Here is a 45,387-nt window from a genome sequence, read left to right on the forward strand (position 1 = left end):
CGCCAGCTTGGCGCCGTTCACCACGCCCGAGGTGCTTTGTTCCATCGAGATGATCGCCTCGTTGGTGTCGGTTTGAATCGTTTTAACGAGGGCGTCAATCTGTTTGGTGGCGTTGCTGGAACGCTCGGCGAGGCGCTGCACCTCGTCGGCCACCACCGCGAAGCCGCGGCCCGCCTCACCCGCCATGGCCGCCTGGATGGCGGCATTCAAGGCGAGAATGTTGGTTTGATCGGCGATGTCGTTAATCAACTCGACGATATCGCCGATCTCCTGTGAGCTTTCACCGAGACGTTTGATGCGCTTGGATGTTTCTTGAATCTGTTCACGGATACTGTCCATGCCCTGGATGGTGTTCTGCACCGCCGTGGCGCCCTTGCCGGCGATCTCCACCGAGTTTTGCGCCACCGCCGCAGACTCCGCAGCATTGGCGGAGACCTCTTCGATCGAGACCGCCATTTCATTGATCGCCGCGCTGGTGTCGGTGATCTGCTGGGCTTGGTGGTCACTGGCCTGCGCCAGATGGATGGCCGTGGCCTGGGTCTCCTGGGCGGCCGAAGAAACGTGCACGGTGATTTCGTTGATGTTGGTCACCAGGGTGCGCAAGGCGTCAATGGCGTAATTGACGGCGTCCGCGATGGCGCCGGTGATGTCTTCCGTCACTGTCGCGCGTGCGGTCAAATCACCGTCGGCGAGGTTGGCCATCTCATCCAACAACCGCATGATGGCGGTCTGGTTGCGGCGAATTTCATCGGCGCTGACCGCCAAGCGGGCCAGTGCGTCGCGACGCAGCTTGTAACCCAGGGTGATGAGCAACACCAGCGCGAAAGCGCCCAGGATATAACCGGTAGTGGCCGAAATCGTGCGGTTACGTTCTAAACCGGCATAGGCGCTCACCAGGTCAGTGGTATCCTTGAACAGCGCGTCGCTGCTTTCAAACACGTCCTTGGCGGCGTCTTGCACCTTAAACAAATCCGGGAATTTTTCCAGAATAAGCAGATCGAGCTGGGTGATGGATCCGAACAGGTCGGCGATTTCATCCAGTCTCTTGCGGGCATCGGGGTCCTCGACGCGCGTGATCCGGAGCGCCTCGTTACCCGAGCGCATTCCCTCCAGGGCAGTGACAAACGCCGCCGCATCATGGCGGAACAGATCGGCCGCCTGGGCCGCCGCCTCGGAGCCGCGTCCGCCCTGGAACACCTTGTTGACGTGCGCGGCGATCTGCTGGCTGAGCGCCACCAGACGCCCCGCGACAGCGATATTTCCCTGCTGCGCCATCAGCCGCGTCATGGCCCTTTCACTTTCCGCCTGAGTCGCTTTCTCCACCGGCGCGCCTTTTTTAATGAGGGCGTCCAGCAGACCCTCCGAGGCCTTGGTCAATTTGGGGCTTACCTCGTTGATCGTCTTGACGAACTCGGTGGAAGCCTTCACCAACTGCTCGTTGCTCAAGATAACATCGGCGTTGGCGCCATAGCGCTTCCACTCCTTCTCCACCTTGCCGAGCTGCGACGCCGCGGCATCGGGCGTGGGGGGCAGGCCGGTGAGGGTATTGCCGCCCTTCAGGCGCGAGACAATCTGGGCGAACTGGTCGCGCGCGTCCTTCAACTGCGGGAAGGCCTCCGAACGGGTGACGGCCGCCTCGGCGTTTTTGGCGATACGCTGCGACAGCACGCGCAATTCGCCGGCCAGGCTGATGTATTCCTTATCGTAGTTGGATTGCTGTCCCACATAACCGAAGTTAAGCGCCAGCAGCACAATAAAGGTAACCAGCGCGCCGATCAGGATTACCAATTCTCGGTCGCGGCCCAGCGTCTTACGAGGGTTTATTTCCATACATTACTCCCTGCCAACCAACGTTGTCATGTCACCCGCCAAGCGGGTAACGGTCATCAAATCACTTCGAGCGCCTTGGGGGCGCGATTTTTAGAGATTCCCATCAGGCGTTCGCCTGCAGGAAGGAGGGGCTTTGCACCAGTTTATGGGTGCTGAACACCGGCCACTGTTCCTCCCCATGCTTATAACTGCCGCGCAAGTAATCCCTGGCGAGATTGATATCCGGCGGCGCAGATTTGTACTCCTCCTCCAGAAAATGTTTCATGCCCAGCACTTCATCCACCACCAATCCCGCGAACAGCCCCGCATGCTGCACCACCAGGACCCGGCTGCGGCGCCCTATAATCGGGGCCGGCCTGCCCAGAAACGATTGCAGCGTGACAATGGGCAACAAATTGCCGCGCACGTTGGCGATGCCCTTCAGCCAGGACTTTGCCCTCGGCACCTGGGATAAACCGGGATAGGTCAGTATCTCGCGCACCTCCATCAGGGGAGCGACCAGCAACGCCTCGCCCAATCTAAACGCGATGCCCGACCAGGTCTTCTTGACCTCCTCCTGGCGCGGCAGACCCACCGCATGCTGTTTACTGCGCCGATCGATATCGCGCAGCAGGGCCACAGGACCTTTAGATGCAGATTGAGTCATCAACGCAGCCCCATTCAGTTACGCCCTCAAGTACCCAGCGCGGCCTTGATCTTATCCAGCAGTTCCGCCTCGTTCACGGGCTTGGTCACGTAATCCTTGGCGCCCTGCCGCAGCCCCCACACCCGGTCTGTTTCCTGATCCTTGGTGGTGACGATGATGATGGGGATATTGGCCGTATCCGGATTTTTGCTGATCTGGCGCGTGGCCTGAAAACCGCTGATGCCGGGCAGTACTACGTCCATCAGAATCAGGTCCGGTTTGATCTCCTTGACCCTGGCGATAGCCTCTTCCCCGGTGCCGGCCGTCAACCCCTCGTGCTGATTGCGCTCCAGCAGCGTCTTCAGTACATGGGTATCGGTGGGAGAGTCATCCACTATGAGTATGCGTGCCATTCTTTCCCCTCGTCTCCTAAAATCAAGTCATTTAATCAGTAAAATCTTGCATAGTGCTCAAATCCAAGCAAACTACATGCCATTATGCCTTACCCGGCGGAGTTCTCAATGCGGTTTGACCACATAGCGCTTGATCGCGCTGAACAGCTCTTCCTTGGTAAACGGTTTGGTGAGGTATTGCTCCGACCCCACGATGCGGCCACGGGCGCGGTCGAACAGGCCGTCCTTGCTCGACAACATGATCACCGGCGTGGTCTTGAAAAGCTGGTTGTGTTTGATGAGGGCGCAGGCCTGGTAGCCATCCAGCCTCGGCATCATGATGTCTACGAAGATGATGTCGGGCCGCTGGTCGGCGATCTTGGACAGGGCCTCGAAGCCGTCCACCGCGGTAATGACGTCGCAGCCGGCCTTTTTCAGCAGGGTTTCGGCGGTGCGGCGTATGGTCTTGCTGTCGTCAATGACCATGACCTTCAGGCCTGCAAACTCATTGTCCATGCTCAACGCCCCTATCATAAATAATCACCCGCCATGCGGTCTGCTCTCGGATGCAGAGAAGCGCACGCCAACCTGCCCGCCGCCGGCGCTGTATCCGCACGGCTAGAAGATCTTATTGTGGCGCCGCAGCACCCGGCCATATAGTATTATCCTAATATTTAATCGCGCGCTAGTACTTTTACCGTTTATGGAGCAGATCGCCGCGGTAGCCAATCTATTGACACTCCTGAAGTCTCTCAAGGTGACCTGATGAAACCCGAACCGCTGCACATCGTTCCTCACCTGACCACTGCGTTGAACGGGCCGTTGCAGCACATCGAATCGCTGTTCCTCAAACACCAGGCCGGCATCGAGCGCTGGCTGCGCGGCCAGTGGCTGGAAACCCGCGCGCCGTTTTATGCCTCCGTAGATCTGCGTAACGCCGGGTTCAAACTCGCCCCGGTGGACACCAATCTGTTTCCCGCAGGCTTCAACAATCTCAATCCGGCCTTTCTGCCGTTGTGCATCCATGCGATCCAGTCCGCCATCGAGCACACCTGCCCGCGCGCGGCCAGGGTGTTGCTGGTCCCCGAAAGTCATACCCGCAATCCGTTTTATCTGGAGAGCCTGGCCACCCTGCGGGACATCATTCTGAAAGCCGGCTTCGAGGTACGTATCGGCTCCTTGCTGCCGAATCTTGAGAGCCCGAGCGACATTATTTTGGCATCCGGCCGGAAGTTGCGTCTGGAACCCATCGTCCGGGACGGCGACACGGTGAGCGTGGCCGGCTTCACACCCTGCATGGTGCTGCTCAACAATGATCTCTCCGAAGGCGTCCCAGCCATGCTTGAAGGACTGGAACAGCCGGTCGTCCCGCCGCTCGCCATGGGCTGGTCCAGCCGCCTCAAGTCCCAGCATTTCGAACAGTACCGCCAGGTCGTGATGGAGTTCGCCGAGTTGGTGGACATAGACCCGTGGCTGATTGACCCCTACTTCCGGCAGTGCGGCGAGATCAACTTTATGAAGCGCGAGGGTGAGGACTGTCTCGCCAAAAACGTGGACGCGCTGCTCACCACTATCCAGCATAAATATGACGAATACGGCCTCGACAAGCGTCCCTTCGTAGTGGTCAAGGCCGACGCCGGCACCTATGGCATGGGCATCATGAGCGTCTACAGCAGCGAGCAGGTGCGGGAGTTGAACCGCAAGCAGCGCACCAGGATGGCGGCCTCCAAGGGCGGCCAGGCGGTCACCCAGGTGATCTTGCAGGAAGGGGTTTACACCTTCGAAAACTGGGGCGTAGAAGAGGCGGTCGCGGAACCGGTGGTGTACATGATAGACCACTACGTCGTCGGCGGTTTCTACCGGGTACACAAAAATCGCGGCGTGGACGAAAACCTCAATGCGCCGGGGATGCACTTTGAGCCGCTGGCCTTTGCCCAGCCCTGTAATGCCCCTGACACGGGGCTAGCACCCGATGCCGATCCGAATCGCTTCTACGCCTACGGCGTGATCGCCCGTCTGGCCCTGGTCGCGGCGGCGAGAGAGTTAGCGGCGGTAGGGCCGAATTCATTCGGCCAAGCTGCGAATAAATTCGCACCTACAACATGACCCTCCGCCTTGGCGTAGTCATGGACCCCATCGCCGCCATCAACATCAAAAAGGACAGCACCTTCGCCATGTTGCTGGAGGCGCAGCGGCGCGGTTGGCCGATCGCCTATATGGAGCAGGGTGATTTGTTTCTGCGCGACGGAAAAACATTTGCGCGCATATGCACACTACGCGTACAGGACAATGCCGAACACTGGTTCGATTTAGGGGCCGAAACGGTAGAGTCTCTTAGCGCGCTCGATGTCATTCTCATGCGCAAGGACCCGCCGTTCGACATGGAGTATATCTACGCCACGTATTTATTGGAGCGCGCGGAAACCGAAGGCGTTTTGGTCGTGAATAAACCGCAATCGCTGCGCGACTGCAATGAAAAATTATTTACCGCCCGGTTTCCGCAGTGCACACCGCCGACGCTGGTCACCCGCAGCAAAACGCGATTGCGCGATTTTCTGAACGAGTTTGGCGATATTATTTTGAAACCACTGGGCGGCATGGGCGGCGCCTCGGTGTTCCGGTTACGCGCGGGCGATCCCAATCTCAACGTGGTCATCGAGACCATGACCGAGCATGAGCAGCGTTTCGTCATGGCGCAAAAATTCATTCCCGAAATCAGCGAGGGCGACAAGCGCATCCTGATGATCAACGGCGAGCCTGTCCCTTATGCGCTGGCGCGCATCCCCGCCGAGGGCGAGACGCGCGGCAATCTCGCGGCCGGCGGCCGCGGCGTGGGCGTGCCGCTCTCGCCGCGTGACCGCTGGATTTGCGAACAGGTCGGACCGGTGCTGCGGGAAAAGGGATTATTGTTCGTGGGGCTGGACGTGATCGGCGATTATCTTACCGAGATCAACGTCACCAGCCCTACCTGCGTGCGTGAACTGGATGCTTTGTATGGCCTCAATATCGCCGCCTTGCTTCTCGACGCGGTCGAGAAGCAAGTAGCAAGTGACAAGTAGATTTAACTGTAGAGCGGGTTTCTGCGCTTCGCGCCCCACCTTGCTACTTGCTGCTTACAATTTCTCTCTTCATTTTTCCCCCTCTCCCTTCACGCCTCACACCTCACCATCCATGCCTACCCTAACCACTACCCGCGAAGATCATCTGATCGCCTGGCTCTGGGTGGCCTATACCTTAGATTTATCCCGCACCCCGGCCTGCTGCACCTGTTGCCGGTGCTGATGACGGCGGCCGTGAGTTTTGGCGTGGTCAGCGGTATAATAACGGCTGCCATGCTGGAAAAGATGTCTGGATGACCGCCTTATCCTCAGTCCTGCCCGCCCCGCTGCCAGTCACCGCGCGTGACCGGCTGGGGCTCACCCTGTTTCTGGCGGCGGCGCTGCATGCCATCGTGATACTAGGAGTGAGCATCGAACAGTTTGTGCTCAAACCCCTGCGTGACAACTTGCCCGTCATGGAAATCACGCTGGTGACCCGGCCCGCTACGACGCCGCCCGAACAGGCCGACTATCTCGCCCAGGCCAATCAGGACGGCGGCGGCAATACTGCGGAGCGGGTACAGGTGATTACCACTCTCCCCGCCCTCACGCCTGCGCCCCAGACCGGCGTCGAACCCGCCCCTCAGCCGGTAGTCGAACCGCCGCCTCCCGAACCGGTGGCCAAACCTGAGCCCATCGTGCCGCAGCAGCAAGAAGCCAGACCGGTCTTAACCAAACCTGAAGGCAAAAAAGAAGTGAAGACCGCACCCAAACCCTCACCCAAACCGGCGACGGCGCCGCCCGCGTTGCCGTCCGCCGCGGAACTGGTCAACCGCAGCCTGCAAATGGCGAGCCTGAGCGCGCAGATCAGCGACTCCGCGCTGGCCTACGCCCAGCGGCCGCGCCAGACGTTCATCTCGGCCAAGACCCAGGAATATAAATACGCGAGTTATATGGAGGCGTGGCGGGTCAAGGTCGAGCGTATCGGCAATCTCAATTACCCCGATGAGGCCAAGCGCGGCAACCTGACGGGCAGCCTGATTCTGGACGTGGCCCTCAACCCCGATGGCGGCATCAACAACATGACCTTGCGCCGCTCCTCGGGGCATAAAGTGCTCGATGACGCCGCGCTGCGCATCGTCAAGCTCGCCGCGCCCTACGCGCCCTTTCCCAATGACATCCGCAAGGATACCGATATCCTGCACATCACCCGCACCTGGCAATTTCTGAAGGATAACCGTCTCGCCAGTCAATAATGGGCATACTTAATACGAAGCTTGATTTACCGCAAAGGACGCAGAGGAAAAATGAGTGAGAATCGCTAAATTTGTAAGGTTTGGGTTTTGACGCGCTGTATCCTTAGTGTCCTCTGCGGTGGAGTCGTTTGTCTCGTGCACCCACCCTTGTATCAGGTTCGTCTTTGGCCGATACTGTATATGGCGTCTCCACTATGCTTGAATCAGGCTACCTAACGAATCACTTCCTGATCGCCATGCCCGCCCTGGCGGACCCGAACTTTTTTCGCACCGTGACCTATATCTGCGAACACAACAGCGACGGCGCGATGGGGATCGTCATCAACCGGCCGCTCGACATCCGTCTCGGCGAGATTCTCCGGCAGGTCAACATAGAAGGCGGCGACGATGATATCGCCAATGAACCGGTGTGCATGGGCGGCCCTGTCCAGTACGAACGGATCTTCATCCTCCACCAGCCGCTGCTGCATTGGGACTCCACCCTGCCGATCACCGAAACCCTTGGGCTCAGCACCTCGCGCGACATCCTGACCGCCATCGCGCGCCGTGAATTTCCCGGCCAGGCCCTGGTGGCGCTCGGCTATGCCGGCTGGGGGCCGGGCCAACTGGAGGAAGAGCTCGCCCAGAACGCCTGGCTGAGCGGCCAGGCCCAAGGAGCGACTGCGCGCATCCTGTTCGAAACGCCTTACGAAAAACGCTGGAGCGAGGCAGCCGCCATGCTCGGTGTGGACATCAGCAATCTTTCCGGCCAGGTGGGGCACGCATGAATAATAATGACGCACTGCCGGTACTCGGCTTTGACTATGGCGCCCGCCGTATCGGCGTCGCGGTGGGACAACCGCTGACCCATACCGCAACCCCGCTGGAGACGGTGCGCGTGACCGGTGCGCAGCCCGACTGGACGGCCATCAGCCGCATCATCGAAACCTGGCGGCCGAACGCGCTGGTGGTGGGCGTGCCGTTCAATCTGGACGGCTCGGAGCACGCCATGACCCGCGCCGCGCGTCGTTTCGGCCGGGAACTGCACGGCCGCTATAAACTCCCCGTGCACACCGTGGACGAGCGGCTGAGCTCCCACGAAGCTCTTGGCCCGCACCCCGTGAAACGCCGCAGCAAACAGGACATAGACAGCCTTGCCGCCCAGGTGATTCTGCACACCTGGCTGCAAGATCTGCCCAGGAGGGCCGACTCGTGAGCGATTTTTTGGACATTGATGTAGAGTCGTTGCTGGCAAGAATGGCGGATGAGATTACCGCCTTATTAAGGAAGCGGAACATCTCGGATCCCCTGATGATCGGCATTCACACCGGCGGGGTGTGGCTCGCCGAACGGCTGCACCGCCTCCTCAACATCCGCGAACCGCTCGGCACGCTGGACATCTCCTTCTACCGCGACGACTTCACGCGCATCGGCATGCACCCGCAGGTGACGCCCTCGCACCTGCCCTTCGATCTCGACAACCGGCACGTCATGCTGGTGGACGATGTCTTGTACACCGGCCGCACGCTGCGCGCCGCGCTCAACGAGATCTTCGACTACGGCCGCCCGGCGAGCGTAATGCTCGCAGTGCTGGTGGATCGCGGCGCGCGCGAGCTGCCTATCGAGGCGGCGGTGACCGGACAGCGTATGGAACTCAACAGCAACGAACATATCAAATTGCACGGCCCCGACCCGTTGCGGCTGAGCATACGCAAGCGTGACTGAGCGTCCATAAGTGAGACAAGGCAACATTCAAGTAGACCCCCAAGGCCGTCTGCGCCACTTTCTCACCATTGAGGGGCTTACACCCTCGATACTCACTGAAATCCTCGACACCGCGGAGTCGTTCGCCGCGACCAGCGAACAGGCCGTGAAAAAGCTGCCGTTGCTGCGCGGCAAAACCATCGTCAACTTATTCTTCGAGCCCAGCACCCGCACCCGGACGACGTTTGAACTCGCCGCCAAGCGCTTGTCGGCGGACGTGCTCAACATCAACGTGAGCGCCTCCTCCACCACCAAGGGCGAATCGCTGCTCGACACGCTGCGCAACCTGGAGGCCATGTACTGCGACATGTTCGTGGTACGCCACGCCGAGAGCGGCGCCGCGCATTTCATCGCTCAGCATGTCGCACCGCACGTGAGCGTCATCAACGCGGGTGACGGCAGCCACGCGCATCCCACGCAGGCCATCCTCGACATGTTCACCGTGCGCCGCCACAAGGGCGACTTCGGCAAGCTTTGCGTGGCGATCGTGGGAGACATCCTGCACTCCCGCGTGGCGCGTTCGCAGATCCACGCCCTCACCACGCTCGGCGTGCCGGAGGTGCGCGTTATCGCGCCGCACACCCTGCTGCCGGCGCAGATCGAAACGCTCGGCGTGCACGTCTATCACGACCTGCGCGAGGGCCTGCGCGATGTGGACGTGATCATGATGCTGCGCCTGCAGCGCGAGCGTATGCAGGGCGCGCTTCTGCCCAGCGAACGCGAATACTTCCACCTCTACGGCCTCACCGAAGAGAAGCTGGCCTACGCCAGGCCGGACGTCATCATCATGCATCCCGGACCGATCAATCGCGGCGTGGAGATGGACTCCGCCGTCGCCGACGGCCCGCGTTCGGTGATTCTGCAGCAGGTGAGTCACGGCATCGCGGTGCGGATGGCCATCATGACATTGGCGATGCGTGTCCGTCCGCTTGCAGCGGAGGCGGGCGAAGCGATGACCGCAAGGAAAACCAAGTGATGCGCCTGCGCATTTCCGGAGGCCGGGTCATAGACCCCGCCCAGGGCGTGGATAAGGTCCAGGATGTGTATGTCGCCGAGGGAAAAATCGCCGCGCTGGGCAAGGCGCCCGACGGCTTCACCGCTGACCGTGAGATCGTTGTCCGACACCAGGTCGTATGCCCGGGGCTGATAGACCTGTGCGCGCGGCTGCGCGAGCCCGGTCAGCCCCATAAGGCGACCATCGCCAGCGAAACCGCCGCGGCGGCGAGCGCCGGGATCACCACCCTGTGCTGCCCGCCCGACACCGACCCGGTGATAGACACTCCTGCCGTGGTCGAACTGATTCATCACCGCGCCGCACAGGCCGGCACGGCGCGAATATTGCCTCTTGGCGCCCTCACCAAGGGGCTCGCCGGCAATGAGATCGCAGAGATGATGGCCCTGACCGAGACCGGCTGCGTTGCGATCAGCAACGCCGGCCGACCGGTCACCAACACCCTGGTCATGCGCCGGGCGATGGAATACGCCGCCACCCATGACCTGTTGCTGATTTTGCGCGCGCAGGATTACTGGCTGTCACACGGCGGCTGCGCGCACGAGGGCAAGGTGAGCACCCGCTTGGGATTACCCGGCATTCCCGAGAGCGCCGAGACGGCGGGGCTGGCGCGGGATTTATTGCTCATCGAACAGACCGGCGTGCGCGCGCACTTTGGTCAGCTCTCCACCGCGCGCGCGGTGCAGATGATCGGACGCGCACAGCACGACGGCCTGCCGGTGAGCGCCGACGTCAGCGCCCACCAGCTCCACCTCACCGAAATGGATCTCGGCCACTTCGACAGCGCCTGCCATGTCTCGCCGCCGCTGCGCACCCTGCGCGACCGCGACGGACTGCGCAAGGGTTTGGCGGACGGCGTCATCGCCGTGGTCTGTTCCGATCATCAGCCGCACGACCCCGACGCCAAACTGCTTCCCTTCACCGAGACCGAGCCGGGCATCTCCGCGCTTGAGAGTTTATTGCCGCTCACCTTGCGGCTGGTGGATGAGGGTGTGCTCAGCCTGACGGAGGCCCTGGCCCGGCTCACCTCCCAACCGGCCCGCATCCTCGGCATCGAGGCCGGCAGTTTGGCCATCGGGAAACCCGCCGACATCTGTATCTATGACCCTGATCGCTATTGGGCACTCAGCGCCGCAACCCTCATCAGTCACGGTCACAACACCCCCTTTCTGGGCTGGGAGTTCAAGGGGCGGGTGACTCACACGTTGCTGGGCGGTAGGTTGGTCTATGTTACTGACTCGCAATAGGCCCATAAAATGGTGTATATTAGGCCCACACATTCACCGGAATTATGTCTATGCGCACCCATATCGAACTGGATGACAAACTATTAAACCAGGTGCTTCAACTAGGTGGTTTTACCACCAAGAAAGAAGCCGTTGGTAAAGCCCTGGAGGAGTATGCCAAACGGCTCAAGCGTGACGAGTTATTGAAACTGCAAGGCAAAGTGAAGTGGCGGGGAGACTTACGCAAACTGCGGGCCCTACGCTAATCTCATGGTCCTGGTAGACACCTCCGCCTGGGTCGATTTTTTTAACGGTCACGCCTCAGCGGAAGCGCGAACCCTGCAGCGGCTAATCGCTTCCGACGAGGTGATCGCCATTACCGGCGTGATACTCACGGAAATATTGTCGGGGCTGAAAACCGAGACCCAGGCCACAAAGGTCGGCGATTTACTCTCGGTATTCGAATATCTTGATGGACTTACCCAACAAGACTATCTGCTGGCGGCCAAGATCTATCGTACCTGCCGCGGCAGGGGTACGACCTTAAGTTCAACTGTTGATTGCCTGATCGCCCAACTCGCACTCAGCCGTAACTGTTGGTTGCTGACCAAAGACAAGGATTTTCAGCTTATAAAAAAATTCTTCCCACTTAAACTGTGGAAGATTGAAGCATGAGCCTGCAAGATTACCACCCTCATTGAAATGAAACCCCACCGCAACACCCTCCACGTTGAAGACGCCGTCGTGCTCAGTCACGTTGCGCATCCCGGCAATCAATTTATCCTGCGGGTGCAGGCGCCGCAGTGCGCCGCGCACGCCAGGCCCGGCAGCTTCGCGCACCTGTCCTGTGATCCGTTACTGCCGATGCGCCGCCCGCTTTCCATCATGCGCGCCGATCCAAGGCAAGGCTGGGTGGAATTTCTCTACAAGGCCTTGGGCAACGGCTTGCGACTGCTGGCGCAGCGTGAGGTGGGCGAATCCCTCAGCATGATGGGACCCATAGGGGTGCCCTATACGCTGTACCCTGACAAGCCACGCCCGCTGCTCATCGGCGGTGGCGTCGGCATACCGCCCATGGTGTTCATCGCGGACGTGTTGCGCCAGTCAAATGAATCCTATCACCCGTTCGCCATCATGGGCTCGGAGGTGCCGTTCCCGTTTACCGCCCGGCCTTCACGGATCATGACGCCGGGAATGCCCGACGGCGTGATCGCGTCCATGCCCCTGCTCGAGGAATGGGGCATAGCGAGCCGCTTGGCCAGCCTGCAAGGCTATCCCGGTTGCTTTGAGGGTTATGTAACGGAGCTGGCGCGCGCCTATCTCAATGCGCTAAATCCCGAACAGCGCGCCGAAGTGGAAATATTTGCCTGCGGTCCAAACGCGATGCTGGAGGCGGTGGCCAAACTCGCACGCGAGTATCGTTTACCGTGCCAAGTCTCGCTGGAGGAATACATGGCCTGCGCGGTGGGCGGTTGCGCGGGTTGCGTGGTCGAGGTGCAGACCCCACTGGGCCCCGCGATGAAGCGGGTGTGTGTGGATGGGCCGGTGTTTGACGCCGCCACGATTGCAAGCTTTGCGTAGCGCGCACGATCAGATCGGCAAAAAAATCACCGCGGAGGACGCGGAGGGGAAACTATTTAATTTTATTCTTCCGCGTCCTCCGCGGTGAATATTAGGTTAGTATTTACTGGGATCCACCAGGGTCACCCCTTCCAGCGTGGAGCCGATCTTCTTCATCTTTTGCTCATCATGGAGCTTGACCATCAGGCGCAGGTCGTTGGCGGAATCGGCGTAGCGGACGGCGTCTTCGTAGCTGATCTCGCCTTTCTGATAAAGATCATACAAGGCCTGATCGAAGGTCTGCATCCCAGACTCCGTGGAGCGTGTCATCAAGGTCTTGATTTCGTGTACCGCGCCCTTGAACAACAAGTCGGACATGAGCGGGGTATTGAGCATAATCTCGATCGCCGCACAGCGGCCCTTGCCGTCGGCGCGCGGCAACAGGCGCTGGGCGATCACCGCCTTGAGGTTTAGCGAGAGGTCCATCAACAACTGGTCGCGGCGATCATCGGGAAAGAAATTGATGATACGGTCGAGCGCCTGGTTGGCGCTGTTGGCGTGCAACGTGGAGAGACACAGATGCCCCGTTTCGGCGAAGGCGATGGCGTGACTCATGGTCTCGCGGGCGCGGATCTCGCCGATCAGTATCACGTCCGGGGCCTGGCGCAAGGTGTTCTTCAGCGCCGTCTCGAAGGACTCGGTATCCACCCCCACTTCGCGCTGGGTAACGATGCAGTTCTGATGCCTGTGCACATATTCGATGGGATCTTCGATGCTGATGATATGACCACTGCTGTTCTGGTTGCGGTAACCGATCATGGCCGCGAGCGAGGTGGACTTGCCGGTGCCGGTGCCCCCCACGAAGATCACCAGGCCGCGCTTGGTCATGGAGATGTCTTTTAGTATCGGGGGCAACCCCAGATCTTCCAGCTTGGGGATTTCGGTTTGAATCCTGCGCAACACCATCCCCATGCTGTTGCGTTGCTGAAACACATTGACGCGGAAGCGGCCGAGACCCGCGACGCCGATGGCGAAATTACACTCCAGGGTACGTTCAAACTCCGAGCGCTGATGGGCGTTCATGACGCTCATCACCACATCGCGGGCCTGCTCCGTGGTCAACGCCGTCTCCACCACCGGCTTGATCTCGCCGTGCACCTTGAGGCTGGGCGCCACACCCGCGGTAATGAACAGGTCTGATGCGCCTTTCTCCACCATCATCTTGAGAAGATCGTTAAAGACCATGGGCAGATATCTCCTAAGTTAGATTTTCGCACTGCCCGGGATGAACCGCGCAGGCGACCAAAGGGGAGAATTGCAGGTCTCCCCCAGCCCTCACTCCAACTCTCTCCCGGAGGGAGAGAGGGCAATCGTTCCCTGCACCCTTCGCTTCGCTCTTCCCTCTCGGGAGAAGGGACAGGGATGAGGGTCGAACCCCATCGCTTGTGCCGCAGCAAGCTGCGGACTGGATTAATTAAATGAATCTTTATTGACCGCCATGTAGCGCGCATCGAGCTTGTTCACCAGCCCGGCGCGCACCAGCCCTTGCAGATTTTGATCGAGCGTCTGCATGCCGGTGGCTTGCCCCGTTTGAATGGCCGAATACATTTGCGCCACCTTGTTTTCGCGGATCAGGTTGCGGATGGCGGGTGTGGCGATCATGATTTCGTGCGCGGCGATGCGCCCGCCTCCCGTCCTCTTGAATAGGGCCTGCGAGATCACCGCGCGCAGGCTTTCCGAGAGCATGGCCCGTATCATGTCTTTCTCGCCGGCCGGAAATACATCAATGATGCGGTCTATGGTCTTGGCCGCCGAATTGGTGTGCAGGGTGGCGAACACCAGATGGCCGGTTTCGGCGGCGGTGAGCGCCAGACGGATGGTCTCGAGGTCGCGCATCTCGCCCACCAGGATGATGTCCGGATCTTCTCGCAAGGCCGAGCGCAGCGCCTCGCTGAAGCCCAGCGTGTGTTGGAAGACCTCGCGCTGGTTGATCAGGGATTTTTTACTCTCATGAATAAATTCGATGGGATCTTCAATGGTGAGTATGTGAGAGAATTCTTTTTCGTTAAGATAATTGATAAGCGCCGCGAGGGTGGTGGATTTGCCGGAGCCGGTGGGGCCTGTGACCAGCACCACCCCGCGCGGCTGATCGGCGATCTCCTTGAAGATTGGCGGGCAGCCCAGATCCTCCAGGGTCAGCACCTTAGAGGGAATGGTGCGAAACACGCCGCCCGCACCACGGTTCTGGTTAAAGGCATTGACCCGGAAGCGCGCCAGGCTGGGGATCTCAAAGGAAAAATCGGTCTCGTAAAATTCCTCATAGTCCTTGCGCTGCTTGTCGTTCATGATGTCATAGACCATGGAGTGGACGGTCTTGTGATCCAGAGCGGGCACATCCAGGCGGCGCATGTCGCCGTCTACACGGATAATAGGGGGTTGACCCGCGGACAGGTGCAAGTCCGAGGCCTTGTTCTTGACGCTGAAGGCCAATAATTCGGTAATATCCATAATTTTCCCCAAGCGGACATGGCGGTCATGTTCCAAGGACAGGCCGCAAGTACGGCAAGGGGCGGCAACGCCGCCCCTTGCCGTTTAATGATTCCCCTCGAGCATCCCCGAAAGGTGAAATCAAAGTGGTTATCGGTAAACAATACCAGTTACTTGAGCCTAAAATTACATCTTAAAAGACATGGACGCAACTGAAACTATCTCCGACAGGCTCGACAGGCTGCGCCGGCGCATCGCACAGGCGGAGCTGGAATTCGGCAGACAATCCGGCTCGGTGGCCCTCCTCGCGGTAAGCAAAGGCTTTCCCGCGGAGGCGATCCATGCGGCGGCGCTCAGCGGCCAGCGCCGCTTCGGAGAAAATTATCTGCAAGAATCCATGGCCAAAATCAAAGATCCCCGCTTGCAAGGCCTGAGGCTGGAGTGGCACTTTATAGGCCCTATCCAGAGCAACAAGACCCCGGCCATCGCCGAACATTTCGACTGGGTTCATAGTGTAGACCGGCTGAACATTGCCGAGCGGCTCGGCCGTCAGCGCCCTGTTGACTTACCGCCGCTCAACGTCTGTTTACAGGTCAATATAGATAACGAGCCCCGCAAGTCAGGGGTAACCCCGGAACAACTCCCGGAGCTGGCGGAGGCGGTGGCAAGATTGCCGCGCCTGCACCTGCGGGGGCTTATGGCGATCCCGGCGCCGCACCCTGATTTTGCAGAACAGCGCGTACCCTTTCGCGTGTTGCGCCAGGCCCTGGAGGAATTGCAGGCCAATGACCTTAAGCTCGACACCCTCTCGATGGGCATGACGGATGATCTGGAGGCCGCCATTGCCGAGGGTGCAACGATGGTGAGAGTGGGGAGGGGGGTGTTTGGGGTGAGGGGTGAGGGGTGAGTGGAAACGGTTTTTTACGCCTCACGCCTCACGCAGTTAGACCTGCTTCCCCTCCTGCGTTACACTTCCAAACTAACATAAGGAATTCCTGTGAAAGACACCCCCATCGCCTTCATCGGCGGCGGCAACATGGCGCGCAGCCTGATTGCCGGTCTGATCGCCGACGGCTATTCGCCGCAAAATCTCTGGGTGGCCGACCCAAACGCGGGACAATTGACCGAGTTGCGCCAAAACTTTGGCATACATACCGCCACGTCGAATACGCAGGCGATGGAGCATGCCTCCGTCGTGGTATTGGCCGTTAAACCCCAAGTATTGAAAACCGTGGCGCAGGAACTGGCGCCCACGGTACAAAAGCACCGCCCGCTGGTGGTATCCATCGCCGCCGGGATACGCGAACCCGATTTGAACCGATGGTTGGGCGGCGGTGCCGCCGTCGTCCGCACTATGCCGAATACCCCCGCGCTGGTGCAGACCGGCGCCACGGCGCTCTATGCCAATGCCCATGTGTCGCAGGAACAACGTAATCTGGCAGAGTCCATCCTGCGTGCGGTGGGGCTTACATTGTGGCTGGAGGATGAGACGCAGATGGACGCCGTGACCGCGCTCTCCGGCAGCGGTCCGGCCTATTTTTTTCTGGTCATGGAGGCATTGGAAAACGCCGCCATGCGACTCGGCCTCAACCGTGAGGTGGCGCATCTCCTGACCTTGCAGACAGCGCTCGGCGCCGCCAAGATGGCGTTGGAGAGTAATGAGGACGCCGCCGGCCTGCGCGCGCGCGTCACCTCCAAGGGAGGCGCCACGGAACAGGCGGTCCGGGTATTACAAGAGGGCCATCTGCAGGAGTTGTTCGACGCGGCGCTCAAGGCCGCACATACACGCTCCATCGAATTGGCCAGGCTATTAGGAGATTAATTATGGGAGGTTATTTCGGCAACGCCGCGGTGTTTCTGATTCAGACGGCGTTTGGGCTTTATATTCTGGCTGTGCTGCTGCGTTTTTTATTGCAGTGGGTGCGCGCCGATTTTTACAACCCTGTTTCACAGTTTCTGGTGAAGATGACCACGCCTCTGCTGCGACCGTTGCGCCGCGTGATTCCCGGCTTCGGTGGGATTGATTTCGCCTCGGTGGTACTGATGCTGGCGCTGCAATTAATAGAGCTGGTGCTGGTCACACAACTGCTGGGCCAGCCCTTGAGCGTGGGCGGCTTGATGGTACTGGCGGTGGCGGAACTGTTGTCGTTGCTGATTAAGGTCTTTTTGTTCTCGATCCTGATCCAGGTCATTCTGAGCTGGGTGCGGCCGGGCGACCATAGCCCGGTGAGCCTGCTGCTCTATCAGCTCAACGAACCGCTGCTGGCCCCCGCGCGGCGAATTATCCCGGCGATTTCGGGCCTCGATCTCTCACCCGTCCTGGTCCTGGTGCTGCTGCAGTTGTCGCTGATGCTGCTGGCCGCGCCGCTACAGGATTTCGGCATGCTGTTGAATCTTAGATAAAAGCTTCACCACGGAGGACACAGAGGAGAAACAAGTTATTGTTAAACGTTAGATAAAAGCTTCACCACGGAGGACGCAGAGGTGAAACAAGTTATTTCGATCTTATTCCTTTGCGTCCTCTGCGCTGTGCATTTTTAGACCTAGCCCCTACACCGCCCGGCTCAACGGCGCCGGCGGCTCCGCGCCGCTGCGGATAACCTCCAAGGCCCGGCGCGCCTCATCAAACTCGCGCTGCGCCTGCTGGCATTTTTGAGCCGCTTGTCGCAAGTCGCCGCTGCGCCCCATTTCTTCCAACTCCTTACACAGGCTGGACAATACCGTCGCACCGAGGTTGGCGCTGCTCGACTTCATGCTGTGGGCGGAACGGCGCAGGCCCTCCGCATCGCCGGCCGTCACGGCTCTATGGATGGCCTCAAGCTGAACAGGGGCATCGCCGAGATAGCTCGCGATGATCTCGCTTAACAGGTCCGGCTCACCCTCCATCTGCAAGGCGCGTATCTTGTCCAGCGCCTTGTCATCCATCGCTGGAGACTTTGCAACAGGGGCCGGCTGATCCTCTATGATGGCATGCTGCGCGGCGGGCAGCTCAGGCAGCCAGCGTTGGATCTTGACGCGCAGTTGTTCGATGCCGACCGGCTTGGAGAGGTAATCATCCATACCTGCGGCTATACAGCGTTCACGGTCACCGGCCATGGCGTTGGCGGTCATGGCGATAATCGGTGTGTGACGGCCGCTCTCCGTTTCCATAGTGCGGATCACGCCGGCCGCCTCATAGCCATCCATCTCCGGCATCTGACAATCCATCAGTATCAAGTCATAACGGCTTAACCGTAGGACCGTAAGCGCCTCACGCCCGTTGTTGGCCGTGTGCGCGGTAAAGCCGAGCTTTTTCAACTGCATCATGGCAAGCTTTCGGTTGACCGGATTGTCTTCCACCAACAGCAGCAGCCGGCTGGAATGCTCCACCGCCTTTGCGGCGGGCGGAGACGCAGACTGAGCTGTATAAGGCTGTATGGTGGTTATATCGTACAAGTCTGCGAGGCAGTCGAACAGGTCAGATTGCCTCAGAGGTTTGGTCAAAAAGCCCGAGTAGCCGGCCTGGAGGGCCTGCTCGCGGTGCTCTTGCACATCGAACGCAGTCAGCATGATAAGCTTGGTGGCATTGAAGGACTCGTCGGAGCGAATCGCGCGCGCCAATTGATAACCATCCATGTCTAGCATGACCCGGGCAATAATCGCAACGTGGTAAGGGGCGCGGTCCGCGACCGCCGCGCGCATCAGGTCTAGTGCCTGCGCGGCGGACTCTACGCGGTCGTTCTGCAATCCCCACGACGTGAGATATTGATGCACCACCTCGCCCTGATCCGGACTGTCATCCACCACAAGCACCCGCACAGCGCCGATCCCTTCAGCGGCGGCGCGGTAGTCGTGACGCTCGGCTTCATGCTTGACCGAGCCGGGCTGTTCCGAGCCGTGCATGAAGGGCAGAGTGACCCAGAAGGTCGTACCCTTACCCGTTTCACTCTCTATGCCGATCTCCCCGCCCATCATAGTGATTAGATTCTTACAAATAGAAAGACCGAGACCCGTGCCGCCGTATTTGCGCGTCGTTGTCCCGTCTGCCTGGGTGAACGGTTGAAACAGTTTATCCCTGATTTGCTCGGGAATCCCAACACCCGTATCGGTCACTGTGATGCGCACCGTACTGTGCGCGTCGTCGCCCGAATCCAGCGTAGCGCGCACGTCCACACCGCCCTGCTTGGTGAACTTGATGGCGTTGCCGACCAAATTCATCAACACCTGACGCATACGCCCCGGATCACCTTTTAGCAGAGGAACAATCTCAGGCGCCACGTAGGATATCAATGACAACCGCTTCTGACGCGCCGCCGGGGCCAGGGCCTCCAGCACCGATTCCACCAACTCCGCCAAGGAAAAGTCCACCCGCTCCAGCGGCATCTTACCGGCCTCGATCTTGGAAAGATCAAGGATATCGTTGATGATGTGCAACAGGCTTTCACCTGATTGCCGCAAGGTCTTAAGATAGTCGCTCTGCTCTCCCGTTAACAGGGTGTCCTGCATCAGCTCTGCCATACCGAGGATAGCATTCATGGGGGTGCGGATTTCGTGGCTCATGTTGGCGAGAAATTCCGATTTGAGCCGCAACGCCGCCAGGGCCTGGTCGCGCGTCCCTATCAATTCCTGCTCGGCCTGCTTGCGCGCCGTGATGTCGGTGCGGATAGCGACGTACTGATAGGGCCGGCCTTGCGCGTCCATATACGGTATCACCGTGGTATCCGTCCAATAAAAACCGCCGTCCTTTTTACGATTCTTCATCTCACCGTGCCACACCTTTCCCGACTGGACGGTTTCCCACATCTCATCAAAAAAGCTTTTAGGGTGACAACCGCGATTGAGTATGTGCGGGAACTGGCCGATCAATTCTTCGGGCTGATACTGGCTGATCTCGCAGGATTTTTCGTTGATGTGGATAATCCGTCCGGCAGTGTCGGCGGTGCCTACGATGCAATGCTGGTCGAGCGCAAACTTCATGGTTTGCAATTCTCTTATGACCTTGCTGTTCTCGCGCAGGCGCGCCAGGAACTGCTCATTGCTCACCATGAAATCGTCGCGGCGCAGGGCGATCTCGCACACCCTGCGGAGCTGTTCGGCCTCGAAAGGTTTGGCAATGAAGTCCGTCGCGCCAGCCAACATCACGATCTCCGATTGATCGAGGGTGGCGTTCGCGGTCATGATGACCACGGCCTGCTTGGGAGACTCGGCAAGGATGGCGCCCAACACTTCTACACCGGAGAGCCTGGGCAACATAATATCGAGCAGCACCAGCTTGTGACGGCCTGCGCGCCACGCCTCCAGGCCGGCCTGGCCGTCGCCGGCGGTCTCGACCTCGAAGCGGCGTTGCAACATTCTTCGCGCAAGAATCGCCGTATCGGAATCATCCTCGACAATCAATAACGTGGGTTTACTGAGACCTTGATCCCGGCCGCTCAGGCAATCGCTCACTGCACTCAACACCGCCTCATAGCCTTGTTGCGGTAACAGCGGTACAAAGCGGTTGATGCCGTACTCGCGCGCCGTGACCTCGGCGATGCGGTCGGCATAGGTGCCGGAGACCACAATGATCGGTATGCCGCTGCTGCAACGGAACAACCCGGAGCGCACCATGCGCGCCAGGCGCCAGCCGTCCAGATAGGGCATGTGGACATCGGTAATCAATAAATCGACCGGGTGCAGACCTAACTGCCGGATTGCCTCTCTGCCATCGCCCGCCTCGAGTATGTTGTCAAAACCGGCCTTCAGTAGCGCCCTTTTGAGTAATAACAGAGTATCTTCGTGGTCGTTGACCAGCAGCAGGCAAGGCTTGTTAGGGGTAGCCGCGTCAGACATGGAATGTCCTCGTTTGATAAGGCGAATTTGAATCGTTTTGAGATCTTGGATACATGGATAATGCGTTCCAAACGAGAATGCAATTTGAGTGCCAGGCATATTAGACCATGCCCGGCCAGGTTATATATGGCATAAATATTGCCCTTCTACATTAAATAACTCAACATCTCTTTCTTCATGATCGACATCCGGCTATAAAAGCATGCGCCACACACTGTTCTCTGTGTTGCTGTGTTGGTTATTATTCGCACGGCTGGCGTCTGCTGAACCCGCCGCCATCGCTGTGATCTACCCCAACCTTCCAGAGCCTTACCACAGTGTTTTTGCCGATATTGTAAGGGGAATTCAGTCCGGGACCAGGCTAGAGGTGAAGGAGTACCTCCTCAGCAACGATGGCGAGGCCGGTGCGCTGCCTTCGTTCCTGGCAAAGGGACACTACAGCGCGCTGGTCGTTCTCGGTCAACGAACCCTGGATACGGTGCAGGCATTGGGGCTCAAGATCCCGATCGTGGCCGGTGCGGTAAAAATCGCACCCGAACAAAATCCAAATATCACGGCGATCAGTTTAACGGCGGCGCCGGACCGCTTGTTCGATCTAGTGCGCACCTTCACGCCGCAGACCAAACGGGTGCATGTGGTCTACGACCCTGTGCGCCAAGGCTGGCTCATCGCCTTGGCGAAGCAGGCGGCCGCCGAACGCGGACTCACGCTCGTGAGTTATGAGGCACAAGACCTGCGCGGCACGGCACAGCGCTATAGCGGGCTGTTCAACTCGAACTCCGGACCGGGCAATGCCTTATGGCTCCCCAGCGAGGACAACGTCGGGCAGGAGGCTCTCTTGGCCGAGGTTCTGGAACAGATTTGGCGGCGCGGCTGGCCGGCCTTTTCGAGCAATCCGGGACTGGTCAAGCGCGGCATGTTGTTCGCCCTGTACCCCGATAACCGCGCCATGGGCGCAAGTCTGGCAAAACTGGCTGCCCAACGGATCGCGGATGCCAAAGCAACGGCGGCGGTGTTACCGGTGACGGATTTGCTGACCGCCGTCAATCTGCGTACCGCCGATCATCTCAACATTCAGTTCAGCGCCGAACAACGGCAGAGCTTCGAGCTGGTCTTCCCCGTGCCTTAGCCATGCGCCTTCTGCGACGTCTCATCCCCGCCGACTCGACTCTGGGCAGACAGCTCACCGTGAGCCTGACCTTGGGCGTCGTCGCCATTGCCTTCGGCGCCTCGCTCTCCACCGCCTGGCTTTTCAGCCAGCGGATGCAGAATGATTACCTCAGACGGGGCCTGCACGTCACCAACAGCCTGGCCAAACAGAGCGTGCTCGCACTGCTCACCCGCTCCGCCGAAAACGGCAAAAATGCCCTGAACACCACACTCGGTTTTCCCGATGTCGCCTATGCGGCTATGTATAGTGCCGAGAACGGCAAGACCAGCTTACTGAGCGAACTGGGCGCCGGCGATAGATGGCTGCCTCCCATAACAGGGTCAGGAGCAGACAACAAATCCGCCGTGCTGGCTTATGAAACCCCAGAGCTTTGGCAATTTCTGGCGCCGGTGTACTCCGGCATCCAAACCGACGCAGAGGATACCTCGCCGTTCAGCATCCCAGCCGGCAAGATCGAGTTGCTGGGCTTTGTGCAAGTCACCCTGAGTAAGCAATCGCTGCAAAATACTCAACGTGAACTGTTCGTGCAAAACATCAGTGCGTCATTGCTGTTTTCGCTGGTGTTGTATGTACTGATGCGATTGATCATAGCCAAGGTGACCCGGCCGCTCAACACGCTTGCCGCCACTATGGGAACTGCGGAACTGGGCGAAGACAAAATACGCGCGGAGATTGACGGCCCGCTGGAGGTGCGCAACATGGCGTATGCCTTCAATAATATGATGATGATATTGGAGTTACGCAACAGAAGCCTGCGCCAGCAAAGGGATACACTGGAGTCACAAGTCACCGAACGCACCCAGGAACTGGTACTGGCGCGCGACCAGGCGCTGGAGGCGAACCGTCATAAATCGGAATTTCTCGCCAATGTGAGCCACGAACTGCGTACCCCGATGAGTGCCGTGATCGGCTACACCGACATCCTGATCGAGGAGCTTGAAGAGCAAGGCGATGATACAAAGGTGACCGACCTACGGCGCATTCATGCCGCCGGCAGGCATCTGTTGGGACTCATCAATAACATCCTCGACCTCACCAAGATCGAGGCCGGACGCATGGAGCTGGCGCTGGAGCCGACGGATCTGCAAGAGTTGATAAACGGAGTCGGCGAGCTGCTGCAGCCCTTATTTGAAAACAAAAATAACGGGTTAAAGGTAGAGATAACAAATCTCGACGGCAAGGTGCTGGTTGACCCAGGCAAGCTGCGCCAGATTATGCTTAACCTGCTCAGCAACGCCAACAAATTCACCCAAAACGGAGACATCCAGGTGCGCATGATGCGCGACGAACAGGGCTTGTGCATCAGCGTGGCGGATACCGGCATCGGCATTCCCAAAGAGCAGCAGATCCATATCTTTGAAGCCTTCCGGCAAGCAGACATGAGCACCACCCGCAACTACGGCGGCACCGGGCTCGGGCTCACCATTACGCAACGCTTTTGCCGCTTGATGGGCGGCGACATCGAGGTGCATAGCGAACCCGGCAAAGGGACATGCTTTACGGTGCGCCTGCCGCTCCCTATTTCCGCCGCATAAGCGGTGGTGTGCCGTCTCGTGATAGGCTAGAATCATCACGATCATCTTGGTCTGGCAACAATAATCCTACCACGCCATGGCCGCCAAAAAAGCAGAAGAACGCATCAAACAATTGCGCTGTCTGGGCTTGGGTGGAGAGGTGATTGTGCCTACTCTACTTAAAGAGCTGCATGCCGTGGCGCCTTCTTATTCCAACAATTTTTTATGGTCAGACAAGCACTGTAATCTCACCAACCTCTACTTTGAAGACCCCATCAATGTGGATATCGCACCGCTCTACCTCAGCGAGTTTTATAAAAAACGCGAAACAGAAGTGGCCCATACCTTTTCCGAATTTATGCAGCGCTACCGCGGGGTGGCAGGTCTTGAATATTGGTTAAAAGTGGATAAAAAAAGACTATTACAACCATGATTATTACCACCTGATTCATCGCCCCATTAACGGTCATTTTGTCTGCCATGTTGTGTTGTACGAGGCTGACACCCCGAAAGGTATCCTCGTGCTATATCGTTCAGCCACTGATCCTGAGTTTAATGAAGAAGAGCACACCAAACTGGAGCGTTTTGCCCCATATATAGCCCATAGCCTCACGTGTGCTCAGCCGCAACTCACCTGGGCAGATGGCGATGAGGCTGGACTTATCATCATGGATAGACGCGGGCGCCTCATGTACCTTTCCGAGCGTGGTCGAAAACTACTGTTTCTAGCCAGATCCCAAGATATCCCCGCTCACCGTTAATCCCAAGCATCAAGATTTCGCCACCCCTACGAGGCTCGCGCAATTGTGTAACAGCCTGATAGCCGTGTTTGAAGGCAGGTCAAGCGCGCTGCCACCCGTATGGCATCATCAAAATTCTTGGGGCAGGTTTTGCTTCCGCGCTTATTGGTTGGACAAGACAGATCCCTCCAATTCCTCCGCTATCGGCATCACCGTGACCCACCAGATACCTTTGCCCGTCAAGCTGGTGCAGCTTCAGGAGCAGCTTTCCCTATCACAGCGACAACTCGATCTTTGTCTGTTGCTGGTCAGCGGGCTATCCTATTCCAAGATCGGCAAACAGTTAGACCAAACTGAGATTAGTGTAGTGTCACAGAGCAACGCTTATACCACTCGCTGCGCACGAGAACCCGCGAAGATTTTATTGCGAAGTTGCGTAGTCTTTAGGTAATCCTCACGGGTGGCCCAAAAGCTGATCTCCCCGTCACTTGGCTTTACTTATTATATTTAATAAGTTATTATTAGTAATAATGTGGCGCATAAAAGAACATCGTGATGTAGGTAAAATGTACCGCAAACTTCCGATGGCGATCGTCAAAAAATATGAACTTTGGAAGAATCTTGTCTTTAGACACGGGCCCGGCAAACTGCGCGAATTCCCTGGGTTCCACGATGAAAAACTGAAAGGTAGTCGAGAAGGACAGCGATCATCGCGTTTGAGCTTGATGTACAGAGTCATTTATGTTGTTGAAAAAGACAGCGTCACGGTTCATATTTTAGAAATAACTCCGCACAATTATTAGGAGTAGGTATGGAAACACGTAAGTACACTGAATTTGTACCAGCTAAACCCCATGCCAAGTTGACATCGGGCGAAGTCATCCGGATGCTCCGGGAATTAAAGGGCTGGACCCAAGCTGAACTTGCCAAGCGCTCAGGCATCAGTGCCACTAATATTAGCCTCCTGGAAAACGACAAGGTAGATATCGGAAAAAAGCGCGTAGAGCAGATCGCAAACGCCTTTGATGTCCACCCCGCCATAATCATGTTCCCGGAATATGAAGCCAAGGAAATTCAAAAGGCAGCCTAGGTGACAGTGGCCCACTAGGCCGGGTTAGGATAGAGTCATCATGACCGTCTAGGTCTGGCAACAATAACCAATAAACCGTGTCCATCAAAAAAGCAGAAGAACGCATAAAGCAGTTGTACTGCCTGGGGCTGGGTGGTGAGGTAATTATGCCTACCCTGCTCAAGGAATTGCATGCCGTGGCGCCTTCTTACGCTAACCACTTTGTGTGGTCTGACCAGTATTACAATCTCACCAACTTTTGCTTTGAAGACCCCATCAATGTGGATATCGTCCAGGTCTATCTCAGCGAATTTTATAAAAAACGCGAAAGTGAAGTAGCCTATACTGTTTCTGAATTTATGCAGCGCTACCGCGGAGTAGCTGTATTTGAAGGCAATGCAAGTGCCCTGCCGCCTGTATGGCATCATCAAAATTCTTGGGGCAGGTTTTGCTTCCGCGCTTATTGGTTGGACAAGACAGATCCTTCCAATTTCTCCGCTATCGGCATTACCGTGACCCACCAGATACCCTTGCCCGTCAAGCTGGTGCAGCTTCAGGAGCAGCTTTCCCTATCACAGCGACAACTCGATCTTTGTCTGCTGCTGGTCAGCGGGCTATCCTATTCCAAAATCGGCAAGCAGTTAGGCCAGACTGAGATCAGCGTAGTATCGCAGAGCAAACGCTTATACCACTCGCTACGCACGAGAACCCGCGAAGATTTTATCGCGAAGTTGCGTACTCTTTAGCCGACATATTAGTAAGTTGGGTATGGCCATGAGACTCAAGGATAAAGTCGTCCTTATCACCAGCGGTGCCATTGTGCGAGGAACTATTGATGCAACCCACCCTATGGGCCGAAAAGGAAAACTGGAGGAGATAGCACAAGCGGCGCTATACCTCGCCTCTGATGAGGCGAGTTGGACTACAGGTGCTATCCTAACGGTGGACGGCGACGTAATGGCCCAGTGATGTTCGCTGTCGCAGCTCTACTGTAGGTTGTAACTCAACTCTAGATAAAAATTACGTCCTGGCAATGGCAGATCGTTGGGGATTCCTCCCGGGGCAAGGCTAGGCTCACGCACGTCGGCATCAAACAGATTACGCACCGATCCGGCCACACCCCACGGCTCACCCTTCTGCTTGCGGCGCAGGGTAAGATCCAGCGTGGTATAGTTGTCAATCTGCGGTCGCGCGTCACCCGCCACACGCTCGCGGCCCGCTACCCAGTTAATCTGTGGCATCAAATTCCACTCTGGCGTAAATTTCCATTCGGCGCGCGCATAAATATGGTGGTGCGGCGCATTGCCGGCATCGTGGTTCGTGGCATCATCGGTAGAACGCTGAAACGCGTAATTGCCGCGCAGCTTTAACTCCCGATTCAACCGCCAATTCCATTCCCATTCAAAGCCATATCCAGTCTGGCTGCCGGTGTTTTGGGCCGTGGAGGTGGTAGCGGGGGCAGGATCGGGGACAAAGCGGATATTGTCAGCCGTTTTATATCTGAAGAAACTCAGGTTAGTGCGTAGCTCATTGGTAGGACGGTAATCGAATAGTAACTCCAGGGTATTAATGGTCTCCGGCTTAAGATCAGGGTTCCCCAGCACCACAGGATTATTAATATTGTACAATTCCGCAAATGACGGGGCACGAAAGGCGCGGCCGTAGAGAAACTTGGTAGTAAGGTCATGGCGGGTCAACCATATCAGGGCCAGCCGCGGGTTTACGGTGTCGCCGAAATCTGAGTAGTGATCCCAACGCACCCCGGCCGTTAATGACCAATCCCTGATAAAGCTCCACTCGTCCTGGAGCAAGGCATACAGCACATCACGGCTATGCGGCCGTATAAACGGTGCACTATCGGTGACATCCACCAGATCGCCTAAAGAAATCGGTAACGGTCCGGAGGCCTGGCTAAAGTTTTTGACCTCTCTCACCTTGTACAGATTCGCTCGGTTGAAACCCGTACCTAAGCGTATTTGATGTCCCGCGAAACCCGTATAAAGCGAAGATACCCCAAGGCGCCAATGCCGTTCATAGACGTCGGGATTGCCGATCACGCCGTCGGGAAAAGCACCCTTGAAGGCCCCGGGTGGGAAAATGACCAAGTCAGTCAATTGTGTGACATTAAAATAGCTCAATTGCATGGTGACGTCCCAATCCTTCGCAAATACCGGATTATGATAAGTCAGGTCTGCGTTGTAGCGATCGCTGTCGCCCAGCCCGCTGGGATCCAGGGCTTGAGAGATGCCGCCGCCACTCCCTATATCACGTCGGCCCTGATAACCTAGACGCAGCCGCCAATCGCCCTGCGCCAGATCCAGCCGGGTGTCAAGCGTGTCCCGCTGGGTATTAACCGGGCCAGGCGCGAGCGAGACATGAGTCCCGAACAGGGCGTCAAGCCCCGTCTGCGCATCTGCGGCCACGGTCTCCCGCTGACCATCGGTGCCATGTAGCTCTAGCGAAAACGCGACATCCACCCCGCCCCATTTACCTCCATGCAGTAGCCAGGCGTCCTTGGTATTGAAAGAGCCCGCCCTCACACCCGCTTGAGTGCCCGGGATATCTTGGGCCGTTTTGGTGATGATATTGATTGTCCCGGCAAAAGCGTCGGCGCCGAATAAGGCAGACCCTGGGCCACGCACCACCTCGATGCGCGCGATGTCGGCAACCGGCATCCCGCCCCACACCTGGCTCCGGTTACCCTGAAAAATATTGGTAATAGGAATACCGTTGATCAGCACTAATACTTGGGGATTGAACCCCGAAAAAATTCCGCGCATGGTGTAAATTGGGCTGTAGCGGTTTGACGAAACCGAAACATGTAAACCTGGAACAGCCTCCAAGGCCTGATCCAGATCGGTGGCGCCCATTGCTTGTATATCCTCGGCAGTGATCACCGTGGCGGTGGCGGGCGCCTGGGAGATATGCTGGCGATTCCCGGTAGCTATGCTGATAAATTCGGCATCGCCATAAATACTTTCCAGCAGCTCTTCATCGCTTAGCGACTCCGCCCATACGGCACTCGTCGACGCCAAAAAAATTAAACTAGCTAAAAACCGCAAAATCATGTCACATCCTCACACGCTGTAGGTTACGTTGGAGAACTACGTGACAACTATCCCCAGCTACGCCGCGGCGCCCCTTCGTGGCGCAACCGTTCACAACTGAGCGGGAAAAAACTTCCCTCAGGCTTCTCACTGGCCTCTATGAAACAGGGCAACATCCCTGCCACAAAACAAGGGATCATAAACAGATAGTATTCTCGAGGGCTCAAATCGATTTCACAGGCAATGGCCGAAGCCAGGGCCGAAAAGTTCATGTTCATACGCCATCTGCCTTCCAGCAATAGCCGTTCTATCTCAAAGACCATCCGTATATAGGGCCCCTGCTCCAGACCAGCCTCTTTTATCAGGTTTAATAAATGAGGGATTCTTTCATCTTCTCGGGTAACAGGCCGGCCATAGCCGTAGATGCCGCGATAGCGTTCCAGCTCCTTTTTTATACACTCCGAAAGATCGGCACCCTGATCCAGGGCTTTTTTTGTCCTTACTAAAAAATCAATGGCGCGGATGCTCGCACGGCGGCCATAAATTCCCGCTTCTGAGACCGCCATGCCCGCCGTGATGGCAAGCACGCCCGTGCTGCGAACCGTCCCCGCCAGCGCGCACACCCGGTTGTTCCAGAGCCTGGGCTCTGGATAACTGGTCGTCCTCCATAAGCCATTGAGCGCCTTGAGTTGCGCTTCCCTGAATCGTCTCCCGGTGATGCTATATAAATACAATTCCATCCAATCCATATCGGCGAGATCAACATGCAAGTCTTGGCCACGTATCACCACCCGCTCGCCAGGGAACCAGCCGCCCATTTTCGTCACTAGGCGGTCTTCGTTTTCAAAAAGAATCTGTGGACCTTTCATCTTTGCTCTCAATCGTCATAATTTCCCCGTAAGGGGAGAACCGCTGTGTTGTCTGCCAAGGCTTCGTCAGTAACGCTGCGCGCAATCTGACCTACGAACTGTCTCTCAAATGAGGAGCAACTTTCGGGCCAGGATCGTTCTCCACAATCAAGCCATCCGCAAAAAATGGAAACTGCCGCCAGCCGTATCCTTCCTGCTCCATGGCATGCACCGCGGCGCCGGGCAAGCGTAATAATAAAAACAACATCTCGCCCTGTTTAGGCGTGAATCCCAGATCGGTCAATGCCGCCGCTGCGACACCTGTCATGGCCAACGGACAATCCGCGATCTGTTCCAGCTCAGCACGGTGTTGCATCAACCAGGATAACGCCTTGCCTTCGCCATGCGTCGTTAAATAATGGAGGATTTGTCTCACTGGAGTTGTACAACTCGCGCCGTGAGGATCGAATCCGGGCGGATGTTCCATCGGCAGCCAGATATCGGCTCGCTCCGGAATTTCGGGATTGAGCAATTCTTTTTCCCATAATCCCAAATCCTGGCCACAGCGGCCCCAGTACTCTATGGCGATGTAGACTTCATGCGCGCCGCCCAATTGGCCCGCACCGACAGCGAGCGCGGCCATCAGACAGGAGGCGTAGGTGGAGCCACCAACACCGGCGTTCATGGCGGCATTGACACTATGATCGCGCGGCCCCAAATTGGCTACGGCGATCGCCAAACCTTCCAGCAACCTGGCTTGCTTGGGTGTGGGCCGCTCGCCGCGGAACAGCAGATAAAGATATTCAATCCAGCTCGCCTTGCCCAAGATGTCGCCATAGACATCGTAACCATGGCAATAGCAGACTGCGGCGGCGAAGGGGTTGTCGGGCTCGGGATCTTCAGACCAGATGCGGGTGCGTATCTTTTCCTGTTTTGCCATGATGAAACGGATCTACTCAGTGGCCCACGGTATTTGCTACGAGACTCATTACCCTGACCCGTAAGCTCATAGGTGGAACTTCTTCTCCATCTATATGCACATCCAGTAAACTTGGGCCTTTGCGCTTACAGAGAGATTCAATATCCAAATCTTCCACGTCCTTGGGCGAATATATGGAGTAGGTTTCTACGCCCATTGCGTGCGCCATTAGTGCGAAATCCGCAGGAGGCAACTGGTAACCAATCGGTTCAGCCTTAGTTAGGCGTTGGCCATGCTTGACCATGCCGAGCGCACTATCATTGAGGATGATAAAAATGACCGGCAATTGCTCCGCCACTGCTACTGTAATTTCCTGACTGCTCATGAGAAAACTGCCGTCACCGGTGATGCAGACCACCGGCACGCCCGGGCATCCCATAGCTGTACCTACCGCACCGCCTATTGCCCACCCCATGGAGGAAAAACCCATAGCCGTTCTAATGAGACCGCCGCTCATAGAACAACCGTCCGTCATACGGCGGTTAAGTGGGTGCAAATAATGGGTAGACCATGCAAAGCTGTTGCCTGTATCAGCAATGAAGCGAGTATTCGGCGGAAATCTACGTGACAGCTCGCGCATTAAACGTTGCGGCTTGATTGGTGTAGAGTCGTCGAGGCATTTTGCCTCTTCCGCAAGCACGAAATGCCGGGGAAGCTGATCGGGAATACAAGGCTTGCCGATTGTACCCGTTACCCTGCGATCAGTATGCGCCGCCTTATCACGCATTCTCTGGCGGAAGGCAGCCCAGTCGTATACCTCACTCTGCTGTTGGCTCTGGTAAAATTTCAAGAGTCTTTCTAACACCGTCACAATCCGGCCGCGAACATGCAGGCGCGCCATAGGCGAATGGGTGAGATGCTCCGGCGATGAATCAATATGAATGAGCCGGTCATTTAGAATCGCCCTCTCATCCCAGCCCATGCTGTCCCATTCACCCAGACCTGTACCAATCGCCAATATCAGATCAACATCAGAATGGGTCATTGCCTCATAAGCACTGCTGTGGCCGGCAAAGCCAAATACGCCCTTGAACTGTGAATGATAGGGATTGACTAGACCTTTCCCAGATGGCGTAGTCAGCAAGGTTGCCTTAATGATTCTAGCCAGCTCCAGAATTGCACCTACTGCCTCTCCACAACCTTGTCCAATCAGGATCACGGTATGTTTTGCATTCGAGACAGCCTTATATAAGGTATCAATGCTGTCCTGGCTGAACAAGGATTCCGGCTCCACCGCAGAGTCGAACCGGAACTCACTGCAGGGTTTGGATAACGGGCTGCGTAAAACGTCTAACGGTATGCTGAGATGAGCTGGGCCACATGGGGCTTGGTAGGCGGTCCTTATTGCGGTAAACAGTTTACCTTCGAGCTGGTCTACATGAGAGACCAAGGAGTTATAGCGCGTGCAGTACTCAAACATGCCCTGGATATTGACACCCGCACAGGAGGACTCCTGAAACGCCCCTTTTCCGAAGGTAGGAAGCGGAGTTTGCCCTGTAATCACCAGCATCGGAATTTCATCGGCATAGGCCGAGGCGACTCCGGTAATCAAATTGGTTGCGCCGGGACCGGTGGTGGCGCAACACACACCGAGCTTGCCGGTCTCGCGGGTGTAGCCGTCGGCCATAAAGGCGGCGCCACTCTCGTGGCGCGCCACAATGGGGCGCAAGCCACCGCGTCGCTGACTGCGGGCCATGGCGTTATATAAAGGTTCGATGGCTCCGCCGGGAACTCCAAAGACATATTCCACGCCAATCTGTTCCAGATAACCAATAATCAGATCGGCGGCTTGGAACTGGACTTCTGAATCTTGTTTATTATCCTGTGATGGCTCGTTGTGATCGGCGACGATGGACATGGCTTACTCCGCATGGGGTGGAAAAAAACAGAAGGCGCTGCATGTGTGGAATGTTGTTATCGTTAGGGTTCTCTAGACACTGTATTCCGCTTCGACGATATTGCCGGCGTCTTTATACTGCAAGCTGGAACAAAGTGAGCGCGCCAGCGCGATGCCCCGCCCGGAAAATTTCTCATTGCCCGTCAGGCTGGAGCAGACCGTATGAAAATCGAAACCGGTGCCGGAGTCCTTGACCATCACCTTGATCATCCTACCCCCCGGGACGGGCAATTGCTCGAGACGGATGACCACATAGCCGCCTTGCAGCCGTTCCAATCCTTCGCTGCGTTGTAGGTAGTATTGTTCGAATCCGGATGCTGTCTCTTTGATAGAGGAGTCGAGTCCTAACAGCCCATGCTCAATCGCATTATTGATAAGCTCGGTCAATACGGTATACAAATAGGGGCGCTGACCCTCTGGCAGCTTAACGGCCATGAGCCAGTTCATCAGGATGGGAAGCGGATCGGTTTTTTGCAGCGTGTCGCCGCCCACATTGACCTCGATGGACCAATGTGTCGCCACGGCTTGGGTGAAGTTCTGCCGGGGCGTTTCTATGGTCTCGGCCGGCATCTCATCACAGCGGATTTCCAAAAGAGAAATATCATCCGCCGGGGGGTGCTCCCCGATAAAGCCTGTGACATAGTCGCATATCGAGTTAAAAACAGCCGGTGCTGCATCCGCACTGTGGATGACCTGCTCCATACCCTCCTGGCCCAGCATCCGGCCTTCCGAATTCTGGGCCTCGATCAGGCCGTCGCTATAAACGATGAGGGCATAGACATCGGTTAGCGGTATGATCTCGGTATGGCTGTCGAAGTCGCTGGCTTTCAGCACGCCGAGGGGCAGTTTGGTGGAGACGAATCGCTTTACGATACTGCCGTCCGCGGCAATGGCCAAGACCGGCGGCAAACCGCCGTTCCATACCTCTATGCGCTGCCGCAGAGTGTCCACGCTGATAAGACCGGCTGCGCAAAATAATCCTGTCGGTAAAAAATAATTGAGCTTCCTGTTGATCTCCACCGCGATCTCCGTAATGGAGAAACCCTTTTTGGTCATCGCAAAAAATACGTCCGAGGTGGGAATCGCGCCGATGGCGGAGGCGAGACCGTGACCGGTAAAGTCGCCAAACAGGATATACAACTGTCCGGCGGGGCTGCGTTCATATACCAGCAGATCGCCGCTGAAGCGGCCTACTGTTGAGGTCCAATGGCGCAACGAAGAAATATCTTTCGCGCTGGCGACAGTGATGGCGTTGAAGACATGCCTCGCCAGACTGATTTCCTGTTCGATCAGTAGCTGTTGTTTCTCCAAGGCGGTTTTTTGCTGCGCGACGGTCTCGTGCAGACCGTAAATGCGTTCCATCGCCTCGATTTTGGCCTTGATCAGGATGTAGTTATAAGGCTTGCTGAGAAAATCGTCGCCCCCGCTCTCGATGCACTTCGCCAGTTCAGCGTCATCCGTCATGCCGGTCAAAAATATAATGGGAACGAAGCGGGCGCCGCAGAGTTGCTTGATTCTGCGCGCGCACTCGTGGCCGTCCATGACCGGCATCAGCACGTCCATCAAGATCAGGGTGGGGTGCTCCCTGGTGAATAGCTCCAGAGCTCTCTGGCCGTTATCCGCTACGACGAATGTATGGCCGATCTTCCTGACGATGGCGGACAACGTCACCTGACTTGTCCGATCATCTTCGACGATGAGTATTTTCATGTTATTGTTGTTCTGCGTAACCGTTGCACGGCCGGCACAAACGCTGCGGAGCACTTAGCCGCCGGATCCGCTACGCTTGATCCGACCTACTGAATATCAAACAGCTTGTTAAAATTCGAGATGTCGAGCGTACTGCGTATCGCCTTGTTACAGCGCGTCAGCTTGATGCGGCTCTTGCTGCCGATTCGCTCGCGCAATATGAGCAGCATACCCAATGCCGAGCTGTCTATATATTCCGTAGGCTGAAAATCTATCACAAAATTCTCGAATTGGGTATTTTTCAAGGCGGTTTCGTAAGCATCACGAAATTCTTTATGTACGTTGAAATCAAACCGCCCGTGCACACTGATTGTTACCATACTGCCCTGTGACGATACCACAACTTGACCGGTCATAACATTCTCCATCCTTAAACTAACTAGTTGAATAGCCCGGATGTAATGGAATGAAATCCGGGGATTACCAATATAATTCCTGGATTCCGCTACGCTTCATCCAGGCTACACACTTGCTGGCCGAATGAATTCGGCCCTACAAGAATAACTCCGTATCAAAATAGCTCAATATCCCCAACCGCGAGATTTTTCTGGGAAACGGCCTTTCTCCTCCGACCGCTCAAATACCGTACGCGCCTCCACTAGCAGTTGCTGCAGATGGGGTAACCAGTCGCAGGCCATATCGTCGGCACAGCAGGATTAGACCCGCCACGCCTGTTAACAGAGACGGGTAAAAGCTCTCTACGCTCAGCGCCGCCACGCTGAGCGGGATTACCCAACCATGTTGGGTTAAAAGACGATTGTTGACCGGTGAGTCTGACATGTCTTTTTCTTCTCGATTCCACTACGCGGTTGGGGTTCTTAGGCCACCCGCTGACTCACGCAGCTTGTATGCCAGCTAGCGAGTCAGCTGTGCAAGCCGCGCGGCAACCCGTTGTAAGGCAGCACTTCGTCTATACCGCCTTGACATTAACGCCACCTGTTGGAAGACGAAAAACCGAGGGAAGCTCACTCCTTCTCACTACGCATCCCGCTCGTCTCAAAAATCCCGCCAAGTGTCCCGTCGTTCGGCAATTTCATCGCCCCACCCTTTGGTTGCCCGCGCGATTTCATATCGCGCGGTGCGAAATCATATTGGCTTCATTTCCTCTCGCCGCAAGCCAATGCCGAGGCATCAAACCTTGATCGGTAGTGCATAACGACGCTCGCGGTTTATAAGGGCTTTAGAATAGTGCAGCGGGTCAGCGCTTGGATTATTGCCCCAGCCTACCCTGGACAACAGCCACGGTTTATCCGGAATCCCCCTCGTCTCCGCTATCCAGGCTCAACGCCGGCTTGAGATGTTGGTTGCGCTCATCGGCCTCGCCCTGCTCGCGGCGCTCCGCGCTGCGCGCCTCTTCGTGGCGATAACGTGTCACGACTTTGTCGAGCGCCAAACTTTTGCTGCGGGTGGCGAACCATTGGCGCTTGGTCTCTTCATAGACGTTCCGCGCACCATCCACCAAGGCCAACTGTCTGCTAATGGCCTGATCCAGTTTGGCTATAAAATGACGGTAGTCCTGGATCTGTGCCGCCTCCATGCCGGCGCTGCTCGCCGCCTTGTAATGCATATGATATTCAGCCCTGTAGCTGATCAGTTCGTTGAGCCGCGCCTCGCACTCATTCAACGCCTGCTGGGCCTCCGCCATAGCGAGCGCCGCTTCTTGTTCGCGGTTCTCAGCGACTCGAGTTACGGGTTTCAGACGTTGTGATTTGGTCATTGGACTATTCGTGAAGGGTGAGGAGTGAGGGGTGAGGGGTTATGCCTCACTCCTCACGCCTAACGCCTCACCGTTTTTTACGCCTCACGCCTCACTTCTAACGCCTTCCCCGACGTCTCTATCAATCCCCTGAGATCATGAAGACTATCGTTGAGGGTGACGGGCTGATGCTGATCCTGCTGCAGAAAATCCATGAGGCGCGGCTGCATGGCGATAGCCTCGTCTACTCGCGCATCGCTGCCCGCAGTGTAGGCGCCGACACTGATGAGGTCACGGCTTTGCTGATAAGTGGAGTGGAGTTGTTTGAAACGCCGTGCCGACGCCTGATGCCCGGTGGTGGTAATCTCGTTCATGGCGCGGCTGATCGAAGCCTCGATGTCTATCGCGGGATAATGCCCGGCCTCGGATAACGAGCGCGACAGCACCACGTGGCCGTCCAGAATTGCGCGCGTAGCGTCGGCGATCGGATCGTTATGGTCGTCGCCCTCGGTCAGCACCGTGTAAAAAGCAGTAATAGAACCACCGCCCGCGTCGCCGTTACCGGCCCGCTCAACCAGTTGCGGGAGTTTGGCGAACACCGACGGGGGATAACCCTTGGTCGCGGGCGGTTCTCCGATGGCGAGCGCGATCTCGCGCTGCGCCTGGGCATAGCGTGTGAGTGAGTCCATCAACAGCAAGACGTGCAGACCGCGATCGCGGAAGTACTCGGCGATGCTGGTGGCGAGCGCCGCACCTTGGATGCGCATGAGCGGCGGATTGTCCGCGGGCGAGGCCACCACGACGGCGCGCTTCATCCCCTCCGGGCCCAGGATATTTTCGATAAATTCCTTCACCTCGCGGCCGCGCTCGCCGATCAGACCGACCACGATGACATCGGCGTTGGTGTAGCGGGTCATCATGCCGAGCAGCACACTCTTGCCGACGCCGCTGCCGGCGAACAGGCCCATGCGTTGCCCGCGTCCGACGCTCAGCAAGGCATTGATGGCGCGCACGCCCACGTCGAGCGGTTCGCGTATCGGGTGCCGTGTGAGCGGATTGATAAAACGCCCGGTGAGCGGCACGCGCAACTCGGTATGCAACGGCCCGGCGCTATCCAGCGGACAGCCCGCGCCATCCAACACTCTTCCCAACAAGGCCTCGCCGACCGCCGCTTCACACACGCGGCCGGTGGGAATCACCCGCGCATTGGGCGCGATGCCGCGGATATCGCCCGTCGGCATGAGAAATAATTTTTCACCGGCGAAACCCACTACCTCGGCCTCTACGCTGCCGTTCGGCCCGCTTACCAGACAGCGCGAACCGATGGCGGCCTGGCAGCCCACTGCCTCGAGGGTAAGACCCACCACGCGCGTGAGTTTGCCCTCGACGACCAACGAGATCGGTGTCTCGGCGCGCTTGCGGCAACGCTCCAATCGCATCGCCCATAGCGCTCCGTTCTCCTCCGGGCCACGGGTCTCGCGGTGATGGCTATGCCTGTGTGGGGCTGTCGCTGTCACGCACGCCTCCCAACACGGTGGCGATCAGGATCGCCAGGCGGGTCTCAACACTGGCGTCTATCGAGGAGGTATCCGTTATCACGCGGCAACCGCCGCGCGTCAACACCGGATCTTCCATGATGCGCCAGGGCCGTTCGGCGTCACTGATCGCCAAGGCGTCGCGCACCAGGGTCGCGTCCTCGGGATGCAGATAGAGACGGGCGTTGCGGGTAGCGACCGGCAGGCTCGCCATCGCCTCGCGCACCACGGCGACGATCTGGCCCGGGTCGGTCTTTAATTCGCGCCGCACCAGTTGCCGCAGCATGGTGGTGGTGAGCAGCAGCAATTCCTGCTCGACCTGTTGATCCAATCCTTCGAACGGCGCACTCAAGGCGCGCATCATCTGATCCAGCCGCTGTACCTGAGCGTGCAACTCGTCCTGGCCGGCGGCGAGCCCTTCACGGCGACCCAAGGCGAAGCCTTCCTCATACGCCTGGCGCTGTACTTGTTCGATTTGACCCGCGGTGAGCAGGTTGGCGCCGAGGCCTGGTCCGGACGGCGCGGCGCGCGACGACTGCACCGCGGGCAACACCCAGCGCTCGCAGTCGGAAAGTTCTTCCTGGGGGATAACCCTAGACAAATTGTTCACCTGTACCGCCCAGCGCGATCTCGCCGGCATCGGCCATGCGGCGGGCGACGGTGAGGATCTCCTTCTGCGCGGCCTCGACCTCGGACAAGCGCACCGGCCCTTTGGCCTCCAGGTCGTCGCGCATGATTTCGGCGGCGCGCTTCGACATATTCTTGAAGATCTTGTCCTTCATCGCGTCGTCGGCGCCCTTCAAGGCGAGCAGCAGAGTCTCGGACGACACTTCGCGCAGCAGAGACTGTATGCCACGGTCGTCCACCTCGAGCAGATTCTCGAACACAAACATCAGATCCTGAATCTTTTGCCCAAGCTCCGCGTCGAGTTCCTTGACCTTCTCCAGCAGCGCGGCCTCCAGCGAGGTATCCATGTTGTTGAGGATATTGGCGGCGGCCTTGACGCCGCCGACCGCGGCGGACTTCACGTTGCTGGTGGAGTCGCCGGAAAACTGCTTCTCCATGATCTCGTTCAATTCGTGCAACGCGGTAGGCTGTATGCCGTCGAGCGAGGCGATGCGCATCAGCACATCCAGCCTCACCCGCTCTGTGAATTGGGCGATCACCTCGGCCGCCTGATCGCTGTCGAGATAGGCCAGCACGATGGCGATGATCTGCGGGTGCTCCAGGCGGATGATTTCCGCCACGGCGCGCGGCTCCATCCACTTGAGCGCCTCCAGCCCCTTGCTGTTGCTGCCCATCAGGATGCGGTCTATGATGCCGCCGGCCTTGTCCTGGCCCAGCGCCTTCACCAGCACGTTGCGGATGTAATCTTCCGAACCGATGCCGAGATTGGTTTCGTTGTCCACGGACTCGCAAAAATTCGCCAGCACCTCGCCAACCTGGACCTTGGAGATATTATTCAGCGCGGCCATGGTGCTGCCGAGCTTCTGCACCTCCTTCGGGCCCATGTGCTTCAGCACCTCGGAGGCATATTGCTCGCCCAGGCTGAGCAGCAGTACTGCGGCGCGCTCTACCCCCGGCAATTTGCTAAGGTTCTCAGCCATCGCTCGCTACCCAGGTCTTGACCACTTGGGCGACGCGCTTGGGATCTTGCGCCGCCAGCGTCTTGGCGGTACTGAGATTGGCATCGTAACTGCCGGAGCCGGCCAGCCGCGCCACCTGCGCGGGCCCGCCGAGGCTGAGCCTATCATCAGCCACCATCATGCCGCCTTGCGCGCCTGCGCCGCGCGGGACGGAATCGCCGCGCGTGGCGAGCCCGCTCAATACCGGACGCAACACACCGAACACAATCAGCAACACGACCAAACCGGCGCCCAGTTGTTTACCCAGACTCGCCAGCCACGGCTTCTCGAAGAATGACGGCTCGGGCGGCGGCTCGACCGCCTCCGGCACATTAAATGCCGCATTGACCACGTTGACGGTGTCGCCGCGCTTTTCATTAAAGCCGACGGCGTCCTTTACGAGCGCGGTAAAGCGGGTGAGCTCCTCCGGCGTGAGCGGGGTCTTCACCGGATCGCCATTGTCATCGGTGCTCTGGCGATCGTTCACCACCACCGCCACGGACAGGCGCTTGACCGTCCCGCTCGATAATTGGGTATGGCTGATGGTCTTGTCGAGTTCGTAATTGCGCGTTGCGCGCGCGCTGCTGTTCTGCGGGCCGGATGCACTGCTTTCCGCCGCCGGCGCTCCGGCGGCGGCCGCAGCGGCATTGGCGGGAGTAGGCGCGACGGTCGCCGCGGCAGGCGGCTGGTTGGACAGCGCCCCCGGTATCCCGCTCGCCGCGCCGCCGCCGGCGGTTTTTTCCTCACTGGTCTGTTCGCTGCGCAGGGCCGGCTTATCCTTGTTAAAGCTTTCCTGGGTCTGCTCGGTGACGGTGAAATCCATCTCGGCCACCACCTGCGCCCGCACCCCTTCCGCTCCGACGATGGGCGAGAGGATGCCCTCGATGCGCTTCACGTAGGAATCTTCCATGCGCTGGGTATATTCGAATTGCGAGGCGCTCAACGCCATCTCGCGCGAGGATTTCTGGCTGGTGAGCAACTGCCCCTTCTGATCTATCACCGTGACCTGCTCGGCGGAGAGGTTGGGAATGCTGGAGGCCACCAGATGCACGATGGCCGTCACCTCTCCGTCCGACAGATTGCGTCCCGGGTAGAGGTTGACCACCACCGAGGCGCTCGGCTCCTGTTTAGCGCGCACGAACATGGATTGTTTGGGTATGGCCAGGTGTATCCGGGCGCCTTGCACATTATTGAGAGTGGCGATGGAGAGCGCCAGCTCCTCCTCCAGAGCGCGCTGATAGCGCGCGGCCTCCATGAACTGGCTGGCGCCGAAGCCCTGCTGACCCTCCATGGCCTCGAAGCCGCCGGATGTCCCCTTGGGCAGTCCCTGCGTGGCGAGCTTCAGGCGCGCATCATGCACGCGCTCCATGGGGACCTGTATGGCGCCGCTGCCCTGGTCCACCTTGTACGGGATATTATTCTTTTGCAGGGCGTCAATGATCTGACCGCTGTCCTTGTCCGACAGACTGCTATACAGCACACGATAGCTCGGCTCCTGTCCCCACATCACCACCGCCACGCCCAGCGCCACGCTGGCGGCAAGACCGATCAGCAGCCCTAATTGGCGCACCAGAGGGAGATGGGTGAAGCCCAGCGCCGAGGTTGTAAAATTTGGCATATTCATATTAAAAACAGTGACAAGATACAAGATACAAGATACAAGTCATCTTCCGAATTAATCTGTTTTTTTCTTGTATCTTGTATCTTGTATCTCTCATACCTGCATATTCATCACGTCTTGATAGGCCGACACCAGTTTGTTTCGCACCTGTGTCATCGCCTGAAAAGAGATGCTGGCCTTTTGCAGCGCGACCATCACCTCGGCGAGGTCTGCCTGCTTGTCGCCACTCTCGAAGGCCTGGGTCAACTTCGAGGCAGTCTGTTGCGCCTCATTGACCCCATCAATAGACCGCTTGAGCAGATCCGCAAAACCACCCTCGGCGGTTTGGCTGGCGGCGGCCGTCTCACCACGGGCCAGGACGGCCGTGCTGCGCAGTTGATTTAAAAGTTGAGAGACATCAATATCGTTCATGTGCATCACCTAAATTGAGTGGTTACCAGCGACAAAAATAAAGAGGTTTTCTTGTATCTTGTTACTTGTACCTTGCATCTGCCTTAATCATGCAGATTCCACGCCAACCTCACCGGGCAGAGCGTAGCCCTCCTCACGCAGCCGCGCGAGCTTATAGCGCAGCGTGCGCTGACTGATCCCCAGCCGCACGGCGGCCAGCTTGCGGCTGCCCATCGTCTTGGTGAGGGCCTCGACAATTAACTCCTTTTCGCGCGCCTTGAGATCGCCGCCCAGTTTCTCTTGCTGGGGCGTCTGCATAGGCGCCGGTATGCCTTCCATTGCAACGGCTTCAAACTGCAAATCGTCCGCGCCGATCTCATCGCCGGGTTGCATGATGAGCGCACGCTGAATGATGTTGTCCAGTTCGCGGACATTCCCTGTCCAACGATGCGCGAGCAGATGCGTCTTTGCCGCCTCAGACAGAGCCGGCGCGGGGCGCTGGCTGGTCTGGGCGCTGCGCGCCAGAAAATAATTTGCCAGCGGAATAATGTCCGCCGGCCGCTCGCGCAAGGCGGGCCAGTACAGCGGGAATACATTGAGGCGGTAGAATAAATCCTCGCGGAACCGCCCGGCGGCCACCTCATCGCGCAGAATGCGGTTAGAGGTGGCCAGCACGCGCAGATTTAATGGGATCAGCTTGCGGCCGCCCAACCGCTCCACCTCGCGCTCCTGCAAGACACGCAACAACTTCGCCTGCAAGCCCAGACTCATCTCGGAAATTTCATCGAGTAATAGCGTACCGCCCTCAGCCTGTTCGAGCTTGCCGGGACAGGACTGGTAGGCCCCGGTGAAGGCGCCCTTCTCATAACCGAACAAGGTGGCCTCCAGCATGTTTTCCGGAATCGCCGCGCAATTGATGGCCACGAAAGGCCCCTTGCTGCGCGATGAATGACGGTGGATATAACGCGCCAGCACCTCCTTGCCGGTGCCGCTCTCGCCGCCGATCATCACGGTGGCCTCGCTGTCGGCCACGCGCCGGGCGAGGCTGACCAATTTCAGACTGCGCTCGTCCACGGCGATCAACTCAGCGTCCTCGGCTGCGGTATGAATCAAAAAACGGCTCACCCGTTGAATCAGCGCCTCGGCCTCGAAGGGTTTCACCAGATAATCCACCGCCCCGTTGCGCATCGCCTCCACCGCGCTCTTGATGGTGCCGAAGGCCGTCATCAGCAACACCGGCAGATCGGGCCGGCGGATGCGGATCTGTTTCAACAGCGCATGACCATCCATCCTCTCCATCTGGATATCGCTCACCACCATACCGAGATCACGGCCGCGTCCGCCCTCCTCCAGAAACTCCAGGGCCTCGCGGCCGTCTTGGGCGGCGAGCACCGGGTAACCCGCCAATTGCAGGGTGTCGCACAACGCCTCGCGCAACGATAAGTCGTCTTCTACTACCAATACCGTGGCATTACTCATGACATCCTCTCTTTAAGTTTTTTTCTTTTGGCGCTGTCTATCGGTAACAACTGTGCCGTACATGGATGTACCAATGTCGCGGGAGGCAGGAAGCCGGCAGCGACTGCCGTACACGCGGTATGCTGCGCCACTTCACTGGGTAAGATCTTTGCAGGCTTGAGCGGCAGGCGCAGGCCGAAGGTGCTGCCCTGCCCCGGTTCGGATTCCACCCACACCATCCCTTGATGGGCGCGGACGATGGCCTGCACCACCGCGAGACCCAGGCCGGTGCCTTGCGCGCGGGTGGTAAAAAAGGGTTCAAAGATGCGCTCCAGCACTGCGTCGGGGATACCGGGGCCGTTGTCGCTGAGCAGGACATTGACGGCCTCGCTACCGTGCGGGTCGCTCACGATGTGAGTCAACAACTGCAAGCGCCCGCCCTTGCCGCAGGCCTGCATGGCGTTGCTGACCAGATTCTGCAAGGCGCTCAACAGGGCCTCACGGTTGCCGTACAACTTCGCCTCCGGGGCCTCATCCAGCACCTCCAAACGGCAACCTGCCACGGACAGCGGCGCATCCGTCGCCTGTTGCAAATCCTGCAAGAGTGCTGCGACCTCGATCTCTTCGGCGCCGAAATGTCCGCCCTTGGCGAACACCAGCATATCGTTCACCAGCCGTTCGAGATGCCGCAGGCGCGACAGCACCTTGCCTGCATACTGGCGGTAATCTGCATTGTCGTGTTGAGGAGCGGCCGACATTAATACATCCCTGTGCGTCACGAGCTGCGAGGTATACAACAATGCGGCGGATAACGGGGTACGAATTTGGTGGGCCAGCGCCGCCGCCATCTCGCCCATCGCCGATAGGCGTTGGTGACGGCTCAGACCCTCCTGCAGGGCATGCACCTCGGTGACATCCCTGAGCAGCAGGATCTGACCGGGTTCCGTGCCTAATGAGCTGGTGGAAAGACTCACGCGCCGGCCGTCGCGCAGTAACAGTTCCTGGCCTTCACCCAGCTCCGGGGCGAAGACGCGCGCGGCCACCGCCGCCCAGTTCAATCCCAGCAAGGGCTCGCCTAATAAGGACACGGCCAACGGATTATATTCTTGGATGCGCCCGGCGCCGTTCAGCACCACGACACCGGCGGGAAGTACGGTGAGCAAGTGCGTCAGCCGGTTGGCCAGACGCTCTTTTTCGGCGAGTTGTAACAGGCGTTCACTGCGTGCCGCCGCTAGCTCGTCGGTGAGCTGGGCGACGCGATTTTCAAGGACGAGATAGGAGGCGCTAAGCTGTTCCGAGACCTGGGTGAAAACGTGGAAGGCGTCTTCCAGGCCTTGGGCTTGGTGAGTCGGCGCGTGCGTCATGTCGTTGCTCTCGCTAGTAAATCAGCTAGGAATGGTCTCTGTACCACTCCCGAGAGCAAAAAGTGTGCCCGCGTTACTTATTCTATATAAAACAAACTATTATAAAATATGCCCCACAACGAGCGTCAATATTCCGCCGGTTCGTCGGCACGCTGTAGGCCGTATTTACGCAATTTTTCCACCAGCGTGGTGCGGCGCATCTTGAGCCGGGTAGCGGCCCGCGTGACCACCCCGTCGGTCTCCTGCAGAGCCTGCTGGATCAGGTTGATTTCCATGTTCTTGAGATGTTCGCGCAGGTCTATGCCATCGCGCGGCAGCCGTGCGGACTGCTGTAGCGTAGCCGGCAGCACCTCTTCCTCGCCCAGGGGCAGGGCTTGCGCCACCGCGGCACGGAATTTCTCGGGCAGGTTTTGCAGATCCACCAGCCCGTATGGATAAAGGATGGCGAGCCGTTCGATCAGATTGGCGAGTTCGCGCACGTTGCCGGGCCACGGATACTGGCAGAGTGCCAGCACTGCGGTCGGTGTAAGCCGCACCGAACCGCGTTTTTCGTGCTCGATGCGCAGGATCAGCTCGTTGATGAGCAACGGAATATCCTCCACCCGCTCCCGCAGCGGCGGCATTTGAATCGGAAAGACATTCAGACGATAGTAAAGATCCTCGCGGAATTTACCGGACTTGATGGCCTCCTCCAGATTGATGTGGGTCGCGGCGATGATGCGCACATCCACGGCGATGCTCTTGTTGCTGCCCACCCGCTCGAAGGTGCGTTCCTGCAACACCCGCAACAGCTTGACCTGCATGGCGAGGCTCATGTCGCCGATCTCGTCGAGGAACAAGGTGCCGCCTTCGGCCATTTCGAAGCGCCCCTGGCGCGTGCTGATGGCGCCGGTGAAGGCGCCCTTTTCATGGCCGAACAGCTCGCTCTCCAACAGGTCGGACGGGATAGCGCCGCAATTGACGGGGACGAAGTTGTGATCGCGCCGCGCCGACTGATAATGCAGGTTGCGCGCCACCACCTCCTTGCCCGTCCCCGATTCGCCCAGGATCAGCACGTTGGCGTCCGACTGCGCGACCTGCTCCATCTGTTGCCGCACCTCGCGGATCGCCCGGCTATTGCCGACCAGGCTGCGAAACATCTCCAGCGGCCGTTTCAGGCTGGCGCCCTCTTTACTCTCTTTGTAGATCTGAGCCTGATTCAGGACGTGGTTGAGCTGGGTATATTTGATCGGGAAATCGACCGTCGCTAGAAAACCGCCGGTGAGGTCCAACGGGACCTGCTGCGGGACATCGGCTTCCTTCAGCAACAGGATGGGGAGATTGGGCGCCCAATCGGTAAGGGCGCGATACACATCTAATAAAGTGTCTTTTGACCCGCAGCGGCCGAGCAAGGCGATATGAATGGAGTCGGGTTTATCGAGGGCGTCGCGCCACTTTTTAGGATCGGCGACCAGGATGGGCGTGTGGTCTATACACTCCAGCAGCGTCTTCAACAAATCGCGCCGCTGGGCGTCCGCCTCTATCACTAATACTGTCATTGGCGTGGACATTTATCTCATCTCCCAATGCAACTGTTGAACCGAGGGTCAATTTGATAACGGATAGCTGCATATAGCAGCCATCACTATCTGTATAAATTTAATTATATCCAACAGTTAATCACTAAATTTGCAAGATGTCAAAAATATGCCGTGTACAGGGGGT

General features: G+C 57.9%; 44 protein-coding genes (1 of these 44 running past the window's edge). 22 read left to right on the forward strand and 22 right to left on the reverse strand.

All coding sequences use genetic code 11. The annotated features are described in order from the left end of the window. The 4 genes from HY028_10275 to pilG all read right to left on the reverse strand — a co-directional run. Positions 1–1,830 carry the 5' portion of a type IV pili methyl-accepting chemotaxis transducer N-terminal domain-containing protein gene (locus HY028_10275; GenBank protein ID MBI3345220.1) on the reverse strand. It extends 255 nt beyond the left edge of the window, so the window shows 1,830 of its 2,085 coding nt (coding positions 1–1,830); its start codon is at positions 1,828–1,830; its stop codon lies off the left edge, out of view. 103 nt (positions 1,831–1,933) lie between these two features. After that, positions 1,934–2,476, reverse strand: a complete 543-nt coding sequence (locus HY028_10280; GenBank protein MBI3345221.1) for a chemotaxis protein CheW — start codon at positions 2,474–2,476, stop codon at positions 1,934–1,936. Positions 2,477–2,502: 26 nt separating this feature from the next. Beyond that, the gene (locus tag HY028_10285; GenBank protein ID MBI3345222.1) at positions 2,503–2,868 is read right to left on the reverse strand and encodes a response regulator; all 366 of its coding nucleotides are present in this window, start codon (positions 2,866–2,868) and stop codon (positions 2,503–2,505) included. 105 nt (positions 2,869–2,973) lie between these two features. Next, on the reverse strand, positions 2,974–3,363 hold the full coding sequence (pilG, locus tag HY028_10290; protein MBI3345223.1) for a twitching motility response regulator PilG: 390 nt from the start codon (positions 3,361–3,363) through the stop codon (positions 2,974–2,976). Between the two features lie 249 nt (positions 3,364–3,612). On the opposite strand from pilG, the gene gshA reads away from it, so the two are divergent. The 11 genes from gshA to HY028_10345 all read left to right on the forward strand — a co-directional run bounded on the left by gshA (position 3,613) and on the right by HY028_10345 (position 12,703). Beyond that, positions 3,613–4,953, forward strand: coding sequence for a glutamate--cysteine ligase (gene gshA / locus HY028_10295; protein MBI3345224.1), 1,341 nt, complete (start codon positions 3,613–3,615; stop codon positions 4,951–4,953). After that, complete coding sequence (gene gshB / locus HY028_10300; GenBank protein ID MBI3345225.1) at positions 4,950–5,906, forward strand: glutathione synthase; 957 nt, start codon at positions 4,950–4,952, stop codon at positions 5,904–5,906. Before gshA ends, gshB begins: the two co-directional genes overlap by 4 nt. Before the next feature lie 293 nt (positions 5,907–6,199). After that, positions 6,200–7,141 (forward strand): energy transducer TonB, encoded by a 942-nt coding sequence (locus HY028_10305; protein ID MBI3345226.1) that lies wholly within the window; start codon positions 6,200–6,202, stop codon positions 7,139–7,141. A gap of 194 nt (positions 7,142–7,335) precedes the next feature. Next, a complete protein-coding gene (locus HY028_10310; protein ID MBI3345227.1) occupies positions 7,336–7,908 on the forward strand; it encodes a YqgE/AlgH family protein in 573 nt (190 codons plus the stop codon). Next, entirely contained in the window at positions 7,905–8,336 is a 432-nt protein-coding gene (gene ruvX / locus HY028_10315) for a Holliday junction resolvase RuvX (GenBank protein ID MBI3345228.1), read from the forward strand. Before HY028_10310 ends, ruvX begins: the two co-directional genes overlap by 4 nt. Positions 8,337–8,344: 8 nt before the next feature. Next, on the forward strand, positions 8,345–8,845 hold the full coding sequence (gene pyrR, locus HY028_10320; GenBank protein ID MBI3345229.1) for a bifunctional pyr operon transcriptional regulator/uracil phosphoribosyltransferase PyrR: 501 nt from the start codon (positions 8,345–8,347) through the stop codon (positions 8,843–8,845). Positions 8,846–8,855: 10 nt separating this feature from the next. After that, positions 8,856–9,860: an aspartate carbamoyltransferase catalytic subunit gene (locus HY028_10325; GenBank protein ID MBI3345230.1), complete on the forward strand. Its 1,005-nt coding sequence runs from the start codon at positions 8,856–8,858 to the stop codon at positions 9,858–9,860. Beyond that, positions 9,860–11,143, forward strand: a complete 1,284-nt coding sequence (locus HY028_10330) for a dihydroorotase (protein MBI3345231.1) — start codon at positions 9,860–9,862, stop codon at positions 11,141–11,143. The genes HY028_10325 and HY028_10330 overlap by 1 nt, the downstream gene beginning before the upstream one ends. Before the next feature lie 50 nt (positions 11,144–11,193). Then, positions 11,194–11,388, forward strand: a complete 195-nt coding sequence (locus HY028_10335; protein ID MBI3345232.1) for a type II toxin-antitoxin system VapB family antitoxin — start codon at positions 11,194–11,196, stop codon at positions 11,386–11,388. Between the two features lie 4 nt (positions 11,389–11,392). Further along, positions 11,393–11,797, forward strand: a complete 405-nt coding sequence (locus tag HY028_10340; protein MBI3345233.1) for a PIN domain nuclease — start codon at positions 11,393–11,395, stop codon at positions 11,795–11,797. A gap of 27 nt (positions 11,798–11,824) precedes the next feature. Further along, complete coding sequence (locus HY028_10345) at positions 11,825–12,703, forward strand: dihydroorotate dehydrogenase electron transfer subunit (GenBank protein MBI3345234.1); 879 nt, start codon at positions 11,825–11,827, stop codon at positions 12,701–12,703. Between the two features lie 96 nt (positions 12,704–12,799). Here HY028_10345 and HY028_10350 read toward each other — a convergent pair whose 3' ends face one another. Both HY028_10350 and HY028_10355 read right to left on the reverse strand, forming a co-directional pair. Further along, positions 12,800–13,927 carry a PilT/PilU family type 4a pilus ATPase gene (locus HY028_10350; GenBank protein ID MBI3345235.1) on the reverse strand — a complete coding sequence of 376 codons (1,128 nt, stop codon included), beginning with the start codon at positions 13,925–13,927 and terminating at the stop codon, positions 12,800–12,802. Positions 13,928–14,152: 225 nt separating this feature from the next. Next, positions 14,153–15,190 (reverse strand): type IV pilus twitching motility protein PilT, encoded by a 1,038-nt coding sequence (locus HY028_10355; protein ID MBI3345236.1) that lies wholly within the window; start codon positions 15,188–15,190, stop codon positions 14,153–14,155. 181 nt (positions 15,191–15,371) lie between these two features. On the opposite strand from HY028_10355, the gene HY028_10360 reads away from it, so the two are divergent. The 3 genes from HY028_10360 (at position 15,372) to HY028_10370 (ending at position 17,572) form a co-directional block, all read left to right on the forward strand. Then, entirely contained in the window at positions 15,372–16,076 is a 705-nt protein-coding gene (locus HY028_10360) for a YggS family pyridoxal phosphate-dependent enzyme (protein MBI3345237.1), read from the forward strand. A gap of 90 nt (positions 16,077–16,166) precedes the next feature. Next, entirely contained in the window at positions 16,167–16,991 is an 825-nt protein-coding gene (locus HY028_10365) for a pyrroline-5-carboxylate reductase (protein MBI3345238.1), read from the forward strand. A gap of 2 nt (positions 16,992–16,993) precedes the next feature. Beyond that, a complete protein-coding gene (locus HY028_10370) occupies positions 16,994–17,572 on the forward strand; it encodes a YggT family protein (GenBank protein MBI3345239.1) in 579 nt (192 codons plus the stop codon). A gap of 147 nt (positions 17,573–17,719) precedes the next feature. Here the strand turns inward: HY028_10370 and HY028_10375 are convergent, their stop codons facing one another. Then, a complete protein-coding gene (locus HY028_10375) occupies positions 17,720–20,980 on the reverse strand; it encodes a response regulator (GenBank protein MBI3345240.1) in 3,261 nt (1,086 codons plus the stop codon). Between the two features lie 202 nt (positions 20,981–21,182). Here HY028_10375 and HY028_10380 point away from each other — a divergent pair, with 202 nt between their 5' ends. The 8 genes from HY028_10380 (at position 21,183) to HY028_10415 (ending at position 26,443) form a co-directional block, all read left to right on the forward strand. Next, positions 21,183–22,109 (forward strand): hypothetical protein, encoded by a 927-nt coding sequence (locus tag HY028_10380; protein ID MBI3345241.1) that lies wholly within the window; start codon positions 21,183–21,185, stop codon positions 22,107–22,109. A gap of 2 nt (positions 22,110–22,111) precedes the next feature. Continuing rightward, positions 22,112–23,686, forward strand: coding sequence for a hypothetical protein (locus HY028_10385; protein ID MBI3345242.1), 1,575 nt, complete (start codon positions 22,112–22,114; stop codon positions 23,684–23,686). Positions 23,687–23,762: 76 nt separating this feature from the next. Beyond that, positions 23,763–24,098 (forward strand): hypothetical protein, encoded by a 336-nt coding sequence (locus HY028_10390; protein ID MBI3345243.1) that lies wholly within the window; start codon positions 23,763–23,765, stop codon positions 24,096–24,098. Positions 24,099–24,574: 476 nt separating this feature from the next. Beyond that, entirely contained in the window at positions 24,575–24,856 is a 282-nt protein-coding gene (locus tag HY028_10395) for a hypothetical protein (GenBank protein ID MBI3345244.1), read from the forward strand. Between the two features lie 79 nt (positions 24,857–24,935). Continuing rightward, positions 24,936–25,208 (forward strand): type II toxin-antitoxin system mRNA interferase toxin, RelE/StbE family, encoded by a 273-nt coding sequence (locus HY028_10400; GenBank protein MBI3345245.1) that lies wholly within the window; start codon positions 24,936–24,938, stop codon positions 25,206–25,208. 8 nt (positions 25,209–25,216) lie between these two features. Then, a complete protein-coding gene (locus HY028_10405) occupies positions 25,217–25,495 on the forward strand; it encodes a helix-turn-helix transcriptional regulator (protein ID MBI3345246.1) in 279 nt (92 codons plus the stop codon). A 77-nt stretch (positions 25,496–25,572) separates the two neighbouring features. Continuing rightward, the gene (locus tag HY028_10410; protein MBI3345247.1) at positions 25,573–26,220 is read left to right on the forward strand and encodes a hypothetical protein; all 648 of its coding nucleotides are present in this window, start codon (positions 25,573–25,575) and stop codon (positions 26,218–26,220) included. 22 nt (positions 26,221–26,242) lie between these two features. Next, entirely contained in the window at positions 26,243–26,443 is a 201-nt protein-coding gene (locus HY028_10415; protein ID MBI3345248.1) for an SDR family oxidoreductase, read from the forward strand. Positions 26,444–26,460: 17 nt separating this feature from the next. Here the strand turns inward: HY028_10415 and HY028_10420 are convergent, their stop codons facing one another. From HY028_10420 to HY028_10490, 15 genes are all read right to left on the reverse strand, one after another. Continuing rightward, positions 26,461–28,542: a TonB-dependent receptor gene (locus HY028_10420; GenBank protein MBI3345249.1), complete on the reverse strand. Its 2,082-nt coding sequence runs from the start codon at positions 28,540–28,542 to the stop codon at positions 26,461–26,463. 47 nt (positions 28,543–28,589) lie between these two features. Then, on the reverse strand, positions 28,590–29,390 hold the full coding sequence (locus HY028_10425; GenBank protein ID MBI3345250.1) for a hypothetical protein: 801 nt from the start codon (positions 29,388–29,390) through the stop codon (positions 28,590–28,592). 91 nt (positions 29,391–29,481) lie between these two features. After that, positions 29,482–30,309, reverse strand: a complete 828-nt coding sequence (locus tag HY028_10430) for a citryl-CoA lyase (GenBank protein MBI3345251.1) — start codon at positions 30,307–30,309, stop codon at positions 29,482–29,484. 16 nt (positions 30,310–30,325) lie between these two features. Next, a complete protein-coding gene (locus HY028_10435; GenBank protein MBI3345252.1) occupies positions 30,326–32,206 on the reverse strand; it encodes a thiamine pyrophosphate-binding protein in 1,881 nt (626 codons plus the stop codon). 72 nt (positions 32,207–32,278) lie between these two features. Next, the gene (locus HY028_10440; protein ID MBI3345253.1) at positions 32,279–33,955 is read right to left on the reverse strand and encodes a fused response regulator/phosphatase; all 1,677 of its coding nucleotides are present in this window, start codon (positions 33,953–33,955) and stop codon (positions 32,279–32,281) included. An 86-nt stretch (positions 33,956–34,041) separates the two neighbouring features. Beyond that, positions 34,042–34,350, reverse strand: coding sequence for an STAS domain-containing protein (locus tag HY028_10445; protein MBI3345254.1), 309 nt, complete (start codon positions 34,348–34,350; stop codon positions 34,042–34,044). An 890-nt stretch (positions 34,351–35,240) separates the two neighbouring features. Further along, a complete protein-coding gene (gene fliJ, locus HY028_10450; protein ID MBI3345255.1) occupies positions 35,241–35,711 on the reverse strand; it encodes a flagellar export protein FliJ in 471 nt (156 codons plus the stop codon). A gap of 77 nt (positions 35,712–35,788) precedes the next feature. Further along, on the reverse strand, positions 35,789–37,129 hold the full coding sequence (gene fliI, locus HY028_10455) for a flagellar protein export ATPase FliI (GenBank protein ID MBI3345256.1): 1,341 nt from the start codon (positions 37,127–37,129) through the stop codon (positions 35,789–35,791). 49 nt (positions 37,130–37,178) lie between these two features. Then, the gene (locus HY028_10460; protein ID MBI3345257.1) at positions 37,179–37,865 is read right to left on the reverse strand and encodes a flagellar assembly protein FliH; all 687 of its coding nucleotides are present in this window, start codon (positions 37,863–37,865) and stop codon (positions 37,179–37,181) included. Next, positions 37,819–38,832 carry a flagellar motor switch protein FliG gene (gene fliG, locus HY028_10465; GenBank protein ID MBI3345258.1) on the reverse strand — a complete coding sequence of 338 codons (1,014 nt, stop codon included), beginning with the start codon at positions 38,830–38,832 and terminating at the stop codon, positions 37,819–37,821. Before fliG ends, HY028_10460 begins: the two co-directional genes overlap by 47 nt. Beyond that, the gene (fliF, locus tag HY028_10470; GenBank protein ID MBI3345259.1) at positions 38,825–40,468 is read right to left on the reverse strand and encodes a flagellar M-ring protein FliF; all 1,644 of its coding nucleotides are present in this window, start codon (positions 40,466–40,468) and stop codon (positions 38,825–38,827) included. The genes fliG and fliF overlap by 8 nt, the downstream gene beginning before the upstream one ends. A 96-nt stretch (positions 40,469–40,564) precedes the next feature. Next, on the reverse strand, positions 40,565–40,882 hold the full coding sequence (gene fliE, locus HY028_10475; GenBank protein MBI3345260.1) for a flagellar hook-basal body complex protein FliE: 318 nt from the start codon (positions 40,880–40,882) through the stop codon (positions 40,565–40,567). Positions 40,883–40,969: 87 nt separating this feature from the next. Further along, positions 40,970–42,340, reverse strand: a complete 1,371-nt coding sequence (locus HY028_10480) for a sigma-54-dependent Fis family transcriptional regulator (GenBank protein MBI3345261.1) — start codon at positions 42,338–42,340, stop codon at positions 40,970–40,972. Then, entirely contained in the window at positions 42,337–43,683 is a 1,347-nt protein-coding gene (locus HY028_10485; GenBank protein ID MBI3345262.1) for a PAS domain-containing sensor histidine kinase, read from the reverse strand. Before HY028_10485 ends, HY028_10480 begins: the two co-directional genes overlap by 4 nt. A gap of 125 nt (positions 43,684–43,808) precedes the next feature. Then, positions 43,809–45,233: a sigma-54-dependent Fis family transcriptional regulator gene (locus HY028_10490; GenBank protein ID MBI3345263.1), complete on the reverse strand. Its 1,425-nt coding sequence runs from the start codon at positions 45,231–45,233 to the stop codon at positions 43,809–43,811. Positions 45,234–45,387 lie beyond the last annotated feature (154 nt).

The organism is Gammaproteobacteria bacterium (genome assembly GCA_016195665.1).
In the GTDB taxonomy this organism is placed as follows: domain Bacteria; phylum Pseudomonadota; class Gammaproteobacteria; order SURF-13; family SURF-13; genus JACPZD01.

Coding starts and splice junctions, on each gene's coding strand:
- HY028_10280 (MBI3345221.1), bottom strand. CDS start 2,476: ATGACTCAATCTGCATCTAAAGGTCCTGTGGCCCTGCTGCGCGATATC.
- HY028_10285 (MBI3345222.1), bottom strand. CDS start 2,868: ATGGCACGCATACTCATAGTGGATGACTCTCCCACCGATACCCATGTA.
- pilG (MBI3345223.1), bottom strand. CDS start 3,363: ATGGACAATGAGTTTGCAGGCCTGAAGGTCATGGTCATTGACGACAGC.
- gshA (MBI3345224.1), top strand. CDS start 3,613: ATGAAACCCGAACCGCTGCACATCGTTCCTCACCTGACCACTGCGTTG.
- gshB (MBI3345225.1), top strand. CDS start 4,950: ATGACCCTCCGCCTTGGCGTAGTCATGGACCCCATCGCCGCCATCAAC.
- HY028_10305 (MBI3345226.1), top strand. CDS start 6,200: ATGACCGCCTTATCCTCAGTCCTGCCCGCCCCGCTGCCAGTCACCGCG.
- HY028_10310 (MBI3345227.1), top strand. CDS start 7,336: ATGCTTGAATCAGGCTACCTAACGAATCACTTCCTGATCGCCATGCCC.
- ruvX (MBI3345228.1), top strand. CDS start 7,905: ATGAATAATAATGACGCACTGCCGGTACTCGGCTTTGACTATGGCGCC.
- HY028_10330 (MBI3345231.1), top strand. CDS start 9,860: ATGCGCCTGCGCATTTCCGGAGGCCGGGTCATAGACCCCGCCCAGGGC.
- HY028_10335 (MBI3345232.1), top strand. CDS start 11,194: ATGCGCACCCATATCGAACTGGATGACAAACTATTAAACCAGGTGCTT.
- HY028_10340 (MBI3345233.1), top strand. CDS start 11,393: ATGGTCCTGGTAGACACCTCCGCCTGGGTCGATTTTTTTAACGGTCAC.
- HY028_10345 (MBI3345234.1), top strand. CDS start 11,825: ATGAAACCCCACCGCAACACCCTCCACGTTGAAGACGCCGTCGTGCTC.
- HY028_10350 (MBI3345235.1), bottom strand. CDS start 13,927: ATGGTCTTTAACGATCTTCTCAAGATGATGGTGGAGAAAGGCGCATCA.
- HY028_10355 (MBI3345236.1), bottom strand. CDS start 15,190: ATGGATATTACCGAATTATTGGCCTTCAGCGTCAAGAACAAGGCCTCG.
- HY028_10360 (MBI3345237.1), top strand. CDS start 15,372: ATGGACGCAACTGAAACTATCTCCGACAGGCTCGACAGGCTGCGCCGG.
- HY028_10370 (MBI3345239.1), top strand. CDS start 16,994: ATGGGAGGTTATTTCGGCAACGCCGCGGTGTTTCTGATTCAGACGGCG.
- HY028_10375 (MBI3345240.1), bottom strand. CDS start 20,980: ATGTCTGACGCGGCTACCCCTAACAAGCCTTGCCTGCTGCTGGTCAAC.
- HY028_10380 (MBI3345241.1), top strand. CDS start 21,183: ATGCGCCACACACTGTTCTCTGTGTTGCTGTGTTGGTTATTATTCGCA.
- HY028_10385 (MBI3345242.1), top strand. CDS start 22,112: ATGCGCCTTCTGCGACGTCTCATCCCCGCCGACTCGACTCTGGGCAGA.
- HY028_10390 (MBI3345243.1), top strand. CDS start 23,763: ATGGCCGCCAAAAAAGCAGAAGAACGCATCAAACAATTGCGCTGTCTG.
- HY028_10400 (MBI3345245.1), top strand. CDS start 24,936: ATGTGGCGCATAAAAGAACATCGTGATGTAGGTAAAATGTACCGCAAA.
- HY028_10405 (MBI3345246.1), top strand. CDS start 25,217: ATGGAAACACGTAAGTACACTGAATTTGTACCAGCTAAACCCCATGCC.
- HY028_10415 (MBI3345248.1), top strand. CDS start 26,243: ATGGCCATGAGACTCAAGGATAAAGTCGTCCTTATCACCAGCGGTGCC.
- HY028_10420 (MBI3345249.1), bottom strand. CDS start 28,542: ATGATTTTGCGGTTTTTAGCTAGTTTAATTTTTTTGGCGTCGACGAGT.
- HY028_10425 (MBI3345250.1), bottom strand. CDS start 29,390: ATGAAAGGTCCACAGATTCTTTTTGAAAACGAAGACCGCCTAGTGACG.
- HY028_10430 (MBI3345251.1), bottom strand. CDS start 30,309: ATGGCAAAACAGGAAAAGATACGCACCCGCATCTGGTCTGAAGATCCC.
- HY028_10435 (MBI3345252.1), bottom strand. CDS start 32,206: ATGTCCATCGTCGCCGATCACAACGAGCCATCACAGGATAATAAACAA.
- HY028_10440 (MBI3345253.1), bottom strand. CDS start 33,955: ATGAAAATACTCATCGTCGAAGATGATCGGACAAGTCAGGTGACGTTG.
- HY028_10445 (MBI3345254.1), bottom strand. CDS start 34,350: ATGACCGGTCAAGTTGTGGTATCGTCACAGGGCAGTATGGTAACAATC.
- fliJ (MBI3345255.1), bottom strand. CDS start 35,711: ATGACCAAATCACAACGTCTGAAACCCGTAACTCGAGTCGCTGAGAAC.
- fliI (MBI3345256.1), bottom strand. CDS start 37,129: ATGCGATTGGAGCGTTGCCGCAAGCGCGCCGAGACACCGATCTCGTTG.
- HY028_10460 (MBI3345257.1), bottom strand. CDS start 37,865: ATGCCGGCGAGATCGCGCTGGGCGGTACAGGTGAACAATTTGTCTAGG.
- fliG (MBI3345258.1), bottom strand. CDS start 38,832: ATGGCTGAGAACCTTAGCAAATTGCCGGGGGTAGAGCGCGCCGCAGTA.
- fliF (MBI3345259.1), bottom strand. CDS start 40,468: ATGCCAAATTTTACAACCTCGGCGCTGGGCTTCACCCATCTCCCTCTG.
- fliE (MBI3345260.1), bottom strand. CDS start 40,882: ATGAACGATATTGATGTCTCTCAACTTTTAAATCAACTGCGCAGCACG.
- HY028_10480 (MBI3345261.1), bottom strand. CDS start 42,340: ATGAGTAATGCCACGGTATTGGTAGTAGAAGACGACTTATCGTTGCGC.
- HY028_10485 (MBI3345262.1), bottom strand. CDS start 43,683: ATGACGCACGCGCCGACTCACCAAGCCCAAGGCCTGGAAGACGCCTTC.
- HY028_10490 (MBI3345263.1), bottom strand. CDS start 45,233: ATGTCCACGCCAATGACAGTATTAGTGATAGAGGCGGACGCCCAGCGG.